The 40,443-nt window shown below is 65.5% G+C and carries 38 protein-coding genes and 1 pseudogene (1 of these 39 running past the window's edge); 24 read left to right on the top strand and 15 right to left on the bottom strand.

From position 1 onward, the window contains the following. From AC1DD3_RS09535 to AC1DD3_RS09505, 7 genes are all read left to right on the top strand, one after another. Nucleotides 1-396, top strand: a 396-nt coding sequence (locus AC1DD3_RS09535) for an enolase C-terminal domain-like protein (protein ID WP_476881499.1), incomplete at its 5' end; no start/stop codon positions are given. A 70-nt stretch (nucleotides 397-466) separates the two neighbouring features. Beyond that, nucleotides 467-2,737 carry a gluconokinase, GntK/IdnK-type gene (locus tag AC1DD3_RS09530; protein WP_476881500.1) on the top strand — a complete coding sequence of 757 codons (2,271 nt, stop codon included), beginning with the start codon at nucleotides 467-469 and terminating at the stop codon, nucleotides 2,735-2,737. A 219-nt stretch (nucleotides 2,738-2,956) separates the two neighbouring features. Continuing rightward, the gene (locus tag AC1DD3_RS09525; RefSeq protein WP_476875029.1) at nucleotides 2,957-4,204 is read left to right on the top strand and encodes an FAD-dependent oxidoreductase; all 1,248 of its coding nucleotides are present in this window, start codon (nucleotides 2,957-2,959) and stop codon (nucleotides 4,202-4,204) included. A 78-nt stretch (nucleotides 4,205-4,282) separates the two neighbouring features. After that, nucleotides 4,283-4,864: an orotate phosphoribosyltransferase gene (pyrE, locus tag AC1DD3_RS09520; protein ID WP_230118690.1), complete on the top strand. Its 582-nt coding sequence runs from the start codon at nucleotides 4,283-4,285 to the stop codon at nucleotides 4,862-4,864. A gap of 85 nt (nucleotides 4,865-4,949) precedes the next feature. Then, on the top strand, nucleotides 4,950-5,732 hold the full coding sequence (locus AC1DD3_RS09515; protein WP_230118691.1) for a GAF and ANTAR domain-containing protein: 783 nt from the start codon (nucleotides 4,950-4,952) through the stop codon (nucleotides 5,730-5,732). A 90-nt stretch (nucleotides 5,733-5,822) separates the two neighbouring features. Further along, entirely contained in the window at nucleotides 5,823-6,233 is a 411-nt protein-coding gene (locus tag AC1DD3_RS09510) for a hypothetical protein (protein WP_230118692.1), read from the top strand. 58 nt (nucleotides 6,234-6,291) lie between these two features. After that, nucleotides 6,292-7,332, top strand: coding sequence for an alpha/beta fold hydrolase (locus AC1DD3_RS09505; RefSeq protein ID WP_476881498.1), 1,041 nt, complete (start codon nucleotides 6,292-6,294; stop codon nucleotides 7,330-7,332). Nucleotides 7,333-7,339: 7 nt separating this feature from the next. On the opposite strand, the gene AC1DD3_RS09500 is transcribed toward AC1DD3_RS09505, so the two are convergent. Further along, complete coding sequence (locus tag AC1DD3_RS09500) at nucleotides 7,340-8,170, bottom strand: HAD-IIA family hydrolase (RefSeq protein WP_230118694.1); 831 nt, start codon at nucleotides 8,168-8,170, stop codon at nucleotides 7,340-7,342. A gap of 52 nt (nucleotides 8,171-8,222) precedes the next feature. On the opposite strand from AC1DD3_RS09500, the gene AC1DD3_RS09495 reads away from it, so the two are divergent. The 3 genes from AC1DD3_RS09495 (at nucleotide 8,223) to AC1DD3_RS09485 (ending at nucleotide 10,543) form a co-directional block, all read left to right on the top strand. Beyond that, nucleotides 8,223-8,906 carry a TrmH family RNA methyltransferase gene (locus AC1DD3_RS09495; RefSeq protein WP_476875034.1) on the top strand — a complete coding sequence of 228 codons (684 nt, stop codon included), beginning with the start codon at nucleotides 8,223-8,225 and terminating at the stop codon, nucleotides 8,904-8,906. A 192-nt stretch (nucleotides 8,907-9,098) separates the two neighbouring features. Then, nucleotides 9,099-10,118, top strand: coding sequence for a class II fructose-bisphosphate aldolase (gene fbaA / locus AC1DD3_RS09490; RefSeq protein ID WP_230118695.1), 1,020 nt, complete (start codon nucleotides 9,099-9,101; stop codon nucleotides 10,116-10,118). A gap of 2 nt (nucleotides 10,119-10,120) precedes the next feature. Then, a complete protein-coding gene (locus AC1DD3_RS09485) occupies nucleotides 10,121-10,543 on the top strand; it encodes a DUF3151 domain-containing protein (RefSeq protein ID WP_230118696.1) in 423 nt (140 codons plus the stop codon). Nucleotides 10,544-10,673: 130 nt separating this feature from the next. Here AC1DD3_RS09485 and AC1DD3_RS09480 read toward each other — a convergent pair whose 3' ends face one another. The 3 genes and pseudogenes from AC1DD3_RS09480 to AC1DD3_RS09470 all read right to left on the bottom strand — a co-directional run bounded on the left by AC1DD3_RS09480 (nucleotide 10,674) and on the right by AC1DD3_RS09470 (nucleotide 13,813). Next, a complete protein-coding gene (locus AC1DD3_RS09480) occupies nucleotides 10,674-11,669 on the bottom strand; it encodes a patatin-like phospholipase family protein (protein ID WP_230118697.1) in 996 nt (331 codons plus the stop codon). A 311-nt stretch (nucleotides 11,670-11,980) separates the two neighbouring features. Next, on the bottom strand, nucleotides 11,981-12,616 hold the full coding sequence (locus AC1DD3_RS09475) for a uracil-DNA glycosylase family protein (RefSeq protein ID WP_230118698.1): 636 nt from the start codon (nucleotides 12,614-12,616) through the stop codon (nucleotides 11,981-11,983). Nucleotides 12,617-12,828: 212 nt separating this feature from the next. After that, nucleotides 12,829-13,813: pseudogene (locus tag AC1DD3_RS09470) on the bottom strand (cobalamin-independent methionine synthase II family protein). 476 nt (nucleotides 13,814-14,289) lie between these two features. Here AC1DD3_RS09470 and AC1DD3_RS09465 point away from each other — a divergent pair. The 4 genes from AC1DD3_RS09465 to AC1DD3_RS09450 all read left to right on the top strand — a co-directional run bounded on the left by AC1DD3_RS09465 (nucleotide 14,290) and on the right by AC1DD3_RS09450 (nucleotide 17,692). Then, nucleotides 14,290-15,579: an adenylosuccinate synthase gene (locus tag AC1DD3_RS09465; protein ID WP_230118699.1), complete on the top strand. Its 1,290-nt coding sequence runs from the start codon at nucleotides 14,290-14,292 to the stop codon at nucleotides 15,577-15,579. A gap of 212 nt (nucleotides 15,580-15,791) precedes the next feature. Next, the gene (locus AC1DD3_RS09460; protein WP_476881497.1) at nucleotides 15,792-16,358 is read left to right on the top strand and encodes a hypothetical protein; all 567 of its coding nucleotides are present in this window, start codon (nucleotides 15,792-15,794) and stop codon (nucleotides 16,356-16,358) included. 87 nt (nucleotides 16,359-16,445) lie between these two features. Then, complete coding sequence (locus AC1DD3_RS09455; RefSeq protein WP_230118701.1) at nucleotides 16,446-16,994, top strand: RNA polymerase sigma factor; 549 nt, start codon at nucleotides 16,446-16,448, stop codon at nucleotides 16,992-16,994. Further along, on the top strand, nucleotides 16,991-17,692 hold the full coding sequence (locus tag AC1DD3_RS09450; protein WP_230118702.1) for a hypothetical protein: 702 nt from the start codon (nucleotides 16,991-16,993) through the stop codon (nucleotides 17,690-17,692). Before AC1DD3_RS09455 ends, AC1DD3_RS09450 begins: the two co-directional genes overlap by 4 nt. Nucleotides 17,693-17,878: 186 nt before the next feature. Here the strand turns inward: AC1DD3_RS09450 and AC1DD3_RS09445 are convergent, their stop codons facing one another. The 4 genes from AC1DD3_RS09445 to acs are packed head-to-tail and all read right to left on the bottom strand — an operon-like array spanning nucleotide 17,879 to nucleotide 23,163. Further along, on the bottom strand, nucleotides 17,879-18,373 hold the full coding sequence (locus AC1DD3_RS09445) for a CoA-binding protein (protein WP_230118703.1): 495 nt from the start codon (nucleotides 18,371-18,373) through the stop codon (nucleotides 17,879-17,881). Further along, on the bottom strand, nucleotides 18,373-19,734 hold the full coding sequence (locus AC1DD3_RS09440; RefSeq protein WP_230118704.1) for an O-acetylhomoserine aminocarboxypropyltransferase/cysteine synthase family protein: 1,362 nt from the start codon (nucleotides 19,732-19,734) through the stop codon (nucleotides 18,373-18,375). The genes AC1DD3_RS09445 and AC1DD3_RS09440 overlap by 1 nt, the downstream gene beginning before the upstream one ends. Beyond that, the gene (gene sfnG / locus AC1DD3_RS09435; RefSeq protein WP_230118705.1) at nucleotides 19,734-20,927 is read right to left on the bottom strand and encodes a dimethylsulfone monooxygenase SfnG; all 1,194 of its coding nucleotides are present in this window, start codon (nucleotides 20,925-20,927) and stop codon (nucleotides 19,734-19,736) included. The genes AC1DD3_RS09440 and sfnG overlap by 1 nt, the downstream gene beginning before the upstream one ends. Before the next feature lie 10 nt (nucleotides 20,928-20,937). Continuing rightward, the gene (gene acs, locus AC1DD3_RS09430) at nucleotides 20,938-23,163 is read right to left on the bottom strand and encodes an acetate--CoA ligase (RefSeq protein ID WP_476881496.1); all 2,226 of its coding nucleotides are present in this window, start codon (nucleotides 23,161-23,163) and stop codon (nucleotides 20,938-20,940) included. Nucleotides 23,164-23,437: 274 nt separating this feature from the next. Between acs and AC1DD3_RS09425 the strand changes: the two genes are divergently transcribed. Next, complete coding sequence (locus AC1DD3_RS09425; protein ID WP_476881495.1) at nucleotides 23,438-23,863, top strand: CoA-binding protein; 426 nt, start codon at nucleotides 23,438-23,440, stop codon at nucleotides 23,861-23,863. Nucleotides 23,864-23,882: 19 nt separating this feature from the next. Here the strand turns inward: AC1DD3_RS09425 and AC1DD3_RS09420 are convergent, their stop codons facing one another. Continuing rightward, the gene (locus AC1DD3_RS09420; protein ID WP_230118708.1) at nucleotides 23,883-24,911 is read right to left on the bottom strand and encodes an isopenicillin N synthase family dioxygenase; all 1,029 of its coding nucleotides are present in this window, start codon (nucleotides 24,909-24,911) and stop codon (nucleotides 23,883-23,885) included. 45 nt (nucleotides 24,912-24,956) lie between these two features. On the opposite strand from AC1DD3_RS09420, the gene AC1DD3_RS09415 reads away from it, so the two are divergent. The 6 genes from AC1DD3_RS09415 (at nucleotide 24,957) to AC1DD3_RS09390 (ending at nucleotide 28,420) form a co-directional block, all read left to right on the top strand. Beyond that, nucleotides 24,957-25,436 (top strand): MmcQ/YjbR family DNA-binding protein, encoded by a 480-nt coding sequence (locus tag AC1DD3_RS09415; protein ID WP_476881494.1) that lies wholly within the window; start codon nucleotides 24,957-24,959, stop codon nucleotides 25,434-25,436. Next, nucleotides 25,433-25,981: a DUF1990 family protein gene (locus tag AC1DD3_RS09410; RefSeq protein WP_230118709.1), complete on the top strand. Its 549-nt coding sequence runs from the start codon at nucleotides 25,433-25,435 to the stop codon at nucleotides 25,979-25,981. The genes AC1DD3_RS09415 and AC1DD3_RS09410 overlap by 4 nt, the downstream gene beginning before the upstream one ends. 14 nt (nucleotides 25,982-25,995) lie before the next feature. Next, complete coding sequence (locus tag AC1DD3_RS09405; protein WP_230118710.1) at nucleotides 25,996-26,622, top strand: tetratricopeptide repeat protein; 627 nt, start codon at nucleotides 25,996-25,998, stop codon at nucleotides 26,620-26,622. Between the two features lie 50 nt (nucleotides 26,623-26,672). Continuing rightward, nucleotides 26,673-26,990 (top strand): putative quinol monooxygenase, encoded by a 318-nt coding sequence (locus tag AC1DD3_RS09400; RefSeq protein WP_230118711.1) that lies wholly within the window; start codon nucleotides 26,673-26,675, stop codon nucleotides 26,988-26,990. Between the two features lie 75 nt (nucleotides 26,991-27,065). Then, the gene (locus tag AC1DD3_RS09395) at nucleotides 27,066-27,359 is read left to right on the top strand and encodes a DUF503 domain-containing protein (protein ID WP_230118712.1); all 294 of its coding nucleotides are present in this window, start codon (nucleotides 27,066-27,068) and stop codon (nucleotides 27,357-27,359) included. 119 nt (nucleotides 27,360-27,478) lie between these two features. Beyond that, nucleotides 27,479-28,420 (top strand): hypothetical protein, encoded by a 942-nt coding sequence (locus AC1DD3_RS09390; RefSeq protein ID WP_230118713.1) that lies wholly within the window; start codon nucleotides 27,479-27,481, stop codon nucleotides 28,418-28,420. Between the two features lie 75 nt (nucleotides 28,421-28,495). On the opposite strand, the gene purL is transcribed toward AC1DD3_RS09390, so the two are convergent. From purL to purS, 3 genes are read right to left on the bottom strand one after another with little or no spacing between them, the layout of a single operon-like run. Continuing rightward, on the bottom strand, nucleotides 28,496-30,829 hold the full coding sequence (purL, locus tag AC1DD3_RS09385) for a phosphoribosylformylglycinamidine synthase subunit PurL (protein ID WP_230118714.1): 2,334 nt from the start codon (nucleotides 30,827-30,829) through the stop codon (nucleotides 28,496-28,498). After that, nucleotides 30,826-31,599, bottom strand: coding sequence for a phosphoribosylformylglycinamidine synthase subunit PurQ (purQ, locus tag AC1DD3_RS09380; RefSeq protein ID WP_230118715.1), 774 nt, complete (start codon nucleotides 31,597-31,599; stop codon nucleotides 30,826-30,828). Before purQ ends, purL begins: the two co-directional genes overlap by 4 nt. Nucleotide 31,600: 1 nt before the next feature. Next, entirely contained in the window at nucleotides 31,601-31,852 is a 252-nt protein-coding gene (gene purS, locus AC1DD3_RS09375; RefSeq protein WP_056631212.1) for a phosphoribosylformylglycinamidine synthase subunit PurS, read from the bottom strand. A gap of 239 nt (nucleotides 31,853-32,091) precedes the next feature. Between purS and AC1DD3_RS09370 the strand changes: the two genes are divergently transcribed. Both AC1DD3_RS09370 and AC1DD3_RS09365 read left to right on the top strand, forming a co-directional pair. After that, nucleotides 32,092-32,277 (top strand): hypothetical protein, encoded by a 186-nt coding sequence (locus tag AC1DD3_RS09370; RefSeq protein ID WP_230118716.1) that lies wholly within the window; start codon nucleotides 32,092-32,094, stop codon nucleotides 32,275-32,277. A 280-nt stretch (nucleotides 32,278-32,557) separates the two neighbouring features. Further along, nucleotides 32,558-35,713: a S8 family serine peptidase gene (locus AC1DD3_RS09365; protein WP_476881493.1), complete on the top strand. Its 3,156-nt coding sequence runs from the start codon at nucleotides 32,558-32,560 to the stop codon at nucleotides 35,711-35,713. 132 nt (nucleotides 35,714-35,845) lie between these two features. On the opposite strand, the gene AC1DD3_RS09360 is transcribed toward AC1DD3_RS09365, so the two are convergent. Genes AC1DD3_RS09360 through AC1DD3_RS09350 form a run of 3 tightly spaced genes read right to left on the bottom strand, consistent with a single transcriptional unit; the run spans nucleotide 35,846 to nucleotide 37,888 of the window. Continuing rightward, on the bottom strand, nucleotides 35,846-36,220 hold the full coding sequence (locus AC1DD3_RS09360; protein WP_230118718.1) for a serine protease inhibitor: 375 nt from the start codon (nucleotides 36,218-36,220) through the stop codon (nucleotides 35,846-35,848). Beyond that, entirely contained in the window at nucleotides 36,217-37,188 is a 972-nt protein-coding gene (locus AC1DD3_RS09355) for a 3-methyladenine DNA glycosylase (protein ID WP_230118757.1), read from the bottom strand. Before AC1DD3_RS09355 ends, AC1DD3_RS09360 begins: the two co-directional genes overlap by 4 nt. Before the next feature lie 34 nt (nucleotides 37,189-37,222). After that, nucleotides 37,223-37,888 (bottom strand): SSI family serine proteinase inhibitor, encoded by a 666-nt coding sequence (locus tag AC1DD3_RS09350; protein ID WP_230118719.1) that lies wholly within the window; start codon nucleotides 37,886-37,888, stop codon nucleotides 37,223-37,225. A 243-nt stretch (nucleotides 37,889-38,131) separates the two neighbouring features. On the opposite strand from AC1DD3_RS09350, the gene AC1DD3_RS09345 reads away from it, so the two are divergent. After that, nucleotides 38,132-40,443, top strand: partial view of a S8 family serine peptidase gene (locus AC1DD3_RS09345; protein ID WP_230118720.1) — the 5' portion only. The gene runs 115 nt beyond the window's last position; only the first 2,312 of its 2,427 coding nucleotides appear in the window; it begins with the start codon at nucleotides 38,132-38,134; its stop codon lies beyond the right edge, outside the window.

The following is a 40,443-nucleotide window of genomic DNA, read 5'->3' as shown; positions in this document are numbered from 1 at the left end:
TCCATCATCAAGGAACAGCTGATCGACTACGTCCGGGCGGCCTCCACGCACTTTGGCGGGATCTCGCCTTTGAAGAAAGTCATGGACTTCGCCGCGCAGTACCAGATCAAGTCCGGCTTCCACGGCCCCACCGACATCTCCCCGGTCGGGTTCGCCGCGCAGCTGCACGTGGGCCTGGCGATCCACAACTACGGCATCCAGGAGTACATGCAGCACTCGGACGCCACCAACACCGTGTTCGAGCAGTCCATGACGTTCACCGACGGGTACCTGCACCCGGGCGACAAGCCCGGCATCGGCGTCGAATTCAATGAGGAAGCCGCGGCCACCTACCCGTACCAGCAGGCCTACCTGCCCTACAACCGCCTGGTCGACGGCACCGTCCATGACTGGTGAGGCACCACTCGTGACACAGTCTCAGTCAGCCGCCCCCGCCGAGGCTCCCGCCCGTCCCCAGGTCATCGTCATGGGGGTCTCCGGCTGCGGCAAGACCACCATCGGTGACCTCGTGGCCCGCGAACTGGGTGTGCCCTTCCTCGACGGCGATTCCCTCCATCCCGTGGAGAACGTCGCCAAAATGGCAGCCGGAACTCCACTGACGGACGAGGACCGCTGGCCCTGGCTCGCCACGGTGGGCTCTGAACTGGCAGCTGCCAAAGGCGGCTTGGTTCTTGCCTGCTCGGCCTTGCGCCGCAGCTACCGGGACGCGATCCGGGCGCAGGCGCCCGACACCGTGTTCCTGCACCTGCACGGCAGCAAAGAGGTGCTGAGGTCACGTACTGAAGGCCGTTCCGGCCACTTCATGCCGCCTGCCCTGCTCGATTCACAGCTGGCCACGCTGGAACCGCTCGAAACGGACGAAGCCGGAACCGTCGTCGACATCGCCGCCCCGGTGGACCAGGTGGTGGCCGAGGCGCTGGCCGGTATTGGCGCCGTCGCCGGTTCCGGGACTCCGGCGCCCAACGCCGCCGGTGCCGACGGCACGGCGCCCCGGCAGTTCGACGTCGACCTTCAGGCGGCGCCGTTCAACCTCGACGACGACGCCGTGGCGTGGGTGGATTCCACGATCGCCGGGATGAGCCTCGAGGAAAAAATCGGCCAGCTGTTCATCAACCACAACAACGACTACTCCCCGGAGTACCTTGACGGGGTCCTGGACAACTACCATGTGGGCGGCATGCGCTACCGGCCCGGCCCCTCGGCGGCCGTGCAGGAACACATCCGCTACGCCCAGTCCAAGACCAAGGTGCCCCTGCTGGTGGCGTCCAACCCGGAAATGGGCGGTGCCGGCAGCTGCGACGACGGCACCTTCGTGTCCACGCACCTGCAGGCCGGCTCGCATCCGGACAAGTCCATCGCGCGGCAAATGGGTCAGGTGGCCGGCGTCGAAACCGCGGCGCTGGGCTGCAACTGGGCGTTCGCGCCGATCGTGGACATCCACTACAACTGGCGGAACACGGTCATCTCCACCCGGGCCTTCGGCAACACCCCGGACATCGTGGTGGAGCGCGCCAAGGAGTACTTCGACGGCATCAGCGAGTCACCCACTGTCTGCGCCATGAAGCACTTCCCCGGCGACGGCATGGACGAACGCGACCAGCACGTCGTCACGTCCTACAACACCCTCGGCTACGAGGAGTGGGACCGGAGCTACGGGCACGTGTACCGCGAAATGATCGGGCACGGCGTGCAATCCATCATGGTGGGACACATCGGCGCGCCGGAACTCACGCGGCGTTTCCAACCGGGCACGGCAGACAAGGACATCCTGCCCGCCACGCTGGCTCCGGAGCTTCTCCAGGACCTGCTGCGCGGCGAGCTGGGATTCAACGGACTAATCCTCACTGACGCCTCGCAGATGATTGGCCTCACCCAGGCGATGAAGCGCAGGGACCTTGTCCCCGCCACCATCGCGGCCGGCTGCGACATGTTCCTCTTCTTCCGCAACCCCGCGGAGGACTTCCAGTACATGCTGGACGGCTACAAGTCCGGCGTCATCACCGAACAGCGCCTGCATGACGCGCTGCGCCGGATCCTGGCCCTCAAAGCCAGCCTGGGGCTGCACCTGAAGGCTGCCGCCGGGCTTGTCCCGCCGGCAGAAGCACTGGCTGTGATCGGCAGCGACGCCCACCGGGCCATCGCGGCCGAGATCGCGGACAAGACCGTCACCCTGGTCAAGGACACCGCCAACAACCTGCCCATCACCCCGGAAACGCACAAACGGATCCGGCTCTACGGCATCGCCGGCGGCGCGGATTTCACCCGCGCTGACCCGCTGGCTTACCTGGACACCGTCAAGGCCGAGCTGGAAAGCGCCGGCTTCGAGGTGCATCTGTTCAAGACGGCGGCCCAGCGCGAGACGGCGGGAGAGACCGGCGTGAACTTCATGTCGGTTATCTCCGAGGAGGCCACCGGCGACTACGCGGACAAGTACGACGCCGCCTTTGTGTTCGCCAATGTGAAGGGGTTCGCGCAGGAGGCAGCCATCCGGATCAAATGGTCCACCCCGATGGCCGCGGAAATCCCGTGGTACGTCACCGAGGTCCCCACCGTGTTCGTCTCGCTCAACCAGCCCAACCACCTGATTGACGTGCCCATGGTCAAGACCGCCATCCACGCCCACGCCGGAACGCCCGAGGCCATTCGGGCGACCATCGAAAAGATCCAGGGAAAGTCCGTATTCCAGGGGACGTTCAACGACAACGTCTTCTGCGATTCATTCGACACGAGACTTTAGGGCCGGATTTTCGCTAGGTTTCCGGCCTGGTGATGCGGAAACGGACCGGCGCTGAGGGGATCCCAGCAGCGCCGGTCCGTTTTTGCGTCCCGGGACTCATTTCGCAGCGAAAAACATGTGCAGAGCGGGAACCACGTGCGCAGCGGGGCCGCCGGCCGGGCCAAAATGGCGTAGTGAATACCCGTGCGGCAGCTACCCGTTACGGCGTAGCGTTGGCTCATGGAGACAACGGGATGCGTCGTGGTCGGCGGAGGGCCGGCGGGCATGATGCTGGGGCTCCTGCTCGCGAGGGCCGGTGTGCAGGTCACGGTCCTTGAAAAACACGGCGACTTCCTGCGCGATTTCCGCGGCGACACCGTGCACGCATCCACCATTCGCCTCATTGACGAACTGGGCCTGGGCAGCGAATTCCGCGAGCTTCCGCAAAGCCGCCTTCGCAACGTCGCCTTCCCCGTTCCGGGCGTCGGCCTGGTGACGCTGGGTGATTTCTCGTCGCTGCGGCCGCCGTACAACTACATCGCCATGATGCCGCAGTGGGACTTCTTGAATTTCCTGGCCCGTGCCGCGGCGGAGGAGCCCACCTTCACGCTCCGTATGGAGCACACCGCTACATCGCTGATGTTCGACGGCGGCCGCGTCACCGGCGTCCGCTACCGCACCAGCGCCGGCGTCGAGGGTGCCATCCGGGCGGACCTCGTGGTCGCGACGGACGGCCGCCATTCCGTGTTGCGCCAGGCCGCGGGCCTGAAACCACGGGAATTTCCGGTGCCGTTCGACACCTGGTGGTTCAAGCTTCCGCGCTACCCGTCGGAACAGGGGGAAGTGGCCGGGATCGTTCCCGCATTCAAGGGCAGGGAGGCCATGATTGCGCTGTTCCGCGACGATTACTACCAGATGGGCTATCTCGGCCCCAAAGGCGCGGACGCCCGCATCCGCAGCGAGGGCGTGGACCGGTTCAGGGAACGCGTCGGCGCCCTCAGGCCCGACTTGGCGGACCGGCTGGACGCCATCGGTTCGCTGGATGACCTCCACTGGCTCGACGTGCGGCTCAACAGGCTCCGGCGCTGGTACGTGGACGGCATGCTCTGCATCGGAGACGCCGCGCACGCGATGTCTCCGGCCGGCGGGGTGGGCATCAATTTGGCCATCCAGGATGCCGTGGCCGCGGCGGCCCACCTTGCGCCTGCCCTCTTGCGCGGTCAGGTGAGCCTCAAAGAGCTCCACGCGGTGCAGCGGCGCCGGCAGATGCCTACTGTGGTGGTCCAGACGGTCCAGCGGATGATGCACCGTGCCGTGTTTGTTCCGTTGTTCACCGGCAGGAGGTCCGGTGCCCCGGCGTTCGTGCTGTTTATCGCCCGGCACGTTCCGGCTGCCCGGAGGGTCATGCCGCGCCTCATCGCCTTCGGGCCCAGGCCAGAGCACGCACCCGGGTTTGCCCGGCGGCAGGAGCCCCGGGCAATGGCGTAGCGCGGCGCGGGCGGCTGCGGGTTCAGGGTGCGCCGGAGGGGCACCGTCACAAACTGGCGAGCCACTAAACTGGAACCCATGACTGCCACGACGGACTCTCTTTCCGCCCCTGCTGCCCGCGCCCGCCTGCTTGAACTCATCAAGGAACTCGCCGTGGTCCGCGGCAAGGTCATCCTGTCCAGCGGCGCCGAGGCCGACTATTACATCGACCTGCGCCGCATCACGCTCCACCATGAGGCCTCAAAGCTCGTGGGGCAGGTCATGCTGTCCCTGGTCGACGACGCCGGCATCGACTTTGAGTGCGCGGGTGGACTGACGATGGGCGCTGACCCCGTGGGTACCGCGCTCATGCACGCCGCCAGCGACGCCGGCCGCACGGTCGACGCATTCGTGGTCCGCAAGGCACAGAAGTCCTACGGCATGGGCCGTCAGGTAGAGGGACCGTCCGTTGAGGGCCGCAAGGTCCTGGTACTGGAGGACACATCCACCACCGGCGGCTCTGCGCTGACCGCGGTCGAAGGTGTCCGGAAGGCCGGCGGCAATGTGGTGGCCGTTGCCGTGATCGTGGACCGTGACACGGGAGCCAAGGAAAAGATCGAAGCGGAGACGGGCGTTCCTTACCTGTTCGCGTTCGGCAAGGACGAGCTTGGGCTCAGCTGAACGGCTGCTGCCGGTGGACGGCTGTTGCCGGGTAATCTAGTATTTGCGTACCCCGCATCAGTTTCCCCATCTGGAGTACCCCGCCATGCGCACGACCGATCAAGCCCTGAGCAGTGTTGAGCAGATCCAGAATCTTATTCTGGAGAGTGCCGACTTTGAGGCCTTCCTTAACGAGCTTGCCCGGTACTCCGCGCACCAGGTGGCAGGAGACGGTGACGATGCCCTGTGCGGGATAACGCTCCTGCGCGACCGCAAGGCGGCCACCATCGGCTGGAGCAGCGATTCAGCCCGTGAAGTGGACGAGATCCAGTACTCGCTGTCCCAGGGACCGTGCCTGACGGCCGCTGAGGAAGAGCGGGAGGTCCACGTCCCTGACCTCTTCGACGAGGACCGCTGGGGCCCGGACTACGCTAATGCCGTCGCCTCACACGGGCTGCGTTCCGTCCTGTCGCTGCCGTTCAACCTGCAAGGTGACGCCAAGGCCGCGCTGAACCTCTACTCGGACGTCCCGCGCAAGTTCGACGAAAAAGCGGCAGCCCGGGCCAGGGGATACACGCGCGAGATTTCACAGGCACTGCGCCTCGCCGTCAGGTTTTCGCTGCATACGGACAGCGCCACCAACCTCCGTGCCACGCTGGAATCGCGGACTATCATCGATATCGCCGTGGGTATCGTCATGGCGCAGAACCGATGCAGCCAGGAGGCCGCCGTCCGCATCCTCAGGGACGCGTCGAGCAATAGCAACGTCAAGCTGCGGGACATCGCCAAGTCCCTGGTGGATTCCGTGGGCGGGGCGGGCGCCCGCACGCACTTCGAAGAGCCGGGCCAGGGGAATACGCGCGGACCGGGCCAAAGCCAGGCCGGCTGATCCGCCCCGGCGCTTGTGCTGCGGTCCCGCGGAGGGATAGTCTGGCCGAGGTTGAGCCGTCGGCCATAGACACCCTTTTTTGGAGTACCTATGGACAACCAGCCTAATTCCCTCGCTAAGATCGACGATTCCTCGGACACCGTCCGGATCGACGTCCGGGGGAGCCTCACGCAGGATTCCCGTCCTGATCTCCTCCATGAAATCCGGCGCGTTCGCCGGATGGGCGTGACCTCGCAGTCGGTGGCCGAGTCCCGTCCGGACTTCACCGCCCTTATGTATCCGGAAGAGCTGGCTGAAACGCTGGAGGCCGCAGCCGTCCGCCCGCTGTCCAGCTATTCTTCCGAGGAGCTGCTCGCCGCCAGCGACTCCGTCTTCGAACTGCTGGACGATCCCTCCGGTCATGCCGGGAACGAACTCCTCGCGCAATACGACGCCATTGTTGAGGAACTCAACCGGCGCGAGCTCTGCAAGGCAACGGCGAAGCAGGCCGCAGGCAGCTGACCGGACCGCGGCGCCACAACGTTGCCCTAGCCAGTGGAACTGTGCCTAGGGTAGATGAGTGCCGTATGAAGTATCCGCAGGTCCGGAGCCGCGGCCGGGTGGCGAGGCTACCCGGCTGCTCCGGCATGCCTCCGACCTGAAACAGTTCTCCCGGCGTAGCTTCTTCTCCGGGGCGGGGGCGGCTTCGGTCTTGGCGGCGGACATGCTGCTGACGCAGCGGATCCAGGCGGAGCGCCAGGTCCACAAGATCCTGGTGGTCGAGGACGATTTCGCCCAAAGCTACTTCCCGAACTCCAGCTGGATCCTGTTCCCGGGCTACAAGACCAGCTGGGAAGAGGCGCAGTGGATCCTGAACTCGCTGCGCGGAACCCTACGGCAACGCGGCCAGCTGGCAGCGGTCGGCTACTCGAACCTCGGGCTGGACATCGATCAACTGGTCATCGCCGTGATCGAGCATGTCCGCGCCCGGAACCTGACCAAGCTCTACTTCTACGGCCACAGCTTCGGCGGCATGGTGGCCACGCACGTGGCGGCCCGGCTCCTTGAGCTCCACGGCGTGGAGGTGGCCTTCATCCTGCTGGACTCCAGCCCGTACAGCAAATTCGACGTTCTGGACCAAAGTTGGTTCGACGGCGTCGTGTTCCTTTACGAGAGCGGATTCCGGGTGCCGTCGGTGCTGCGTGGCGGCTACGAACTGGGCGAGCGCGTGGTGCACAAGAACGAGCGTACCTGGCGGCAGATCCTGGACCAGACCCTGGAGCAGCTGTCCCCGATCGCTCCGTCGAGCGTGCTGATCCAGACCGAATCCGCCTATATCTACCACTTCGACGCCACCCGGTTTGCCGACAGGATCGGAGGTGCCCGCATGGCCTACATCGGGAATCCCCAGGACCAGACCGTCAACTATCAGACTGCACGTCAGTCCTGGGCGCGGACGTTCGCAGCCAACATGGTGTCGTCCGATCTGCAGACTGCAGGGGCGCTTCCCGCACACGCCAGCCCGGGCTGGAACCCGTTCGTCTACCGGCCCATCCTGGCGGAGCTGCAGGACAGCATCTTCCCGCTGCCCGGAGGCGGCGGGAAGATGACGCCGTTTTAGCCAGACGTCAGATCTGGCTCTTGAGGTCAGCCACCGAGTTCAGGATCTGGTTGGGCCGGAACGGGTAGGCCGCGATGTCGTCCTTGTGCGTGATTCCGCTGAGCACCAGCACGGTGTGCAGCCCCGCTTCCATCCCGGCGATGATGTCCGTGTCCATCCGGTCACCGATCATGGCGGTGGTTTCCGAGTGGGCATCGATCTGGTTCATGGCCGAACGGAACATCATGGGATTCGGCTTGCCCACAATGTACGGTTCGCGGCCGGTGGCCTTGGTGATCAGGGCCGCGATGGCTCCGGTGGCCGGCATGGGGCCGTCCTTGGACGGGCCCGTGGCATCCGGGTTCGTGGCGATGAAGCGGGCCCCGGCCAGGATCAGGCGGATCGCCATGGTGATGGCCTCGAAGGAATACGTCCGGGTTTCGCCGAGCACCACGAAGTCCGGGTTCTGGTCGGTGAGGATGAAGCCTGCCTCGTGCAGCGCCGTCGTGAGTCCTGCTTCGCCAATCGTGTAGGCGCGGTTTCCGGAATCGGAGCCCTGCACCTGGTCCTTCAGGAACTGGGCGGTGGCCAGGGCCGAGGTCCAGATGTTCTCTTCCGGGATTTCCAGGCCCGAGGCCCGCAGCCTCGCCGCCAGGTCACGGGGCGTGAAGATGGAGTTGTTGGTCAGCACCAGGAAGCGCTTGGAGGTGTCCACCCAGCGCTGGATGAGTTCGGCGGCGCCGGGAACTGGCTGGTTTTCGTGGACGAGGACCCCGTCCATGTCGGTGAGCCAACACTCGATTTCCTGCCCGCTGCGATACACCGCGGCCGATTCCTTGACCTGGTCCGATTCTGCCATGACTACCTCCGCCGGTGATGATTGCTTCCGGAGCCCAGTCTAGTGTTGAGGAGTGACTCAAACGCCCGGAACCCCGCCAGAACCGCAACCAGCTTCAGAGGAAACGCCGGAACCAAAGGCGGAGGTCGGCGTCGGGCCCTGGGAAGGCGTGTGGCCCGAAGGTGACCACTGGGACCCTGACCTGTTGGCGGACGGCGACCGCCGCAACGTCGTGGACAAGTACCGTTACTGGAAGCACGAGGCCATAGTGGCGGATCTGGATTCCAAGCGGCACGAGTTCCACATCGCCATCGAAAACTGGCAGCACGACTTCAACATCGGCACTGTGGTGCGCACCGCCAACGCCTTCCTCGCCAAAGAGGTCCACATCATCGGACGACGCCGGTGGAACCGCCGCGGGGCCATGGTCACCGACCGCTACCAGCACGTCCGCCACCACCCCACCGTGGAGGATTTCGTGGCGTGGGCCCGGGGGGAGGGGCTGGCGATCATCGGGATCGACATCTTCCCGGATTCGGTGCCGCTGGAAACCTACGAACTGCCCCGCAAATGCGTGCTCGTCTTTGGCCAGGAGGGCCCCGGCCTGACCCCTGAAGTGCACGAGGCCGCGGAGGCCACACTGTCCATCGAGCAGTTCGGCTCCACCCGCTCCATCAACGCCGGGTCCGCGGCGGCGATTGCCATGCACGCGTGGGTGCGCCGGCACGTGTTCGGCCAGGGCTTCCAGTTGCGCTGAGATGGCGGTTCGCATGAGTGTCCGGCGGACTGCCGGCAAGCGCCATCTGGCGTGCGAATCGAGCCAAGTGTTACCCGGCCGCGTGACCCGAAACACGGCCGGTGCGCAGAAATGGCTAGGATGGTTCCTAGCCGACGAGGTTCACTCCAGGGTCAACACAACCCGCAGACGAAATTCACTTTAGGAGTCAGCATGCCCATTGCAACCCCAGAGATCTACGCCGACATGATCGACCGCGCAAAAAAGGGCGGCTTCGCATTCCCGGCGGTCAACGTCACCTCCTCCCAGACCCTGAACGCTGCCCTCCGCGGTTTCGCCGAGGCTGAGTCCGACGGCATCGTCCAGGTTTCCACCGGCGGTGCCGCGTACTGGTCCGGCGCCTCCACCAAGGACATGGTGGCCGGTTCGCTGGGCTTCGCCGCGTTCGCCCGCGAGGTTGCCAAGAACTACAACGTCAACATCGCCCTCCACACCGACCACTGCCCCAAGGACAAGCTGGACGGCTTTGTCCTGCCGCTGCTGGCAGCGTCCGAGGAAGCCGTCAAGGCCGGCAAGGACCCCATCTTCAACTCGCACATGTGGGACGGCTCCGCCGAAACCCTCGACGAGAACCTGCGCATCGGCCGCGATCTGCTGGCGCGGGCTTCCGCCGCCAAGATCATCCTCGAAGTTGAAATCGGCACCGTGGGCGGCGAGGAAGACGGCGTCGAGCACGAGATCAATGAGAAGCTGTACACCACCGTTGAGGACGCCCTGGCCACCATCGAGGCCCTCGGCTCCGGCGAAAACGGCCGCTACATCACCGCCCTGACCTTCGGCAACGTGCACGGCGTGTACAAGCCCGGCGGCGTGAAGCTGCGCCCGGAGATCCTCAAGGACATCCAAGCCCAGGTCGGCGCCAAAATCGGCAAGGACAACCCGTTCGACCTCGTGTTCCACGGCGGCTCTGGCTCCTCCGACCAGGAAATCGCCGACGCCGTTTCCTACGGTGTGATCAAGATGAACATCGACACCGATACCCAGTACGCCTACACCCGCCCCGTAGTGGACCACATGCTCCGCAACTACGACGGCGTGCTGAAGGTCGATGGCGAGGTCGGCAACAAGAAGCTGTACGACCCCCGCGTCTGGGGCGCCTCCGCCGAAGCCGGACTGGCTGCCCGCGTTGTGGAAGCTGCCCAGCAGCTCGGCTCCACCGGCAAGACCTTCTAACTATGTCCGACGAATTCCGCAAGAACCTGATGGGTCCTGAGCCCACGCTCCTGCCTGCCGAGACCGAGGTCAACGCACAGCTGGACGCGGGCCAGGAAGCACTGGATCTGGTGGAAAAGCACCCGACGTCGTCGCTGCTCTGGGCCGTGCTGGCCGAGGAAGCCTGGGCCGACGGCCGCACCATCGACTCCTACGCTTACGCCCGCGTGGGTTACCACCGCGGCCTGGACTCGCTCCGCCGCAACGGCTGGCGCGGCGTCGGGCCCATCCCGTGGGAACACGAGCCGAACCGCGGCTTCCTGCGCGCACTGTACTCGCTGGGGCGGGCTTCTGCCGCCATCAACGAGGCCGAGGAGCCGGAGCGGATCGAGAAGTTCCTCAACGACTCGGACCCGGCAGCCAAGGCAGCGATCGAAGCCAGGTAGCCAAAGCAACGCGGGGTCACTTACGCCCCAATCCACTTTGATGGATTGGGGCCTGGTGACCCCGCGTTGTCGGCATCCGAGGCGTTAGCAGTTCTCATCACGCCTACCGAGTCGACTGATTTCGAGGGCGTCAGCGCCAGAACTCAGTGAGCTGCCCGGCAAGGGCTCTGCCTTGGTTGTAACCAGCCCGCGCAGCGGGCGGACGCAGCGACAGATCCATCGCACTGGCGCCGAACATGTGCTCGGAGTTACTATCCGGGAAGATCGTTTCGACTCTGCTGCCGCGTGCGCGTAGTTCGTCGACCTGTGTTGCGAGATGCAGGCCCCAGTCCGCCGGAGTCCGTGATCTGCCGCCGAATGGTGACAGCACCAGCACCCGTGCGTATCCGGCTGCCAGATCGGCATTGTCGGCGTTGGATCGGTAGCCGCCGTCGATGTATCGGCTGCCGCCGATGCTGTAGGCGAAACCACTGGCACAGCTGGCGGCCACGGCGTCCACCAGGTCGACCCCGCTGTTGCCGTCGAACACGACCGGGTCACCGGAATGGGCATCGACCGCCGTGATGAACATTCTCCGCTGCGGCCAGAGCTGACTGGGAAGCCGAGCGGCGACGGTAGCGCGCCACCGCGTTTGCCCGGAACCGTCCGACGCCGCATCCATGTCGAGTGCCGCCGCGCCCATTCTGCGGCGCATGTCAGCCGCATCCTCAGCGGCGGCGATGATCTTCCCCGTTCGCTCCATGTGGTCCGCCGCCGGCCTGACCGGAACGCGTCCTCGGTCGGATCCGACCGGACCGGTTCGTTGCTGGGGCGCCGCGGCAAGGATGGCGGCAAACAGTTCGGCCGGGGTCGCGCCAGCTATCTGTGCCGCGGCCGTCGATCCGGCCGACGTCCCGATGACCAGGTCGGCCTCGGTCACATCCAGCCCGGCATCGAACAAGCCGGCGATGGCGCCGATCAGCCACGCGTTGCCTGTCGATCCGCCGCCACCGAGGACCAATGCCCGCTCGCCCGCGGCGCGCACCTGCTTTGTGGCGTCGTCCTGCGGCTGATCCTGGTCGGACCTCGGCCGGTCGGAGGCCGTCGTCGAGGTGAAGTGCAGTCTTGAAGAAGGTGTTGTGTTCATGGGAGTCGTCTTTCGCGAAATTGCCTGGCGGGCGCTCCCAGCTGCGACTACTTCAGTCGCGCGATCGCGGACTGCATGGGAGTGCCCATTGCGATACTGCGTACATGGGTCTCACCTCCTGCCGATTGATCACGATTACCGGAAAGCTATCACGGCGGCGACGCGGTGGGCAACCGGCATTATGCCGGTTGTCGTTTGGCATTCGAACGCCACACCCTCATCTGTGACGGGCCCCTTTTAAGCACGACGGCGGGCGGTCGCCTTTCCCCTGAAAGGTGACCGCCCGCCGTCGTACTTTGAAGCGTAAGGCGCTAGCTGGCGGCCTTCGCCAGGCCGGTGCGGGCCATCGCGTCCGCGTAGACAACGTGCATCTCGTCGAGATACTGCTGCTGGCGGGCAGGCGTGCCGGCGAAGGCACGGCCGCTGAGCGAACGGACCTTGTAGGTCTTCAGGCCGCGGCGCCAGAGCAGGGGCACCTCGGTCTTGAGCAGCAGGCCGGCCAGCCGGTTGGCCTCCGTGCCGTGAGCCACGATCACGGACGCCCGGGGCACGAACGCCAGGAACTTCAACAGCGGCTTGAGTCCGGCCGAAATCTGGTCCGGGGTGAACTTGCCGTTCGGCTCGCCAGGGACATGCCACGGGTGCACATTCCACGGCATGACGTACTCGGGCCGGAGCCCGAGCTTCCACTGCACGCCGAGCATGCGGGCGGCGGCGTCGTCGTCGCCGGGCGTGATGAAGCCCGAGGGCGAGGAGGTACCGATGTTGGAGTAGAGGCTGATGATGCGGCATTCGTCGACGTCGTGCATGGGGTCGACGTAGGGCACCTGGGTGCCTGGCTTGGTGTTCTGCAGGGAGTCGCACAGCTCATTTACGGCTGCGACGTTGGGTTCGTAACGGCGGCTCAGAAGTTGTTCACGGAAAGATTCAGTAGCCATGGCTGTCATGTATTGCTGTGTCTCCTGCGGGGATCGGTCACGCTGCCTCCCCGGAAGCGGGCGCGTCAAGTCCGGGGTGGTTTGAAATGTGGTGTGGATCGATTCCTGGTCGATCCTTATCAGTTTAGCAAGCCGCACGAAATGCGGACCCCGCCTTCTGGCGTCCCGGTGACCGAAAGGCCCGCAGGGCAGGGCCCGCGGGATGTTTAAAGAGGGCTAAATCACTGCCAGAGACGCTTCGTGGGGCGGCGTGCGCCCTCCCCGAGAGCCTCCAGCTTTGCAACGGCGATCTGGGGATGGACGCGGCCGCCCAGCCCGCAGCCGGTGGAGGCGATGACGTTTTCGCGTCCCACCAGACGGGCAAATCGCTCGATCCGGTCGGCCACCAGGTCCGGGTGCTCCACCACGTTGGTGGCATGCGAGACGACGCCGGGGATGATCACTTTGCCCTCGGGGAGCTTGGTGTCTTCCCAGACGCGCCATTCGTGCTCATGCCGGACGTTGGCCGCCTCGAAGGAGTATCCGCCGGCGTTAATCTGCAGAACGGAGTTGATGATGTCGGCGAATGGAATGTCGGTGGTGTGCGGTCCGTGCCATGAGCCCCAGCAGACGTGCAGCCGGATCTGTTCCTCGGGCAGGTCGCGGAGGGCCCAGTTGGTGGCCTCGACGCGGAGCTGGATGAACTTGAGGTAGTCCTCAAGGCTGGGCTCGGGGTTGATTTGGTCCCAGCTTTCGGCCAGCGACGGGTCATCCAGCTGCACTGTCAGGCCGGCATCAATGATGGCCTTGTATTCCTCCCGCATGGCGTCAGCGCACGCGTAGAGGAGCTCCTCATCAGTTTTGTAGTACTCGTTGGCCACCCGGGCGCAGGAGCCCGGGGACAGCGAGGCAACGAAACCGTCCGTGAGGCCGGCAGCGGCGAGGCCCGTCTTGAGGTTGGCGATGTCCGAGGCCACCAGCGCCTGCCCCGTGTAGCTCAGGGGGCCGGCGATCTTGGGCTGGGAAACGCTCTTGCGGTGCGCAAGGATTCCCGAGGACGGATCGTTGTTGGCGCTGGACCACCTCCACCACCGATGTTTCCAGCAGGTCCAGGAATTCCGGCGTGATTCCGTCTGCTTCCCTGGCCTCGTTGGCGGCAATGAGCTCAGGCGTCCGGGGCAGCGAGCCGGCGTGGGTGACGCGGATGTGGTCGGCATTAAGGGACATGGCGGAATTCCTTTCCATCGGTCCTGGCGGTAGCACCTTTACTGAGGCAGGCCCTGTCGTAGGGGACCTGCCTTCGGGCGAGGTTGCTGCGGCGTCAGTGATCCAGGTCTCTCGGCCGCTCGGGATGGTCACTCTCGCTTAATTCCACGGGCGAGGCGCTGGCAAATCGTTGGCCATATATGTCGCGGCAAGGCAGGCAGACAGCGGTGGCTCATGATGCTGGCTGAGACAGCCGTGGAGTTCACAGGAAATAGACGAGACAGCGCCGCCGCGGCTCATCGGCCAAAGCGAGACTTCAGCGGCCCATCGGCTAAACTTGGGTGGTAAGAGCCCCGGAACTCTTGCGTCTTCGCTCATTGGCCAACGCCGTGCGTGCGGGCGATGAATTCGGGGCATTCTCATGAACGGCGCTGCGTTGTGGCGGGCCCACTTGGTGGGCCAACTGCGGGTGGCCCGAACGAATGGGGGAGGATCCCATGCCAGCAATCGTGATCGTCGGAGCCCAATGGGGCGACGAAGGCAAAGGTAAGGCCACCGACCTGCTCGGCGGCCGCGTCGACTACGTCGTCAAGCCGAACGGCGGCAACAACGCCGGGCACACCGTCGTCGTGGGCGGTGAGAAGTATGAGCTCAAGCTCCTTCCTGCCGGCATCCTGAGCCCGAACGCGGTTCCGATTATTGGCAACGGCTGCGTGGTGAATCTTGAAGCCCTGTTCCAGGAGATCGACGGCCTCGAGGCCCGCGGCGCGGACACCTCCAAGCTGCGCGTCTCGGCCAACGCCCACCTCGTAGCGCCGTACCACCAGGTGCTGGACAAAGTCACCGAGCGTTTCCTGGGCAGCCGCGCCATCGGCACCACCGGCCGCGGCATCGGCCCGGCCTACATGGACAAGGTGGCCCGCCTCGGCATCCGCGTCCAGGATGTCTTCGACGAGTCCATCCTTCGCCAGAAGGTAGAAGGCTCGCTGCGCCAGAAGAACGAACTGCTGGTCAAGGTCTACAACCGCCGCGGCATCCTCGTGGACGAGATCGTCAACTACTTCCTCTCCTTCGCGGAACGGCTGCGCCCGCTGGTCATCGACAGCACGCTGGTGCTGAACACCGCCTTGGACGAGGGCAAGGTGGTGCTTATGGAGGGCGGCCAGGCCACGTTCCTCGATGTGGACCACGGCACCTACCCGTTCGTCACCTCCTCCAACCCGACCGCCGGCGGCGCCTCGGTGGGCTCCGGCATCGGGCCCACGCGCATCTCCCGGTCCATCGGAATCATCAAGGCGTACACCACGCGCGTTGGAGCGGGTCCGTTCCCCACGGAACTGTTCGACGAGATGGGCATGTACCTGCAGAAAACCGGCGGCGAGTTCGGCGTGAACACCGGCCGTCCGCGCCGCTGCGGCTGGTACGACGCCGTCCTGGCACGGCACGCCTCCCGCGTCAACGGGTTCACGGACTACTTCGTCACCAAGCTGGACGTGCTCACGGGCATCGAGCAGATCCCGGTCTGCGTCGCATACGACGTCGATGGTGTCCGGCATGACGAAATGCCCATGACCCAGACCGAGTTCCACCACGCCAAGCCCATCTTCGAGTACTTCGAAGGCTGGACCGAGGACATCACCGGCGCCCGTACCCTCGCGGACCTGCCGGAGAACGCCCGGAACTACGTGCTGGCGCTGGAGAAGCTGTCCGGCACCCGATTCTCCGCGATCGGCGTGGGCCCGGACCGCGACCAGACCATCGTGGTCAACGACCTCATCAACGACTGACGACTCCACTCCAGGGACGTTCGACGGCGGCGGGTCACCTTTGTCAGGTGGCCCGCCGCCGTCGTACCCTCCCGGATATCTAAGGAATTTCCGGTTGCGCGTAACCTGCGACCCCCCTTGCTGCGATTACGTATGTGTAAGCGCCGGGCCGGTGGCCTTCCCCCCATCGGCCCCCGGCCCGGCCTTCAACCAACCAAAGGACTTTTTTTCTTATGAAGAGTGTTAGCAAGACCACCAAGATTGCTGTCGGCGCCGCCATCATCGTTGTCGGAGGTTTCTCCAGCATCGGACTGGCCAACGCGGCCCAGGTATCGGGCTCACAGCATGCAGAGGTGACCCCCGCTACGCCCGCCGTTCCGGCCACGCCTGCCGTTCCCGCTACGCCCGCCGTTCCGGCCACGCCCGAGGCGCCGGCCGTGCCCGCCGTCCCGGCCGCTCCGGACGCCAAGGCCAAGGCTGCTGGCGAGGCTTCGGACGCCGCTGATGCCAGCGTGGAAGCGGACAAGGACTCCGCGGCGGCCAAGGCACACGCCTCACGCGCCGGCAACACTGCCGGTGCTGACGCGGTCACCGCAATCCCCGCCACGCCAGCTGTTCCTGGCGGCGCCGGTGTTCCCGCCACCCCGGCTGTTCCCGCCACCCCGGCTGTTCCCGCCACCCCGGCTGTTCCGGACGTTGCAGACCACGTGGCCAAGCCGGCCACGCCGTCCGTTTCCGGCGGCGCCGATGTCCGCGCCGACGCAGATGCATCCGCTGACGTGCCCAAGGCCGGCAAGTAAACAGCGACTTCCCCGACTAGGGGCTCACGGTGTGCGGCGGCTAGGCTTACTACCGCCGCACACCAGCAGTAAGGGAAGGACAGCTCCTTGGCAGCTCAGCTGACCGATGACGAATTGTCAGCCGCCCTTACTGGCGACCCTTCCGGCTTCAGCGCCGTCTACACTACTATTTCGCCCGCTGTGCTCGGATATTTCCGGGCACGTGGCGTGGATGACGCCGAAGCGCTCACGCAGGACGTCTTCGTGGATATCCTGCCAAAGCTGACAGGCGTCAAGGGCGGACGCACGGGGCTGCGGACCTTCATCTTCTCAGTTGCCCACGCCCGGCTCGTGGATTACCACCGCCGGTCCGCCAGGGCACCCCACTTGACCGAATATGACCCGCTGCAGGACGAACGGTATTCGAACTCTGCCGAGGACGACGTGCTGGGCAGGCTGGGTGGCATCACCTCCACCCTCTCCATGCTCAATGACGAGCACCGGGAAGTCCTGATCCTGCGGATCGTTGCGGACCTCTCCATCGAACAGGTGGCCGGCATCATGAACAAAACTCCGGGCGCCATCAAACAGCTTCAGAGGCGCGGGCTCCTTGCCTTGCGCGAACTCGTCAAGGAAAAGGACCACGCGCCATCATGAGTGTCACGCCGACAGGCAGGGACGGGGAGATCCAGGCGATTCTCCGTGATTCCGGGCTCGAAGAGGACGAAGACCTTTGCAGGACGCTTGACGAACTGCGCGGGCTCGCCCAAGACGTCGCTCCGGCACCGCGCGCGGATCTCGCCGCCCTGCTCACGCCGGGCGTGTCCAGTCTGGAACTCCGCCGCCAGGGCAGGAAGCGCAGGATGGGAGTAGTGGTCAGCGCCGCGGTGGTCGGCGCGATGGGCCTTGGCGCCGGCGCCGTGGCTGCCTCCGGCGAGGACTTCCGCCGAAGCGTTGGCCACACCGTGGTGCAGTTCCTCCAGCCGGCTGACGAGGCCACCGCTCCAGGGACCGACCTTGGGGGTCCTTCGCCCGCAGACCTGCCGACGCCTACGGCTGTTTCGCCAACCTCACCGACCGCAGCTCCGTCTTCGCCGGCAGCATCGTCGCCGGCGGTTGCCTCACAGTCGCGGGCGCCCGCCGCACCTCGGAGCCCCGAGACCCCGGCCCCCTCAGTGCTGCCAGGTGCGGCTCCTGGCGGGAAGCCCGACAAAGCTGCTGCGGTACCCGCCCGGCCGACGCAGCTCCCCGTTGTTCCGGGCGGCGGCATACGGCCGCAGCTTCCGTCCAAACCGAAACCGGCGGTACCGACCCTGCCGGGTGCCGTTCCGGCTCCCTCCCCAGGAAACCAGTGAACCCCTGGAAATTGTGAGTCCTTTTCAGGGCGCCTGAGGCCGCCACCAAAAAAACTTTCTCGAACTTTTTTCGAATCGGCGTAACCTCGCGAGTCGTCGCGGCGATTACCCATATGAAAGCGCCGGGCTGGAAGTTGTCCCCCATCAGGTTCCAGCCCGGCACTTTTTCCTGCTGCCGGTATAGGCCTAAGCCAGCACTTGCCGCCTGGATGAGATGACCCCGGTGTCGAAGCCGGCCAGGTGAAGTCCGCCATGGAATCGGGCGTGCTCAATCTTGACGCAGCGGTCCATGACGACGTCGAGTCCGGCCGCCTCGGCTTCTTTGGCAACGTCTTCATGCCACGAGCCCAGTTGCAGCCAGAGGGTTTTGGCTCCAGCCGCGATGGCCTCGTCCAGGACGCCCGGCAGGTCATCGTGCTTGCGGAACACATCAACGATGTCCGGGCTCTCCGGCAGGTCGGCCAGCGACGCATACGTGGGCTGCCCCAGGATCTCCTTTACCACCGGGTTCACGAAATATACCTTGTACCGGGTGGATGACTGCAGGTACGTGGCCACGAAATAGCTCGCACGCGACGGCTTGTCCGACGCGCCCACGATGGCAATGCTCTTTGCCTGCCGGAGCAGGTTCAGGCGTTCCGGTGCTGAGGGGCCTTCCCATGTGCGGGCTTCCGTGCTCATCAGTTCGCTCCGATCGTGCAGGCTTCCGCCGCCGCCAGGGACGCTAAGCCGCGGGCGGATGCATCCGAGGCTTCCACCTCCGATGCTTCGGTCAGGGCCTGGTCCAGGTCCCACAGGATGTCGTCAATGTCCTCGAGGCCGACCGAGATGCGGACCAGGTCTTCCGGAACTCCGGCAGACTCGAGCTGGGCCGGGCTCAGCTGCTGGTGGGTGGTTGAACCGGGGTGGATGACCAGGGTGCGGGAGTCGCCAACGTTGGCCAGATGCGACGCCAACTGGAGGGACTCGATGAACTTCTGCCCGGCCGCGCGGCCGCCCTTGACGCCGAAGGAGAACACCGATCCGGGACCCAGGGGCAGGTACTTCCGCGCCCGCTCGTAGTGTGGGTGGGACGGCAGCCCGGAGAAGTTCACGTAGGCCACGCGCTCGTCGGCCTCGAGCCATTCCGCCACGGCCTGGGCGTTCTTCAGGTGCTCGTCCAGGCGCTGGGGAAGGGTTTCGACGCCCTGCAGCAGCTGGAACGCGGACTGCGGTGAGAGTGCGGGGCCGATGTCCCGCAGCTGTTCGCAACGGAGCTTGGTGAGGAAGCCGTACTCGCCGAAGTTCCCCCACCAGGAGACGTTGCCATAGGAGGCCACCGGCTCGGTCATGGTGGGGAACTTGCCGTTGCCCCAGTTGAACCTGCCGCTCTCCACGATCACGCCGCCCAGCGTGGTGCCGTGGCCGCCGAGGAACTTGGTGGCGGAATGGATCACGATGTCCGCTCCGTGTTCGATCGGCCGCACGAGGTACGGCGTGCTCAAGGTGGCGTCGACGACGAGGGGAATGCCGGCGCCGTGCGCCACCCTCGCCAGGGCCGCAAGGTCCTGCACCTCCGACGACGGGTTGGCCACCACCTCGACGAATATCGCCTTCGTGTTCTCCCGGACAGCCGCGGCGTAGTCTGCGGCGTCGGTGCCGGGAACGAAGGTAGTGTCGACGCCGAAGCGGCGAAGGGTCACGTCCAGCTGCGTGACGGTGCCGCCGTACAGCTGGGAGGCGGCCACGATGTGGTCGCCGGCCTGGGTGAGCGCGGCGAAGGTGATGAACTCTGCAGCCATCCCGGAAGCCGTGGCCACCGCACCGATGCCGCCCTCAAGGGACGCAATGCGCTCCTCGAACGCGGCCACGGTGGGGTTGCCGATGCGGGAGTAGATGTTGCCGTACTTCTGCAGGGCAAACAGGTTAGCCGCGTCCTGGGTGTCCTTGAACACGAAAGACGTGGTCTGGTAGATGGGCACGGCACGGGCGCCGTGCTCGGCGTCGGGCGTGCCGCCGGCGTGCAGCGCGCGGGTGCGGAAGCCGAACTTGCGGTCTGCCATCAGACAGCCACCGGCACAGAGGCAACCGGGGTCTGGGACAGGTCCAGTTCGGTGCCGTTCTTGCGGGCCAGGTCCGCCTCGAGTTCGCGGACGATCGGCAGGACATCCTGGCCAAACGCAGCGATCTCTTCCTGGAAGTGCAGGTAGCCGGTGAGGAACAGGTTCACGCCGATTTTCTTGTACTCCACGATCCGCTCGGCGATCTGCTCCGGGGTGCCGATCAGCTGGGTCTTGAAGCCGTCGTTGTACTGGACCAGGTCCTCGAACGTGGAATCGGCCCACATGCCCTTGCCGTCCTTGGTGGACGCTCCGGCCTCCTGAACGGCGTCGCGGAAACCCTGGACTGCAGGTTTGTGTGCTTTCTCCACGATCTCGCGGAGCGTGTCGCGGGCTTCCTGCTCCGAATCGCGGGCGATCACGAAGCCGTTGAGGCCGAAACGCGGCGCTGCGATGGCGCCTTCGGTGCCGCGCCCGCTTTCTCCTGCGGAGGCCACCACGCCTGCGATGTTTTCCTTGAAGCCTTCCAGGTCCTTGCCGTTGGAGAAGTACCAGTCGGCCACGCGGCCGGCCGTGGCCTGGGCCGCGGTGGAGTTGCCGCCGAAGAAGATCTCCGGGTGCGCGCGGCCGGGAACGTCCACCGGTGCCGGGTTCAGGGTGAAGTCGGTGATGTTGTAGTACTTGCCGGACTGGCTGTACTCCGTCTCGGTCCACAGGCCGCGCAGAACCTTGATGAACTCCTCGGTGCGGACGTAGCGCTCGTCGTGTTCCAGCCACTCGAGGCCGAAGTTGGTGAACTCATTCTTGAGCCAGCCGGAGACGATGTTCACGGCGGCGCGGCCGTTGGAGATGTGGTCGGCAGTGATGATGTACTTCGCAAGGACGCCGGGGTGCCACATGCCGGGGTGGACGGCGGAAATGACCTTGAGCCGCTCCGTGGCCGCCAGCAGCGCCAGGCTGAAGGATGTGGCCTCGTGCTGCTTGTCCGCGCCGTATGAGGCGGCGTAGCGGGTCTGCGTCAGCGCGTATTCGAAGCCGGAGTTCTCGGCGATCCGCGCCAGCTTCTTGTTGTAGTCGAAGTCCCAGCCGGTGCGCTGTTCGATCGTGGAGACGACCAGGCCGCCGGACACGTTGGGCACCCAGTAGGCGAACTTCAGGGGCTCGGAAAGACGGGCTACGTTGCTGATGTCGTTCATTGTTATTCCTTTACTTCTGGCCGGTGACGGGTGCTGAGGGGACGGCCGTGCGGCGGCGCAGCACGGCCTGGATGCCGGCGATGGCCGGCTCGTTCTGGAGGGAGGTGGTGTCGCCGAGGGCGGTGCCCTCGAAAAGCTGCGTGAGCAGGCGCCGCATGATCTTGCCGCTGCGCGTTTTGGGGACATCGGGAACCACGACGACGTCGCGTGGCTTGGCGATCGGCCCGATCTCCTTCGCGACGTGATTGCGGAGGTCGTCGTTGATTGAGCTCGTCGAAACCGCGGAAACCCCGCCCTTCAGCACCACAAAGGCGACGACGGCGTGGCCGGTCTTGGGATCCGCGACCGGACACACGCCCGCCTCCACGACGTCCGGGTGGGACACGAGGGCCGACTCGATCTCGATGGTGGACAGCAGGTGCCCGGAGACGTTGAGAGTGTCATCCACGCGCCCGAGGATCCAGATGTCGCCGTCGTCATCGTATTTGGCGCCGTCGCCGGCAAGGAACCAGCCCTGGGCAGCGTACTTGCGCCAGTACGAATCGAAGTAGCGCTGGGGATTGCCCCACACAGTGCGCGCAATCGCGGGTCCGGGGGTGTCAACCACAATGAAACCCTGGACGCCCGGCGGCACGGTATTGCCGGCGTCGTCCACGATGCGCGTGCTGACGCCCGGCAGCGGGCGGGCCGCGCAGCCCGGCTTGAACCCGGTGTCCGTCGGCGCCGGGGAGAGGATGGCGGCACCGGTTTCGGACTGCCACCAGGTGTCCACCACGGGGGCTGTGCCGGCACCGACATTCCGGCGCAGCCAGCGCCAGGCCTCCGGGTTGACCGCTTCGCCCACGGTGCCGAGCATCCGGATGGAGGAAAGATCGTAGGTGTCCGGCACGCCGTCCGGGAACCAGCCCATGAGCGAGCGGACCAGGGTGGGCGCGGTGTAGTACTGCGTGACGCCGTAGCGTTCGATGATCTCGAAGTGCCGGCCGGGGTGCGGCGTGTTGGGCGTGCCCTCGAAAATCACCTGCGTGGCACCGTTTGAGAGCGGGCCATAGATCTCGTAGGTGTGCGCGGTGACCCAGGCGAGGTCGGCGGTGCACCAGTGCACGTCCTGGTCCCGGAGGGCGGGGTCGGGGTTGCTGAAGAGGTGCTCGAAGCTCCACGATGCCTGGGTCAGGTAGCCGCCCGAGGTGTGCACCAGTCCCTTGGGCTTTCCGGTGGTCCCGGAGGTGTACATGATGAAGAGCGGGGTCTCGGCGTCGAACGCTTCGGCCTCGTGGACCTCGGAGGCAGTCCCTACGGCGTCATGCCACCACACGTCGCGGCCTTCAGTCATAGGGACGGTTGCCAGGCGGTCCGCGGGGGTGGTCCTGTTGACCACCAGGACGCGCTCGATGGCGTTGTCGCCGGAGACGGCGACATCCGCGTTGTCCTTGACCGGTACTGCCACGCCGCGGCGGAACTGGCCGTCCGTGGTGACCAGGAGCTTGGCGCCGGTGTCCTCCACCCGAAACTTGAGGGCTTCAGCAGAGAAACCGCCGAAAACGAGGGAATGGATGGCGCCGATGCGGGCCACAGCGAGCGTGATGATGACGGTTTCCGGAATGACAGGGAGGTAGATGACCACGCGGTCGCCCTTGGCGATGCCCAGGTCCAGGAGGGCATTCGCGGCCTTGGACACCTCACGCTGGAGGTCGGCGTAGGTGACGGTGCGACGGTCACCGGGCTCGCCCTCGAAGTAGAGGGCAACCCTGTCGCCGCGTCCCGCCGCGACGTGGCGGTCCACGCAGTTGTGGGCCACATTGAGCCGGCCGCCCTCGAACCAGGTGATGTCCGGGCCGGTGCCGGCCTCAAGACTGGCGGGAACCCTCCGGTGGGCGGTGTGCCACGGCTTGCCGCCGTGCCCGCCTTGACCGGGTGTGGTCCAGTCGAGGCGGAGGGCCTGCTGCTCCCAGAAGGCAACAGTGACCAGATCGGTGTCCAGGCCGCTGTACGGAACAGAACCCGGGGTGGTGCTGCTGTGACGCGCCGGCCCGCCAGTGGGGACGCCGTGCACTGCGCCTTCCGTGGGCTCGGTCGAGGACCATCCCGAAGAGCCGCGAAGGGAGCCGGGCGCGTCACGCAGCCCTGCTTCGATCGCCGTCGCGTTCGAAGTGGTTTGTGGATCTTCGGCCGCCCGGGTCTCCGCAGGGGAAATCCGGGCAAACGAAGGCAGAGCAGAAGAAATCTCGGGGGTCATTTGGGTACTCCATCGGACCTGGCAGTAGCACCCTGTTGTTCCGGGGAACAGATCGGCGGGAATGGTCGTCCCACGTCACCGGGTTGCTGCGGCTTCATCGATCCAGGTCTCTAGGCCGCTCGGGATGGTCGCTATCCACTAAAACGGAGCCGCGGGATTCTACAAAATTTGCCTCGTTTTGCGACGTAATATTCTTCTCGGCGCTTTGGATGGTGCCACCTTCGTTCATTTGTTCGGAAATTGTGCGTGAACGCCGCAGGCGTAGGCTTGATGCATGGCCCACGTTAACGATCGAGCAGTCATCGAGCGCCTCATGCGAACCAAAGGGAGATGGGCCATTGTCGGCCTCACCACCAACGAATGGCGGTCGGCCTATGACGTTGCCCTTTATGTCCGCGACCGCATGGGAATGGAGATTATCCCCATTAATCTCCCCGGAGACGACGTCCATGGGGAGAAGGGCTACCGCTCCCTGACTGAGATCCCGCCGGAGAAGCACCCGATCGACGTCGTGGAGTGCTTTGTGAACTCACACAAGGTGGGCCCGGTGATTGATCAGGCGATCGCGGTGGGCGCCAAGGCAGTCTGGCTGCAGTTGGCTGTTTTCGACGACGACGCCGTGGAGCGCGCCAAGGCCGCCGGACTGGACGTCGTGGTCAACTCCTGCCCCGCCCGCGAGGGCTGGCACTTCGGGCTCTGAGCCGGCATTCGCGCTGTCCTCAGCGCTTCATCAGGTCCGGGTAGTGACGCTCGGTCACGTCCGGATGGGCGCGCATCCGGCCTTTGAGCATGTTCATGCCGAAGGAGGCGAGCATCGGGTTGGACGGGTCGTCCGAGATGCCGCGGGCCTGCGCCTTCAGCTCCTCCGGGAGGGGGACCGGTTCGATCACCGCATCGAGCCGAGGCGACCAGAAGAAGGGCACGGAGTAACGGTCCACACCCGGCGGCGGCGCCTGAACCCGGTGGATGGTGGCGGCGAGGTAGCCCCCGGTTGCCACTTCCAGCATCTCGCCAAGGTTCACCACGAGCGCTCCAGGAATGGGTTCCACGGAAGACCACTCGCTGGCCCCCGGCGGGAGCACTTCCAGGCCGCCTACCGCGTCCTGAAGCAGGAGGGTGACAAAACCGTAGTCCGCGTGCGAGCCGACTCCCTGATCGCCGGCCCCTTCCACCACTCCGCCGACGTAGTGGACCAGCTTGCCCATCCAGGCCGGGGTCTCCCGGAACGGTTCGTCAAAGTGGTCCTCAGGAAGTTGAAGGGAGACTGCGATGGCGCGCAGGAGTTCGTTTCCCACCTTGGACATGAGCCCTGCCCATGCCATTGCAACGGGCGCCAGCTCGGGCAGCGATTCATCAGGCCACATGTTGTGGCCCTGGAGGAGCCAGTACGGCTGCTCGTCGGGATAATCGGGGACCGGTTCACGGTCCGGAGAGTAATCGATCTGCTCCCGTGCGTCCGCCCTTCCCTGGGTGACCTCCGTGCCCATACGGGTATAGCCCCGGAAATGCGGGGAGAGCCGGTTGTCCAGCTTCATCCGCTCCTCAAGGGGAAGATCAAAGAAGCGCTTGATGGCGGCCAGCAGTTCCTCTGCCTGGCCCGGCGCGGCCCCGTAACCAGTGAGTTGGAAGAAGCCCACCCGGTGCGTGGCATCGCGCAGCTGCTCAATGAATTCCGGACTAAATGACCCATCGGCCTGACGTGCGGCGCCCAAGTCCAGAACAGGTATGGCCTCCCGATCAGGTGACATGCTCGCAGACTAGCACCGCCGGGGAAGCCTTTGTAGGCTCGCAGCATGGATGCTGCCGAACTGAGGAAAATCTGCCTGTCGTTTCCCGGGGCCTTCGAGGACTTTCCGTTCGGCCCTGAAACGTCGGTCTTCAAAGTCCGGTCGGCCGTAGCCGGCGGGGCCCGGCACGAGGCCAAGATGTTTGCGGCTTCCGCCATGGATCCTGAGGACTGGTCAGTGAGCCTCAAATGCGAGCCCGCGCTGGCCGAGCAGCTGCGGGCCGCCCATTCAGAAATAACCGGCGCCTGGCACATGAACAAGAGACACTGGAACGGCGTGCGGCTTGATGGCTCGCTGCCGGACTCCATGGTCCGCGACATGGTGGAGGACTCCTACGATCTCGTGGTGGCTTCGCTGAGCCGCAAACAGCAGGAACAGCTGGGCTGGGCCCGGCTGGTCAGTGCCCCAGGTCCTGCCGGAGAAGCAGCGGGAGGGCCCCAGCCCGGACACGAGGGGCAACCGGAACAGGAAACGGCAGGGATATGACTGAAAAGCGGTTGGCGCAGGGTGAACTCAACTATCCGGGCATCGGCTCCACGGAAGATGGCCCGCCGCCAGAGGGTTTCCCGTGCCTGGTGACGCAGACGTACCTTGGCGAGGGCCTGGCAACCTACGGCCGGGTTGCCCAGGGCATCCTCACATGGGAGCTGCAGCGCCGGTCGGGGCTTCGGGTCCGCACCGAGTCCGACCTCGTGGTTCCCGGCGCACGCGTGGTGAGCGGATTCGGCGTCGGACCTTTCCGGATCAACGCCCCCTGCGAGGTGGTGTGGGTCCACCGGCCGGTCCCCGGCGGGGGACCGCAGTCCGCCGGCTTCGCCTACGGCACCCTGCCGGGACACCCCGAGCGGGGCGAAGAGGCGTTCGAGGTGTCCATTGATGACCGGGGCACGGTGCTTTTCAAGATCACGGCCTTCAGCAGGCATTCGAACTGGTTCTACGCGGCGGGCGGCATCGTGGCCCGGGCGGCGCAGCGGCACGTCACTTCCCGATACATTGAAGCTGCACGCCAACTTGCCGCAGGTGAAAGCTGATCAGGAGACGGTACATGCTGGACCAAACCACCCTTGACCGACTGTGGGATTTCGAGAATCCCGAACTGTCCGAACGGCGTTTCCGGGACGCGATGGACGATCAAGACTATGACGTCTACGAAAGGGCGGAGCTCGCCACGCAGCTGGGCCGGGCCATCGGCCTGCAGGGCCGCTTCGAGGAGGCGGACGGGCTGCTCGACTCGATCGACGGTGAAGAGGAGCCCACCGTCGGTATTCGAATCCTGATTGAGCGGGGGCGCATCCTGAACTCAAGCGGCCAGGCCGCGATGGCGGTGCCGTTGTTCGAGCAGGCCGCGGAGCTGGGCGATCATCTGGGCGAAGAGTTCCTGGCCGTGGACGCCCTCCACATGCTCGCCATCGCCGACTCCGCCCATGCGGAACCCTGGACCCGGAGTGCGCTGGAATACGCCTCCACCGCCCACGAGCCCCGCACGAAACGCTGGATGGTGGCGCTGCACAACAACCTGGGCCGGACGCTGCACGGGGCGGGCCGGCTCACCGAGGCCCTGGTGGAGTTCCAGCTGGCCGAGCAGTGGGCGGAGCGCGTAGGGACCCCGGCGCAGCAGCAGTACGCGCGTGAGGCAATCGAAGAGTGCGAACAGGCTCTGGCCGCACACTAAGGCAGTGCGAGAATGAAGTCTTTGCACCCAGGAACGAAAGGCAAGCGCCCGTGATCTTCATCGTCGTCAAATTCAAGGTCAAGCCCGACTGGTCCGACAAGTGGCTGGATCTCGTGGCAGATTTCACCGAGGCCACGCGGCAGGAAACGGGCAACCTCTGGTTTGACTGGTCCCGAAGCGTGGATGACCCCAACGAGTTCGTACTGGTGGAAGCGTTCAAGGACGATGCCGCCGGGGACCACGTGAACAGCGAGCACTTCAAGAAGGCCATGGCGGATATGCCGCAGGCCCTTGCAGAAACGCCCCACATCATCAGCCGGCAGCTCGACGGCGACGGCTGGGACCGGATGGGCGAGCTCACCATCTGACCCGTCGAGTGCTCCATAGGTGCCCTTTTGAGCCTTGAAAACGGCAGTTATGGAGCACTCGATAGCATTAACCGCATGTGGATCGGATGGATTGAATTCGACATCCTCCTGGGCGACATTCACAGCCTTAAGGAGAAACGCTCCGTGGTCAGGCCCCTGCTCGCGGAACTGAAACGGCGCTACGACGTGTCCGTGGCCGAGGTGGGGAACCAGGACCAGTACCGGCGCGCGCGGCTCGGGGCGGGGCTCGTGGCTGCTGACCGTGCTCACCTCGTCGAGGTGCTCACCGCCGTCGAACGCTTTGTGGCGGCCCGCCCGGAACTCGAACTTCTCAGCGCCCGCCAGCGCGAACTCCACAGCGAAGACTGAACCTCCATCGATTGCTCCGTAACGGCCCTTTTGAGCGTCCATAAGGGCCGTTACGGAGCACTCGATGGGTGGTGTGGATATCTTCTGCAGCGGTCAAGGGGTTCTGATCTGATGAATCCATGAAAACCGCACGCCGGCTCCCCAAGGAGTTAGAAGGACGCCCCTTCACTGTTGCCGAGGCCGGCCGCGCTGGCGTCACCCCTAAGCGGTTGCGCCACCGGTCGCTGACGGCTTTGGGAAGAGGCATTCGATCGAAGGGCCCGACGGCGGAGCTCCCCTTAAGCGTCAGGGTGCGGCCATTCGTCGAGGTCAACGAGAGATGCGCCGCATCCCACCTCACAGCCGCGGAGCTCTCGTCGCTGCCGCGTCGCCGGCAGAAGGAGGCACCGCAGATGTACCACGTGATCCGACCGGAGGGCGCCGCCCATCTCAACCGTCCCCATGTGATCGTCCACCGCATGAAGCTCTACGAGGACGAGGTCACCGTGCTGGACGGGATCCCCATCACCACTCCGGAGCGAACATGGCTTGACCTGGCCGAAATGCTAAGCGTTGACGAACTCGTGGTGGCCGGTGACAGCTGCGTCCGTGTTCCGCGTGCCGAGCTGGAGGGCAGGGACATGCCGCTGTGCAGCCTGGAAGACCTCCAGCGGATGATCGACCGCCACAAGGGAAAGCGCGGCATTCGCAAAGCCAAGGAAGCCATCAAGCTCATCCGGGTAGGCTGCGACTCCCCGCAGGAGTCCCTGCTGCGGTTGGCCATGAAAAGGGCCGGGCTACCCGAGCCGGAACTGAACGTGCCCATCATCGAGGACGACGGAACCAGGCACCATCAGCCGGATCTCTCGTATCGAAGATACAGGATCGGCATCGAATACGAGGGTGAGCACCATGGCGAGGAAGGGCAGATTGTCCGGGATATCGCCCGCTCCGAGAGATACGAAGCCTTGGGATGGACGGAGGTCCGGATCTCCAAGCGTCACATGGTCAATGACGCCAAGGCTGCGGTGGCAAAAGTGCGGACGGCCTTGGTCCGGGCCGGCTGGCGGCCTGGGCGTTAACGAACGATTGCTCCGTAACTGCCGTTCTGAGCGAACAAAAGGGCAGTTACGGAGCAATCGATGGAGGGTCAGTCCTTAGCCGAAGTATTTCGGCAGGGTGGCCTCGTGGGCTTCGCGGAGGGCATCGAGCGACATGGCGTCCACGCCGTTGATCTCCAGCTGGCCGCTCGCTGCGTCCACCACGCCGATGCGGGTGTGGGCAAAGCCGCGGGCGGTGCACATGTCCGTGAAGCGGACTTCCTCGGAGCGCGGGACGCCCACGAGGGCGCGGCCCTGGGTCTCGGAGAACAGCGCCGTGAACAGGTCCACGCCATCACGGTCCAGAACGTCCTGCAGAGCGATCCGGGCACCCACGCCGTAGCGCAGCGAGGACTCCACGAGGGCTGCCGCGAGGCCGCCTTCGGAGAGGTCGTGAGCCGAATCCACCATGCCGTCGCGGGACGCGTTGATCAGGATTTCACCCAGCGCGCGTTCGGCGGCGAGGTCAACCTTGGGCGGAAGTCCGCCAAGGTGGCCGCGCAGGTTGGACCACTCCGAACCATCCAGTTCTGCCGCCGTGGTGCCCAGCAGGTAAATGGCCTGGCCGTCCTCGCGCCAGCCCGACGGCGTGCGGCGGGCGACGTCGTCCAGCTTGCCCAGCACTGCCACCACGGGGGAGGGGTGGATGGGCGTGGTGCCGGTCTGGTTGTACAGCGAGACATTGCCGCCGGTGACCGGGATGCCCAGCTCCATGCAGGCATCCGACAGGCCGCGGATGGCCTCGGCGAGCTGCCACATGACATCCGGGTCCTCGGGGGAGCCGAAGTTCAGGCAGTCGCTGACGGCCATCGGCACGGCGCCGGAGGTGGCCACGTTGCGGTACGCCTCTGCCAGTGCCAGTTGTGCGCCGTGGTACGGGTCGAGGTAGGTGTAGCGGCCGTTGGCGTCGGTGGCCAGGGCCACGCCCAGGCCGGTTTCCTCGTCCACACGGACCACGCCGGCGTCATCCGGGAACGCCAGGGCGGTATTGCCGCCGACGTAGCGGTCGTACTGGTTGGTGATCCAGGACTTGTCGCACATATTCGGCGAGGCAACGAGCTCGGTGACGGCTGCTGCCAGCTGCGCGGGGGCGGCGGGACGGCCGGCGTCCTGCACTGATCCAGTGAAGGCATCGGCCTGGAGGGCGTCCTGCCATTCAGGGCGGGCGTACGGGCGGTCGTAGACCGGACCGTCGTGGGCCACGGTGCGCGGGTCGACGTCGACGATGATCTCGCCTTCCCACGTGATGATCAGGCGGCCGGTGTCGGTCACCTCGCCCAGCCAGGAGTATTCCACGGCCCACTTGTCCATGACTGCTTCGAAGGCGGCGATGTTCTCGGGCGTAACCACGGCCATCATGCGTTCCTGCGACTCCGACATCAGGATTTCGCCCGGGGTCAGAGTGGGGTCGCGCAGCAGGACGGAGGTCAGCTCAACCTCCATGCCGCCGTCGCCGTTGGAGGCGAGCTCGGATGTGGCGCAGGAAATGCCGGCGGCGCCTAGGTCCTGGATACCCTCAACCAGCGAACCCTTGAACAGCTCCAGGCAGCACTCGATCAGGACCTTCTCCGCGAAGGGGTCGCCCACCTGGACCGCGGGGCGCTTGGACGGCTTGGTGTCGTCGAAGGACTCCGAGGCCAGCACGGAGGCGCCGCCGATGCCGTCGCCGCCGGTGCGGGCACCGAACAGGACCACCTTGTTGCCCTTGCCGGAGGCGTTGGCGAGGCGGATGTCTTCGTGGCGCATGACGCCGACAGCCAGCGCGTTGACCAGCGGGTTGCCCTGGTACACGGAATCGAAGACCATTTCGCCGCCGATGTTGGGCAGGCCCAGGGAATTGCCGTAGCCGCCGATACCGGCAACCGCGCCGTGCATGACGCGGGCCGTGTCCGGGTGGTCGATGGCGCCGAAACGCAGCGGATCCATCACGGCCACCGGGCGGGCGCCCATGGAGATGATGTCGCGGACAATGCCGCCGATGCCGGTTGCGGCGCCCTGGTAGGGCTCAACGAACGACGGCGAGTTGTGCGACTCGATCTTGAACGTCACGGCCCAGCCGTCGCCCAGGTTGGTGACGCCGGCGTTTTCGCCGATGCCCACCAGCATGTCCTTTTTCATCTCGTCGGTCACCTTGTCGCCGAACTGGCGCAGGTGGTTCTTCGAGGACTTGTACGAGCAGTGCTCGCTCCACATCACGGAGTACATGGCGAGCTCTGCGCCGGTCGGGCGGCGGCCCAGGACCTTCACAACCTCATCGAACTCGTTCTGCTTCAGGCCCAGTTCGGCCCAGGGGAGTTCGGTGTCCGGCGTTTTGCCTGCGTTCTCGACCGTGTCGATGTTGAACTTCCTGGCGGTCTCGACAGGCTGCGCGACCGAGTGGGTCTCCGTCATTTGTTGTCTCCCACGATTTTGTTCAGTACAGAGGTGAAGAAACCGAGGCCATCGGTGTCTGAGCCGCCGATGCCGTCCAGTGATTCGGGACCGTAGCCGACCTCCACTGCATGCTCGGGGTGCGGCATGAGGCCTACGACGTTGCCGGCGGCGTTGGAGATGCCGGCGATGTCGCGGCGGGATCCGTTCGGGTTGAAACCGACGTAGCGGAACACCACGCGGCCTTCAGCTTCGAGGGCGTCCAGGGTCTTTTCGTCGGCGATGTACTGCCCGTCCTGGTTCTTCAGCGGCACGGTGATTTCCTGGCCGGCGGCGTAGTCGCCGGTCCACGCGGTGCTGTTGTTCTCCACACGGAGGACCTGGTCGCGGCACATGAACTTCAGGTGGTCGTTCTTGATCATCGAGCCGGGCAGCAGGTGCGATTCGGTGAGGATCTGGAAGCCGTTGCAGATGCCAAGGACCGGCAGCTTGGCGTCCGAGGTGGCGGCGTCAATGATCTTGGACATCAGCGGCGCGAAGCGCGCGATGGCGCCGGCACGGAGGTAATCGCCGTAGGAGAATCCGCCGGGAATTACGACGGCGTCAACGTCGCCCAGCGTGGTGTCCGCGTGCCAGAGCGCCACGGGAGTGGCGCCGGCCAGGCGGACCGCACGGGCGGCGTCGCGGTCGTCAAGGGTTCCGGGGAAGGTGACCACGCCGATCTTGGCGCCGGCGAGGCTCGGGTTGGCCGCCACGGCGACCGCCTCACCAATCAGGGGAAGTTCAGTCATCTCAGGCCTCGACGACCTCGACGTTGACGACGTCCTCGATCACCGGGTTGGACAGCAAGGTCTCGGCGGCCTCACGGGCCTGGGCCAGGATTGCGTCGGTCACCTCGCCGTCGACGGTCAGTTCGAAACGCTTGCCCTGGCGGACAGAGCTAAAGCTGGTGAAGCCCAGACGGGGGAGTGCACCCACGATGGCCTTCCCCTGCGGGTCCAGAATCTCGGGCTTGGGCATGACGTCGACAACGATCCGGGGCATCCGGTAACTCCTGTGCGTGAGCATTGGGTAAGGGCGCAGCGGAGTGGTGCCGTCTCACGCCGTTCGTCTGTGGCCGCTTCGGGTACAAATGGCACGACATGGACGGGCGCTCCGCGAGCTTGCTTGCCCATTCTACCGGCCGCAGCGCCGCACGCCGTATTCGGGGCCGGCGGCGCAGGAGTCGGAGAAGTACGACGGCGGCTCTGGCCCGCCGTCCCTGCCCTCAGTAGGATTGCGGCATGGCCGAGAAACCGAAATCCGTACTGCTGCCCGTGGTTGCCGCCGCTGTTTTCGCGGGGCTTGGGAGGATGGTTCTCCAGAAGATCAGGGCAGACCGGGCTGCCAAGCAGAATAGAGTCGCGGGCCCGGTGGATGAGAAAACACGCGAGTGGATCAGCGACGTGGTCCGCACGCCTCGGCAGTAGCGTTCCGTTGGAGTAGCAGAGCTTCCGACGTTCCGCAGGCGGGTGCCCTTTAGGGTGCCCGCCACCGGCGTTTAAACCGCCGCTGATTCGTACAACGAAATTTGGAGTGACAAAACTAAATTGTGGTTTGTGTTCTATGTCATAACTACCTATCAGTAGGTACTGTGGGGTTCGGCTGACCATCGCTGGGATCGACAAGACCTGTCAACCCCACGCGGCCTGGCCGCATGAGCCCGGCAACGCAGCCGGGACGGTTCCTTATGAAAGGTTCAAATCACTCGTGAAATCAGCAGGAAAAAGCTTCTTCCGAAGCCGGGGGGCCCGGAAAGCAGCGGCACTTTGTGTCGGCTTGCCTTTGCTCCTTTCATCCGTCGCCGCTTCGCCCGCCATCGCCGGCCCGCCACAGGGTCCGGCGGCGGCTGCGCAGCAAAAGAACATTAATCCGAACGATTACCAGGCGGGGCGCTACATCGTGGTCCTGGCCGAAAAGCCCGCAGCCACCTACGATGGCGGCACAGCAGGACTGCCGGCCACTAAACCGAAGTCAGGCCGCAAACTCGACGCCAGCCGGGCCGAAGTGCGGAAGTACCAGGCACACCTGGAGGCGAAGCAGACAGCGCTCGCCACTAAGGAACATGTGCAGATCCGGCACAAGTACACTGCCGCACTGAACGGGTTCAGTGCCACACTCACTGCCGACCAGGCCGTGAACCTCGCCAAGAGCGCGGACGTACTCGCAGTCGCCCCGGACACCCAGCGGGCGCCGGACTACTCCACCACCGACTTCCTCAAGCTCAGTGGACCCCGAGGCACTTGGAACACCCAGTTTGGCGGTCAGGCCGGAGCGGGCAAGGGCGTTGTGGTCGGAGTCATCGATTCCGGATACACACCGTCCAGCGCCTTCTTTGCCGGAGAAGAGGTAAAGCCCCTCACCGGCGAGGCGAAGGTCGGCGTTCCTTACCGCACCGCCGGCGGCAAGATCGCCATGCTGAAGTCCGACGGCAGCACGTTTGAAGGTGAGTGCCAGAAAGGCGAAGGGTTCGACGGCAAAGCCTGCAACTCTAAGGTCCTGAGCGCACGCTACTTCTCGGAAGCGTTCGAGGACACCGTGGACAAGGCGGACCGCGCACCGGAAGAACTGATTTCCCCGGTCGACGTAGGCAGCCACGGAACCCACACGGCCAGCACCGCTGCCGGAAACGCCAACGTGGAGTCGTTTGTGGATGGCCGCAGCTTCGGCCTGACCAGCGGCATCGCGCCGGCGGCCAAGCTCTCGGTCTATAAGATCTGCTGGGAGGACAACGACCCCGCCACGGGTGGCTGCTACACCTCATCCTCCATCGATGCGATCAACCAGGCCGTGATGGACGGCGTTGACGTGCTGAACTACTCGATCTCGGGCACCACGTCCACCACCACCGACCCGGTCTCCATGGCCTTCCTGTCTGCAGCCTCCGCCGGCATCTTCGTGGCCGCGTCGGCAGGCAACTCGGGCCCCGATGCCAGCACGGTGAACCACGGCGAACCGTGGGTCACCACGGTTGCCGCCAGCAGCTTCTCCCAGGAACTGCAGGGCACCGTTGAGTTCTCCGACGGCAGCAAGTACCGCGGCGCCAGCATCATGAACCGCGAAGTAGCCGGTGCCGGTGTGGTCCTCGCCGCAAACGCCCCCTCGGGGACCGACGCCACGCCACGGCTGTGCGGCCCCGGATCGCTGGATCCGGCAAAGATATCCGGGAAAGTCGTGGTCTGTGACCGAGGCACCTACGACCGCGTTGCCAAGAGCGCCGAAGTGGCGCGCGGCGGCGGCGTGGGCATGATCCTGGTCAACGTCTCCGCGTCGTCCCTCGACGCGGACAAGCACTCTGTCCCGACGGTCCACGTGAACCCTCCCGCGACGGAAGAGATCAAGGCCAAGGTGGCGGCGAACCCGGCCATCACGGTCTCCCTCGTCAACAAGGACACCACCGGGCTGCCTGCTGAAGCGCAGCCGCAGATCGCCGGCTTTTCGTCCCGCGGTCCGCTGCTTGCCACGGACTCCGATCTCCTGAAGCCCGACGTCGCAGCCCCGGGTGTTGCCATCCTGGCCGGTGTATCGCCGATCGGTGCCGGCGGGGACAAGTTCGGATTCATGTCCGGAACTTCCATGGCCTCCCCGCACGTTGCCGGTTTCGGCGCCCTCATCCTGGGCAAGAACCCGAACTGGTCACCGGCGGCCGTGAAGTCGGCCATGATGACAACGGCCAGTGACGTCAAGCTCGCGGACGGCAAAAAGAACACCGATGTCCTGGCCACCGGCGCCGGGCAGGTGGATCCGGCCCGCGTGCTGGATCCGGGCCTGGTCTACGACGCCGACGGCGACGATTACCTGCGGTTCATCCAGGGAACCGGTGTTGACCTGGGCATCCCGGGCCTCGGCGCCACCAAGCCGCGCGACATGAACGTCCCGTCGTTCTCGCTCGGAAACCTGGCGGGCAGGATCGAGGTCACCCGCACGGTGACGGCGCTGACGCCGGGCGTATACCGCGCCAAGGCCAGCGTGCCTGGTGTCAAAGTGACGGTCACCCCGTCCATCCTGTCGTTCAACGCACCCGGTGAAAAGCGCACGTTCAAGGTTTCCTTCGAGAACCAGAGCGCCAAACTGGGGTACTTCGCCACGGGCTCGCTCACTTGGCAGGGGTCGAACAAGACTGTGGCCTCGCCGATTGCGGTACGTCCCCAGTCAGTCGTGGCCCCGAAGGACGTCGCCTTCACGTCGCAGGGAGGCAACGGCTCCGGAAACATCAGCATCGTGTCCGGTTCAAGCTCGCCCACCAACGTGACGCTGGACGGCCTGTCCAAGGCGGATTCCTCCGCCATCGAGCTGGTCCCCGGGCCGTTCAAGTACGCGGCCGATGCCTCGAACTTCGTCAAGACCGTCGACGTTCCGGCCGGTGCACCGCTGGCCAAGCTGTCCGTGTTCTCCGCGGATGAAAGCGCAGACTTCGACATGGTTGTCATCACCCCCGACAACCAGGCGATCGTTGTTGCTACGGCCTCGTCCAGCGAATCGGTGTCCATTCCGAATCCAGCGGCGGGCACCTACACAATGTTCGTGAATCTCTACGACAGCCCCAAGGGCCAGCCCACCAAGGCTTCCGTGGACGCAGCGGTACTGGGCGCAAACGTGGGCAATGCGACCGTGACTCCTGACCCTGTTCGCCTTGCCAACGGCGCGTCCGGCAAACTCGCTCTGGCCTGGAACAGCCTGGCTCCCGGTTCGTACATTGGCCGGGTCACGTTCGCCGGCGCCAGCGCACCGACCTTCGTGAGCGTAGTGGTGACGCCCGGCGCGACCACCGCGGTTCCGCCGGCTTCGGAGGATCCGAAGAAGAAGAAGGAAAGAGGGAAGGTCCACAACGAGGACCTGACCAAGGCTCCGGATAACTCCATCTAGGAAGGTCCCGGAACCTGGTTCCCCGTCTGGGGGAATCCTGACAGCAGCGGCCGGCGGTGCAGACCGCCGGCCACTGCCGATTAACCGGCACCGTCCGCCCAAGCCGGTGCCCACCGCCGGCCCAGTTAGGCCTCAGATGGCGCCCGTCGACCCGGATACACCGCCCAGCAGCGGGGAAAGCGCGCGCCAGCGGGCGATTTCGCAGCCGTCCGTCAGGGAAAAGCGCGCATGCACCTGGCGTTCGCCGAAAGTTCCGGTGACCACAGCCACCTGCGGACCGCCGTACTGCTGCGTACAGAGTTTGGGCGGACCGGGCACTGGGAAGAATATCCCCTCCCCGAAGCGTTCGACGGCGGCTATCGCCCCCGCGGGGTCAGGCAGCGTTGTCTCGGGGCGGCCGCCGGCGCGGCGGACAAGAGTGAATACGTGGTCCGGGCCGCCGGGCGCCTCGCTCAGGGTGACGGTGAGGTCGAGGTCGAGGTCCGGGTGCTCAGCGCTGCTGTTCACTTTTCTTCCTTCAACTGGGAGCCGTGCGGGGATCTCTCCGACAGACTTTCCGGGCCCAGAGAGTCAAACAGGGGCTTGAGTGCCTCCAGCAACCTGCCGCGCAGGATCTGGGCCTCAGCAGAGAACGCGCGCTGGTGCTCCACATAGCTGGCCTTACCCTCCGCCGTCTCAATCCTGATCGGGGGATATCCCCACTCGGCGAGGTCGTAGGGGGAGGCCTGCATGTCCATGGCCCGTACCCGCCAGGACAGTTCGAAGCAGTCCATCACCAGCTCGCCCGGCAACGCGGGTGAGAGCTTGTAGGCCCACTTGTACAGGTCCATGTTCGCGTGGAGGCAGCCGGGCTGCTCCGTGGACAGCTGGTTCTCCCTGCTCGGCGACAGTTCGTTCAGCGGAAGGGCGTCAGGGGTGTAGAAACGGAACGCATCAAAATGTGAACAGCGGATCCTGTTTTCTTCTACCACCTTGTCCGTGCCGGCTTCGCCCAGCCGCAGCTTCAGGTACTCGTGCCGGAGCTCAAACTTGTCCTGGCGGTAGACCATGGCCCACTCGTGCAGGCCGAAGCAGCCGAACTGCGCCGGGCGGGCGGCCGTGCCTGCCAGGATGACCTGGGCAAAGACCAGGGCTTCGCGGCGCCGGGCCAGAAAGGCGTCGCGGTCCAGCGTGACAGCGGTGCTGCCGGGCGGCAGGCCGCACAAGGAGAGTTCGCCGTCGTCGAGCCCGCGGTAATACTTCCAGTCCCTCCGCGGGGCCGCCTCCGCTCCGGAGAGGACAACGCCGGCTCCCGGATGCCAGCGCATCAGCTGGCCGGGCTTCTGTGTGTAATAGGTGAACAGGAAGTCTTCCACCGGGTGCTTGCGGCCGGCGGAACGGCGGGCAAGGTAGGGGTCGGCGTAGCGCCGCACACGCCTGGCATGCGCGGCCTCAATCTCCAGCCAGTCAACGGCGGGAAGCACCTGAAGCTGAATATCCCGCCTCGGAAGCGTCACGCCGGGCACGGACCTAAACTGCTCCACTGGCAGTACCAAGGATGTCCCGGGCGGCGTTCCAGGCCCCGATTTCGCAGCCGTTCCGCAAAGTGAAGGTGACCTCCACCGGAGTGCCGCCGACGACACCCGAGACCGTGGCTACCTGAGGGCCACCGTACTGCTGGGTGCAGGAGACGTCTTTGCGGGGCGCAGGCTGGTTTAGGATGGCCGCGTTCTTCTTCAACGCCGCGCAGGCGGCGGCCGCCTTGGGATGCTGGCTTTCGGACATGGGAGCACCGTCCTTGCACACCAGCGTGTAGTTGACGGCAGTTCCCTCTTTCGAGGGCCTTACCGTGATGGCGAGTTCGGCGTCGCCGGTCCCTGGCCCGGAGGGCAGCGGAGCGGCGGCAGGCGGCGCCGGGGCGGGGACTGTGGTCACGGCGTCGGGCGGCGTGGTGCCAGGAGCCGTCGTACCCGGAGAGGCCGTGCCGGGAGCGGTCGTGCCCGGTGTGGTGGTGCCGGGGGCGGTGGTGCCTGGCGTCGCGCCCGGGGATTGCGAACCAGGCGTGCCAGTGCCCGGGGATTCGCTGGTGGTTCCGGTGGTCGCCGAAGGCTGGCCGGTTCCGGTGTCCGGGGTGCAGGCAGCCAGTCCGCCCATCGCTCCGAGGGCGAGCAGCACAGAAATAAATTGCTTGCGCATGCCAGGTCTCCTCAAGTTTTTCCCATTCTACCGTCGGCGTCTGCAGCGGTCCGGAACGGCCCGGTAACGGTATCCGGCAATTGCTAACGGAAGGGTATCGATTCTTGGCGGCGTCCGCGGTATCTTTCTGACATTGACGGGTGCGCGGCAACAACCAAAGAGTGATGACGCCCATGGGGGGCAGAGCGTCCAGTTCGTGGGACCGAAGGTCTACAGGTCCTGAACAAAGGAAGGCATCTCCCCATGACCACGCAAAGAATTTCCCGCCACAGATTCAGCAAACGGCTGCCGGCAGTCCTTGCCGTCGGCCTCGCCATGGTTGTTGGCCAGGGCCTCACCGCGCCGACGTCCGCCGCACCCGGACCGTCCTCGGGCCAGGCAATTGCCGGCTCCCGGACATCGGCGTTTGACGACGGCCGCTACATCGTGATGCTCAAGGACAAGCCCTTGGCCACCTATTCGGGCGGTGTGGCCGGGATACCCGGCACGGCCGTTCCGAAGGGCAAGAAGCTGAACCCCTCCGGGCCCAACTCGCGCAAATACGATGCGCACCTCCGGTCAAAGCAGCGGCAGGCGGCAGCAGCCAAGGGCGTGAGGATTGATGAGAGCTTCACCCTGGCTGTCAACGGCTTCAGCGCCGTTCTTTCGGCTGACCAGGCCAAAGGGCTCGCCGGTGACACCAGCGTGCTGGCCGTCGTCCCCGATGCCCTGCGCAAGCCGGATTACTCCAGCACCGATTTTCTCGGCCTTCCAGGCGGGGACGGCGTATGGCAGGACCAGTTCGGTGGCGAGGCGGATGCGGGCAAGGGCGTCGTAGTGGGCATGCTGGACACCGGATACTCCCCGGACAACCCGTTCTTCACCGGCGATCCGGTCGAGCCGCTCTCCGGAACTCCCAACGTCGGCGAACCGTACCATCTGCAGGGCAATGTCATCGCCATGCGCAAGGCCAATGGCGGGACGTTCGTGGGCGACTGCGTGAGCGGTGACGGATTCGACGGAACCGAGTGCAACAGCAAGGTGCTCGGCGCCCGGTTCTACGACAAGGCCTACAAAGCGGCCGTTCCGCCCGAACTGCGGTCTCCGCTTGAGCTGTTCTCCCCGATTGACGTAAACGGCCACGGCTCGCACACAGGCAGCACCGCCGCCGGAAACAGCGATGTCACCCAGACTGCCGGTGGACGTGACTTCGGGACGAGCTCGGGTGTTGCGCCGGCGGCGAAGATCGCGGTGTACAAGGTGTGCTGGGAAGGCTCGACCCCGGACACCACAGGATGCCTCGAATCTGACATTCTCAATGCCATCCAGGACGCCGTCCTTGACGGCGTGGATGTGCTGAACTACTCCATCTCCGGCAACAACAATTCAACGGTCGACGCCGTTTCACTCGCCTTCCTCAATGCCGCCGCAGCAGGGGTGTTCGTGGCGGCCTCGGCGGGCAACTCCGGCCCGATCGCCAGCACGGTGAACCATGCCGGCCCGTGGCTGACAAGCGTCGCCGCCTCCACGTTCGACAGCTCGCTCCGCGGAACGGCCGAATTGTCCAACGGTGCCAAGTTCGCCGGAGCGAGTGTGATGAGCGAGGAAGTGGCAGCGAAGCCGATTGCCCTGGCATTGGCCGTAAAAGCGGCCGCCGCCACTGATGCCGACGCTGCCCTGTGTGCCCCGAACGCACTGGATCCGGCCAAGGCCGCAGGGAAGATCGTGGTCTGCGACCGCGGCATTTTCCCGCGCACCGCCAAGAGCGATGAGGTCAAGCGCGCTGGCGGCGTTGGCATGGTGCTGGTCAACGTGACGCCGGGCTCGCTGGATACGGACCTGCACAGCGTTCCGACCGTGCACGTTGCTGACCCCAAGATCAAGGACGTGGTCGCGGCTAATCCGGGAATGACCGCCAGCCTCAAGGCCACCGACACGACAGGTGCTGCACTTCCGCCGGTACCGCAGATCGCTGAGTTCTCCTCCCGCGGTCCAACGCTGGCGTCCGACGGCGACCTGCTGAAGCCGGATGTCGCGGCGCCCGGTGTGGCCGTCCTGGCCGCCGTGTCGCCGATCGGCTTCAAGGGCGAGAACTTCGGGTTCCTGTCCGGCACCTCCATGGCTGCGCCGCACATCGCAGGATCCGGTGCGCTTCTGCTCGGCAAAAACCCGCAGTGGTCCCCGGCGGCCGTGAAGTCCGCCATCATGACCACCGCATACGACCTGGTCAACGCCGACGGTGCTGAGGTTCACGACGTCTTCGCCCAGGGCGCGGGCGAGGTGGATCCGTCAAAGTTCGCCTCGCCGGGCCTGGTTTACGACGCCGGGATCGCCGACTGGATGGGCTTCCTCCAGGGTCAGGGCATCGACTTGGGCGTAGCACCCGTGGCCGCAAAGGACGTCAACGTGCCGTCGGTTGCCCTCGGCGCCCTTGCCGGCAGTCAGACGGTCAAGCGCACGGTCACGGCGGTGAAGGGGGGAACCTACAGTGCCGCAGTCGACGTTCCGGGCATCAAGGCAACCGTGAGCCCCGCAGAGGTGACCCTGAAAGAAGGGGAGAGCGCCACCTTCACCAT

The organism is Arthrobacter sp. 05T444, assembly GCF_056395905.1.
The sequence above is the reverse complement of the archived record's forward strand: the minus strand, read 5'-3'. Positions and strand labels throughout refer to the sequence as shown.

Excerpts from the sequence above, each read along its gene's own strand:
- AC1DD3_RS09530 (WP_476881500.1), top strand. The coding sequence starts at position 467 with ATGGGGGTCTCCGGCTGCGGCAAGACCACCATCGGTGACCTCGTGGCC.
- AC1DD3_RS09525 (WP_476875029.1), top strand. The coding sequence starts at position 2,957 with ATGGAGACAACGGGATGCGTCGTGGTCGGCGGAGGGCCGGCGGGCATG.
- pyrE (WP_230118690.1), top strand. The coding sequence starts at position 4,283 with ATGACTGCCACGACGGACTCTCTTTCCGCCCCTGCTGCCCGCGCCCGC.
- AC1DD3_RS09515 (WP_230118691.1), top strand. The coding sequence starts at position 4,950 with ATGCGCACGACCGATCAAGCCCTGAGCAGTGTTGAGCAGATCCAGAAT.
- AC1DD3_RS09510 (WP_230118692.1), top strand. The coding sequence starts at position 5,823 with ATGGACAACCAGCCTAATTCCCTCGCTAAGATCGACGATTCCTCGGAC.
- AC1DD3_RS09500 (WP_230118694.1), bottom strand. The coding sequence starts at position 8,170 with ATGGCAGAATCGGACCAGGTCAAGGAATCGGCCGCGGTGTATCGCAGC.
- fbaA (WP_230118695.1), top strand. The coding sequence starts at position 9,099 with ATGCCCATTGCAACCCCAGAGATCTACGCCGACATGATCGACCGCGCA.
- AC1DD3_RS09485 (WP_230118696.1), top strand. The coding sequence starts at position 10,121 with ATGTCCGACGAATTCCGCAAGAACCTGATGGGTCCTGAGCCCACGCTC.
- AC1DD3_RS09480 (WP_230118697.1), bottom strand. The coding sequence starts at position 11,669 with ATGAACACAACACCTTCTTCAAGACTGCACTTCACCTCGACGACGGCC.
- AC1DD3_RS09475 (WP_230118698.1), bottom strand. The coding sequence starts at position 12,616 with ATGACAGCCATGGCTACTGAATCTTTCCGTGAACAACTTCTGAGCCGC.
- AC1DD3_RS09465 (WP_230118699.1), top strand. The coding sequence starts at position 14,290 with ATGCCAGCAATCGTGATCGTCGGAGCCCAATGGGGCGACGAAGGCAAA.
- AC1DD3_RS09460 (WP_476881497.1), top strand. The coding sequence starts at position 15,792 with ATGAAGAGTGTTAGCAAGACCACCAAGATTGCTGTCGGCGCCGCCATC.
- AC1DD3_RS09450 (WP_230118702.1), top strand. The coding sequence starts at position 16,991 with ATGAGTGTCACGCCGACAGGCAGGGACGGGGAGATCCAGGCGATTCTC.
- AC1DD3_RS09445 (WP_230118703.1), bottom strand. The coding sequence starts at position 18,373 with ATGAGCACGGAAGCCCGCACATGGGAAGGCCCCTCAGCACCGGAACGC.
- AC1DD3_RS09440 (WP_230118704.1), bottom strand. The coding sequence starts at position 19,734 with ATGGCAGACCGCAAGTTCGGCTTCCGCACCCGCGCGCTGCACGCCGGC.
- sfnG (WP_230118705.1), bottom strand. The coding sequence starts at position 20,927 with ATGAACGACATCAGCAACGTAGCCCGTCTTTCCGAGCCCCTGAAGTTC.
- acs (WP_476881496.1), bottom strand. The coding sequence starts at position 23,163 with ATGACCCCCGAGATTTCTTCTGCTCTGCCTTCGTTTGCCCGGATTTCC.
- AC1DD3_RS09425 (WP_476881495.1), top strand. The coding sequence starts at position 23,438 with ATGGCCCACGTTAACGATCGAGCAGTCATCGAGCGCCTCATGCGAACC.
- AC1DD3_RS09420 (WP_230118708.1), bottom strand. The coding sequence starts at position 24,911 with ATGTCACCTGATCGGGAGGCCATACCTGTTCTGGACTTGGGCGCCGCA.
- AC1DD3_RS09415 (WP_476881494.1), top strand. The coding sequence starts at position 24,957 with ATGGATGCTGCCGAACTGAGGAAAATCTGCCTGTCGTTTCCCGGGGCC.
- AC1DD3_RS09410 (WP_230118709.1), top strand. The coding sequence starts at position 25,433 with ATGACTGAAAAGCGGTTGGCGCAGGGTGAACTCAACTATCCGGGCATC.
- AC1DD3_RS09405 (WP_230118710.1), top strand. The coding sequence starts at position 25,996 with ATGCTGGACCAAACCACCCTTGACCGACTGTGGGATTTCGAGAATCCC.
- AC1DD3_RS09395 (WP_230118712.1), top strand. The coding sequence starts at position 27,066 with ATGTGGATCGGATGGATTGAATTCGACATCCTCCTGGGCGACATTCAC.
- AC1DD3_RS09390 (WP_230118713.1), top strand. The coding sequence starts at position 27,479 with ATGAAAACCGCACGCCGGCTCCCCAAGGAGTTAGAAGGACGCCCCTTC.
- purL (WP_230118714.1), bottom strand. The coding sequence starts at position 30,829 with ATGACGGAGACCCACTCGGTCGCGCAGCCTGTCGAGACCGCCAGGAAG.
- purQ (WP_230118715.1), bottom strand. The coding sequence starts at position 31,599 with ATGACTGAACTTCCCCTGATTGGTGAGGCGGTCGCCGTGGCGGCCAAC.
- purS (WP_056631212.1), bottom strand. The coding sequence starts at position 31,852 with ATGCCCCGGATCGTTGTCGACGTCATGCCCAAGCCCGAGATTCTGGAC.
- AC1DD3_RS09370 (WP_230118716.1), top strand. The coding sequence starts at position 32,092 with ATGGCCGAGAAACCGAAATCCGTACTGCTGCCCGTGGTTGCCGCCGCT.
- AC1DD3_RS09350 (WP_230118719.1), bottom strand. The coding sequence starts at position 37,888 with ATGCGCAAGCAATTTATTTCTGTGCTGCTCGCCCTCGGAGCGATGGGC.